This window comes from Actinoplanes sp. NPDC048967, from assembly GCF_040649415.1.
Taxonomy (GTDB): Bacteria; Actinomycetota; Actinomycetes; order Mycobacteriales; family Micromonosporaceae; genus Actinoplanes.
Map to the genome: position 1 here is coordinate 1,135,997 of NZ_JBEZFL010000002.1, position 56,394 is coordinate 1,192,390.

At 71.7% G+C, this 56,394-nt stretch carries 55 protein-coding genes and 1 pseudogene (1 of these 56 running past the window's edge); 36 read left to right on the top strand and 20 right to left on the bottom strand.

The annotated features are described in order from the left end of the window. A pseudogene (locus AB0C12_RS12035) lies at positions 1–479 on the bottom strand (hypothetical protein); the annotation flags it as partial. Positions 480–945: 466 nt separating this feature from the next. Between AB0C12_RS12035 and dnaK the strand changes: the two are divergent. From dnaK to AB0C12_RS12055, 4 genes are all read left to right on the top strand, one after another. Further along, positions 946–2,832: a molecular chaperone DnaK gene (dnaK, locus tag AB0C12_RS12040; protein WP_360546858.1), complete on the top strand. Its 1,887-nt coding sequence runs from the start codon at positions 946–948 to the stop codon at positions 2,830–2,832. Next, complete coding sequence (grpE, locus tag AB0C12_RS12045; RefSeq protein ID WP_360546860.1) at positions 2,829–3,452, top strand: nucleotide exchange factor GrpE; 624 nt, start codon at positions 2,829–2,831, stop codon at positions 3,450–3,452. Before dnaK ends, grpE begins: the two co-directional genes overlap by 4 nt. A gap of 79 nt (positions 3,453–3,531) precedes the next feature. Further along, positions 3,532–4,734, top strand: coding sequence for a molecular chaperone DnaJ (gene dnaJ, locus AB0C12_RS12050; protein ID WP_360546862.1), 1,203 nt, complete (start codon positions 3,532–3,534; stop codon positions 4,732–4,734). 27 nt (positions 4,735–4,761) lie between these two features. Next, on the top strand, positions 4,762–5,202 hold the full coding sequence (locus tag AB0C12_RS12055) for a MerR family transcriptional regulator (RefSeq protein ID WP_360546864.1): 441 nt from the start codon (positions 4,762–4,764) through the stop codon (positions 5,200–5,202). 7 nt (positions 5,203–5,209) lie between these two features. Here the strand turns inward: AB0C12_RS12055 and AB0C12_RS12060 are convergent, their stop codons facing one another. The 4 genes from AB0C12_RS12060 to AB0C12_RS12075 all read right to left on the bottom strand — a co-directional run bounded on the left by AB0C12_RS12060 (position 5,210) and on the right by AB0C12_RS12075 (position 8,830). Further along, entirely contained in the window at positions 5,210–5,656 is a 447-nt protein-coding gene (locus AB0C12_RS12060) for a hypothetical protein (RefSeq protein WP_360546866.1), read from the bottom strand. Between the two features lie 223 nt (positions 5,657–5,879). Further along, complete coding sequence (locus AB0C12_RS12065; RefSeq protein ID WP_360546868.1) at positions 5,880–7,085, bottom strand: cation:proton antiporter; 1,206 nt, start codon at positions 7,083–7,085, stop codon at positions 5,880–5,882. Between the two features lie 10 nt (positions 7,086–7,095). Further along, the gene (locus tag AB0C12_RS12070) at positions 7,096–7,593 is read right to left on the bottom strand and encodes a cation:proton antiporter regulatory subunit (protein WP_212992843.1); all 498 of its coding nucleotides are present in this window, start codon (positions 7,591–7,593) and stop codon (positions 7,096–7,098) included. A gap of 22 nt (positions 7,594–7,615) precedes the next feature. Then, positions 7,616–8,830, bottom strand: a complete 1,215-nt coding sequence (locus tag AB0C12_RS12075) for a sugar efflux transporter (protein ID WP_360546870.1) — start codon at positions 8,828–8,830, stop codon at positions 7,616–7,618. 149 nt (positions 8,831–8,979) lie between these two features. Between AB0C12_RS12075 and clpB the strand changes: the two genes are divergently transcribed. Beyond that, positions 8,980–11,568 carry an ATP-dependent chaperone ClpB gene (gene clpB / locus AB0C12_RS12080; RefSeq protein ID WP_360546872.1) on the top strand — a complete coding sequence of 863 codons (2,589 nt, stop codon included), beginning with the start codon at positions 8,980–8,982 and terminating at the stop codon, positions 11,566–11,568. A gap of 41 nt (positions 11,569–11,609) precedes the next feature. Here the strand turns inward: clpB and AB0C12_RS12085 are convergent, their stop codons facing one another. Next, entirely contained in the window at positions 11,610–11,789 is a 180-nt protein-coding gene (locus AB0C12_RS12085; RefSeq protein WP_360546874.1) for a hypothetical protein, read from the bottom strand. 347 nt (positions 11,790–12,136) lie between these two features. Between AB0C12_RS12085 and AB0C12_RS12090 the strand changes: the two genes are divergently transcribed. The 6 genes from AB0C12_RS12090 (at position 12,137) to AB0C12_RS12115 (ending at position 16,645) form a co-directional block, all read left to right on the top strand. After that, positions 12,137–13,111: a hypothetical protein gene (locus AB0C12_RS12090; protein WP_360546876.1), complete on the top strand. Its 975-nt coding sequence runs from the start codon at positions 12,137–12,139 to the stop codon at positions 13,109–13,111. A gap of 89 nt (positions 13,112–13,200) precedes the next feature. Further along, positions 13,201–14,067, top strand: coding sequence for a hypothetical protein (locus tag AB0C12_RS12095; RefSeq protein WP_360546878.1), 867 nt, complete (start codon positions 13,201–13,203; stop codon positions 14,065–14,067). A gap of 826 nt (positions 14,068–14,893) precedes the next feature. Further along, positions 14,894–15,271 carry a metalloregulator ArsR/SmtB family transcription factor gene (locus AB0C12_RS12100; RefSeq protein WP_092549981.1) on the top strand — a complete coding sequence of 126 codons (378 nt, stop codon included), beginning with the start codon at positions 14,894–14,896 and terminating at the stop codon, positions 15,269–15,271. 107 nt (positions 15,272–15,378) lie between these two features. Beyond that, positions 15,379–16,047, top strand: a complete 669-nt coding sequence (locus tag AB0C12_RS12105; protein WP_360547138.1) for a class II aldolase/adducin family protein — start codon at positions 15,379–15,381, stop codon at positions 16,045–16,047. Positions 16,048–16,098: 51 nt separating this feature from the next. After that, the gene (locus tag AB0C12_RS12110; protein WP_360546880.1) at positions 16,099–16,419 is read left to right on the top strand and encodes a hypothetical protein; all 321 of its coding nucleotides are present in this window, start codon (positions 16,099–16,101) and stop codon (positions 16,417–16,419) included. Positions 16,420–16,432: 13 nt separating this feature from the next. Beyond that, positions 16,433–16,645, top strand: a complete 213-nt coding sequence (locus tag AB0C12_RS12115) for a hypothetical protein (RefSeq protein WP_360546882.1) — start codon at positions 16,433–16,435, stop codon at positions 16,643–16,645. Between the two features lie 129 nt (positions 16,646–16,774). Here AB0C12_RS12115 and AB0C12_RS12120 read toward each other — a convergent pair whose 3' ends face one another. From AB0C12_RS12120 to AB0C12_RS12130, 3 genes are read right to left on the bottom strand one after another with little or no spacing between them, the layout of a single operon-like run. Next, positions 16,775–17,593: a VTT domain-containing protein gene (locus tag AB0C12_RS12120; RefSeq protein WP_360546883.1), complete on the bottom strand. Its 819-nt coding sequence runs from the start codon at positions 17,591–17,593 to the stop codon at positions 16,775–16,777. A gap of 54 nt (positions 17,594–17,647) precedes the next feature. Further along, entirely contained in the window at positions 17,648–20,146 is a 2,499-nt protein-coding gene (locus tag AB0C12_RS12125; protein ID WP_360546885.1) for a polynucleotide kinase-phosphatase, read from the bottom strand. Beyond that, positions 20,143–21,564 carry a 3' terminal RNA ribose 2'-O-methyltransferase Hen1 gene (locus tag AB0C12_RS12130; protein WP_360546887.1) on the bottom strand — a complete coding sequence of 474 codons (1,422 nt, stop codon included), beginning with the start codon at positions 21,562–21,564 and terminating at the stop codon, positions 20,143–20,145. The genes AB0C12_RS12125 and AB0C12_RS12130 overlap by 4 nt, the downstream gene beginning before the upstream one ends. A 98-nt stretch (positions 21,565–21,662) precedes the next feature. Here AB0C12_RS12130 and AB0C12_RS12135 point away from each other — a divergent pair, with 98 nt between their 5' ends. Continuing rightward, a complete protein-coding gene (locus tag AB0C12_RS12135) occupies positions 21,663–22,145 on the top strand; it encodes a SigE family RNA polymerase sigma factor (RefSeq protein WP_360546889.1) in 483 nt (160 codons plus the stop codon). Next, positions 22,142–23,182 (top strand): LCP family protein, encoded by a 1,041-nt coding sequence (locus AB0C12_RS12140; protein ID WP_360546891.1) that lies wholly within the window; start codon positions 22,142–22,144, stop codon positions 23,180–23,182. Before AB0C12_RS12135 ends, AB0C12_RS12140 begins: the two co-directional genes overlap by 4 nt. 3 nt (positions 23,183–23,185) lie before the next feature. Here AB0C12_RS12140 and AB0C12_RS12145 read toward each other — a convergent pair whose 3' ends face one another. After that, positions 23,186–23,374 carry a hypothetical protein gene (locus AB0C12_RS12145; protein WP_360546893.1) on the bottom strand — a complete coding sequence of 63 codons (189 nt, stop codon included), beginning with the start codon at positions 23,372–23,374 and terminating at the stop codon, positions 23,186–23,188. A 186-nt stretch (positions 23,375–23,560) separates the two neighbouring features. Here AB0C12_RS12145 and fbaA point away from each other — a divergent pair, with 186 nt between their 5' ends. From fbaA to AB0C12_RS12160, 3 genes are all read left to right on the top strand, one after another. Beyond that, the gene (gene fbaA / locus AB0C12_RS12150; RefSeq protein ID WP_360546895.1) at positions 23,561–24,586 is read left to right on the top strand and encodes a class II fructose-bisphosphate aldolase; all 1,026 of its coding nucleotides are present in this window, start codon (positions 23,561–23,563) and stop codon (positions 24,584–24,586) included. A 111-nt stretch (positions 24,587–24,697) separates the two neighbouring features. Continuing rightward, the gene (locus AB0C12_RS12155; protein WP_360547140.1) at positions 24,698–25,222 is read left to right on the top strand and encodes a hypothetical protein; all 525 of its coding nucleotides are present in this window, start codon (positions 24,698–24,700) and stop codon (positions 25,220–25,222) included. Positions 25,223–25,302: 80 nt separating this feature from the next. Next, a complete protein-coding gene (locus AB0C12_RS12160) occupies positions 25,303–26,502 on the top strand; it encodes a lipase (protein ID WP_360546897.1) in 1,200 nt (399 codons plus the stop codon). Here AB0C12_RS12160 and AB0C12_RS12165 read toward each other — a convergent pair. Continuing rightward, positions 26,499–26,771, bottom strand: coding sequence for a hypothetical protein (locus AB0C12_RS12165; RefSeq protein ID WP_360546899.1), 273 nt, complete (start codon positions 26,769–26,771; stop codon positions 26,499–26,501). The two genes, AB0C12_RS12160 and AB0C12_RS12165, sit on opposite strands and share 4 nt — an antisense overlap. Positions 26,772–26,848: 77 nt before the next feature. Between AB0C12_RS12165 and AB0C12_RS12170 the strand changes: the two genes are divergently transcribed. Then, positions 26,849–27,619, top strand: a complete 771-nt coding sequence (locus AB0C12_RS12170; RefSeq protein ID WP_360546900.1) for an RNA ligase family protein — start codon at positions 26,849–26,851, stop codon at positions 27,617–27,619. Here the strand turns inward: AB0C12_RS12170 and AB0C12_RS12175 are convergent. After that, positions 27,603–28,115: a TetR/AcrR family transcriptional regulator gene (locus AB0C12_RS12175; protein ID WP_360546902.1), complete on the bottom strand. Its 513-nt coding sequence runs from the start codon at positions 28,113–28,115 to the stop codon at positions 27,603–27,605. The genes AB0C12_RS12170 and AB0C12_RS12175 overlap by 17 nt on opposite strands. A 49-nt stretch (positions 28,116–28,164) precedes the next feature. On the opposite strand from AB0C12_RS12175, the gene AB0C12_RS12180 reads away from it, so the two are divergent. Beyond that, positions 28,165–28,659 (top strand): GNAT family N-acetyltransferase, encoded by a 495-nt coding sequence (locus AB0C12_RS12180; protein WP_360546904.1) that lies wholly within the window; start codon positions 28,165–28,167, stop codon positions 28,657–28,659. Here AB0C12_RS12180 and AB0C12_RS12185 read toward each other — a convergent pair whose 3' ends face one another. After that, positions 28,660–29,853, bottom strand: a complete 1,194-nt coding sequence (locus AB0C12_RS12185; protein WP_360546906.1) for a hypothetical protein — start codon at positions 29,851–29,853, stop codon at positions 28,660–28,662. Between the two features lie 18 nt (positions 29,854–29,871). Between AB0C12_RS12185 and AB0C12_RS12190 the strand changes: the two genes are divergently transcribed. Together AB0C12_RS12190 and AB0C12_RS12195 are read left to right on the top strand one after the other, a co-directional pair. Beyond that, positions 29,872–30,870 carry an ADP-ribosylglycohydrolase family protein gene (locus AB0C12_RS12190; RefSeq protein ID WP_360546908.1) on the top strand — a complete coding sequence of 333 codons (999 nt, stop codon included), beginning with the start codon at positions 29,872–29,874 and terminating at the stop codon, positions 30,868–30,870. Positions 30,871–30,922: 52 nt separating this feature from the next. Continuing rightward, positions 30,923–31,345, top strand: coding sequence for a DUF3151 domain-containing protein (locus AB0C12_RS12195; protein WP_360546910.1), 423 nt, complete (start codon positions 30,923–30,925; stop codon positions 31,343–31,345). A 41-nt stretch (positions 31,346–31,386) separates the two neighbouring features. Here AB0C12_RS12195 and AB0C12_RS12200 read toward each other — a convergent pair whose 3' ends face one another. Next, complete coding sequence (locus tag AB0C12_RS12200) at positions 31,387–32,511, bottom strand: cobalamin biosynthesis protein CobQ (RefSeq protein ID WP_360546912.1); 1,125 nt, start codon at positions 32,509–32,511, stop codon at positions 31,387–31,389. A 465-nt stretch (positions 32,512–32,976) separates the two neighbouring features. Between AB0C12_RS12200 and AB0C12_RS12205 the strand changes: the two genes are divergently transcribed. After that, a complete protein-coding gene (locus tag AB0C12_RS12205; RefSeq protein ID WP_360546914.1) occupies positions 32,977–33,510 on the top strand; it encodes a hypothetical protein in 534 nt (177 codons plus the stop codon). A 725-nt stretch (positions 33,511–34,235) separates the two neighbouring features. On the opposite strand, the gene AB0C12_RS12210 is transcribed toward AB0C12_RS12205, so the two are convergent. Then, entirely contained in the window at positions 34,236–35,204 is a 969-nt protein-coding gene (locus tag AB0C12_RS12210) for a hypothetical protein (protein ID WP_360546916.1), read from the bottom strand. Between the two features lie 3 nt (positions 35,205–35,207). Continuing rightward, positions 35,208–36,500: an adenylosuccinate synthase gene (locus AB0C12_RS12215; protein WP_360546918.1), complete on the bottom strand. Its 1,293-nt coding sequence runs from the start codon at positions 36,498–36,500 to the stop codon at positions 35,208–35,210. 185 nt (positions 36,501–36,685) lie between these two features. Here AB0C12_RS12215 and purD point away from each other — a divergent pair, with 185 nt between their 5' ends. From purD to AB0C12_RS12240, 5 genes are all read left to right on the top strand, one after another. After that, complete coding sequence (purD, locus tag AB0C12_RS12220) at positions 36,686–37,927, top strand: phosphoribosylamine--glycine ligase (RefSeq protein ID WP_360546920.1); 1,242 nt, start codon at positions 36,686–36,688, stop codon at positions 37,925–37,927. A gap of 250 nt (positions 37,928–38,177) precedes the next feature. Continuing rightward, positions 38,178–38,915, top strand: a complete 738-nt coding sequence (locus AB0C12_RS12225; protein WP_360546922.1) for an ATP-binding cassette domain-containing protein — start codon at positions 38,178–38,180, stop codon at positions 38,913–38,915. Then, positions 38,912–39,712, top strand: a complete 801-nt coding sequence (locus AB0C12_RS12230) for an ABC transporter permease subunit (protein WP_360546924.1) — start codon at positions 38,912–38,914, stop codon at positions 39,710–39,712. The genes AB0C12_RS12225 and AB0C12_RS12230 overlap by 4 nt, the downstream gene beginning before the upstream one ends. Before the next feature lie 31 nt (positions 39,713–39,743). Then, positions 39,744–41,084: a sensor domain-containing protein gene (locus tag AB0C12_RS12235; protein WP_360546926.1), complete on the top strand. Its 1,341-nt coding sequence runs from the start codon at positions 39,744–39,746 to the stop codon at positions 41,082–41,084. Continuing rightward, the gene (locus tag AB0C12_RS12240; protein WP_360546928.1) at positions 41,081–41,731 is read left to right on the top strand and encodes a response regulator transcription factor; all 651 of its coding nucleotides are present in this window, start codon (positions 41,081–41,083) and stop codon (positions 41,729–41,731) included. The genes AB0C12_RS12235 and AB0C12_RS12240 overlap by 4 nt, the downstream gene beginning before the upstream one ends. Positions 41,732–41,780: 49 nt before the next feature. Here AB0C12_RS12240 and AB0C12_RS12245 read toward each other — a convergent pair whose 3' ends face one another. After that, a complete protein-coding gene (locus tag AB0C12_RS12245) occupies positions 41,781–42,233 on the bottom strand; it encodes an SCP2 sterol-binding domain-containing protein (RefSeq protein ID WP_360546930.1) in 453 nt (150 codons plus the stop codon). Positions 42,234–42,363: 130 nt separating this feature from the next. On the opposite strand from AB0C12_RS12245, the gene AB0C12_RS12250 reads away from it, so the two are divergent. Genes AB0C12_RS12250 through purB form a run of 3 tightly spaced genes read left to right on the top strand, consistent with a single transcriptional unit; the run spans position 42,364 to position 45,748 of the window. Further along, positions 42,364–42,906, top strand: a complete 543-nt coding sequence (locus AB0C12_RS12250; RefSeq protein WP_360546932.1) for a helix-turn-helix domain-containing protein — start codon at positions 42,364–42,366, stop codon at positions 42,904–42,906. After that, positions 42,903–44,333: an MFS transporter gene (locus AB0C12_RS12255; RefSeq protein WP_360546934.1), complete on the top strand. Its 1,431-nt coding sequence runs from the start codon at positions 42,903–42,905 to the stop codon at positions 44,331–44,333. The genes AB0C12_RS12250 and AB0C12_RS12255 overlap by 4 nt, the downstream gene beginning before the upstream one ends. Further along, entirely contained in the window at positions 44,330–45,748 is a 1,419-nt protein-coding gene (gene purB / locus AB0C12_RS12260) for an adenylosuccinate lyase (protein ID WP_360546936.1), read from the top strand. The genes AB0C12_RS12255 and purB overlap by 4 nt, the downstream gene beginning before the upstream one ends. Positions 45,749–45,804: 56 nt before the next feature. On the opposite strand, the gene AB0C12_RS12265 is transcribed toward purB, so the two are convergent. Next, a complete protein-coding gene (locus tag AB0C12_RS12265) occupies positions 45,805–46,488 on the bottom strand; it encodes a trypsin-like serine protease (protein ID WP_360546938.1) in 684 nt (227 codons plus the stop codon). A 322-nt stretch (positions 46,489–46,810) separates the two neighbouring features. On the opposite strand from AB0C12_RS12265, the gene purS reads away from it, so the two are divergent. From purS to AB0C12_RS12285, 4 genes are all read left to right on the top strand, one after another. After that, positions 46,811–47,077 (top strand): phosphoribosylformylglycinamidine synthase subunit PurS, encoded by a 267-nt coding sequence (purS, locus tag AB0C12_RS12270; protein WP_360546940.1) that lies wholly within the window; start codon positions 46,811–46,813, stop codon positions 47,075–47,077. Next, positions 47,074–47,787 (top strand): phosphoribosylformylglycinamidine synthase subunit PurQ, encoded by a 714-nt coding sequence (gene purQ / locus AB0C12_RS12275; protein WP_360546942.1) that lies wholly within the window; start codon positions 47,074–47,076, stop codon positions 47,785–47,787. The genes purS and purQ overlap by 4 nt, the downstream gene beginning before the upstream one ends. Next, positions 47,784–50,486, top strand: coding sequence for a phosphoribosylformylglycinamidine synthase subunit PurL (purL, locus tag AB0C12_RS12280; protein WP_360546944.1), 2,703 nt, complete (start codon positions 47,784–47,786; stop codon positions 50,484–50,486). Before purQ ends, purL begins: the two co-directional genes overlap by 4 nt. Positions 50,487–50,588: 102 nt before the next feature. Next, entirely contained in the window at positions 50,589–51,179 is a 591-nt protein-coding gene (locus AB0C12_RS12285; RefSeq protein ID WP_360546946.1) for an HAD family phosphatase, read from the top strand. Positions 51,180–51,182: 3 nt separating this feature from the next. On the opposite strand, the gene AB0C12_RS12290 is transcribed toward AB0C12_RS12285, so the two are convergent. Then, complete coding sequence (locus AB0C12_RS12290; RefSeq protein ID WP_360546948.1) at positions 51,183–52,067, bottom strand: NAD(P)H-binding protein; 885 nt, start codon at positions 52,065–52,067, stop codon at positions 51,183–51,185. Positions 52,068–52,153: 86 nt separating this feature from the next. Here AB0C12_RS12290 and AB0C12_RS12295 point away from each other — a divergent pair, with 86 nt between their 5' ends. Beyond that, on the top strand, positions 52,154–53,020 hold the full coding sequence (locus AB0C12_RS12295) for a LysR family transcriptional regulator (RefSeq protein WP_360546950.1): 867 nt from the start codon (positions 52,154–52,156) through the stop codon (positions 53,018–53,020). A gap of 58 nt (positions 53,021–53,078) precedes the next feature. Here AB0C12_RS12295 and AB0C12_RS12300 read toward each other — a convergent pair whose 3' ends face one another. Continuing rightward, positions 53,079–55,196: a carboxypeptidase regulatory-like domain-containing protein gene (locus tag AB0C12_RS12300; protein ID WP_360546952.1), complete on the bottom strand. Its 2,118-nt coding sequence runs from the start codon at positions 55,194–55,196 to the stop codon at positions 53,079–53,081. Positions 55,197–55,357: 161 nt separating this feature from the next. Here AB0C12_RS12300 and AB0C12_RS12305 point away from each other — a divergent pair, with 161 nt between their 5' ends. Then, complete coding sequence (locus AB0C12_RS12305; protein ID WP_360546954.1) at positions 55,358–55,720, top strand: sterol carrier family protein; 363 nt, start codon at positions 55,358–55,360, stop codon at positions 55,718–55,720. A 77-nt stretch (positions 55,721–55,797) separates the two neighbouring features. Continuing rightward, on the top strand, positions 55,798–56,394 hold the start of the coding sequence (gene purF, locus AB0C12_RS12310) for an amidophosphoribosyltransferase (RefSeq protein ID WP_360546956.1). The gene runs 1,014 nt beyond the window's last position; only the first 597 of its 1,611 coding nucleotides appear in the window; the start codon lies at positions 55,798–55,800; the stop codon falls past the right edge of the window.

The following is a 56,394-nucleotide window of genomic DNA, read 5'->3' on the forward strand; positions in this document are numbered from 1 at the left end:
GTCGGCTCCTCGACCAGCGTCGGCTCGTCGCCGGCGGTCGGCTCCGTGGCGAGGGTCGCCCCGCTCGCGTCGGGCTTTCTGACCGGCGTGGTTTTGTCGTTGGCGGCGGCCGGCTCTTCACCGGCGGACTTCATGCTCGGGGGCGGCTCGGTGGCCGCCACGGGCTCGGCGTCAGCGGCCGCCTCGGACTCGATGTCGGCTGTGGACTTCGGCTTGGCCGACGGGCCGGCAGCGGACCGGCCAGATGCGGGCGGGCCGGATGCGGGCGGGCCGGGTGCGCCGGAATCCGCTTCCGCCGCGTCGGTGGACTTCGGTTTGTCGGCCGACGCGGAACCGACGGCCTCCCCGCTCTGGACCGTGGCGCCGGGCGCGGTCGCCGCGGGAGCGCTCTCCGGCGTACCGGGAGGTGCGGTGCCGGCTGGTGTGGTCGGCTCGTCGGGGAGCTGCTCCCCGGCCGGCTGCTTTGACTTCGTCGTCACGACGTTTCCCGTGGTCGCGGCCGTGGTGGGCGGCCATTCCGGCTTCGGTGGCGTGGTGGCGGCAGGCTCCGGCTGCGCGCCGCTGTCGGCCTCGTCGGCCTGGGCGGACGGACCTGCGGTTGTCGCGTCTGCGACCGTACCGGATGATTTGTCGGGTTTGCTGGCGCCCGCAGCTGCGGGCGCGCCGTTGGACTGGGCTTTTGTGGGGGGTGGGTCGGCTACGGCGGGAGTGGCCGACGGACCGACCGCGTCACCGTGCGTCGTCACGGGTAAAGCGTGCCTGATCTATGCATTCCCCACAACAGGTACCCCGTCGCCGTGACCGGACAGGTACCTGCTGACAGTGACTTGCGCCGCCTTGACTCAACTCTGGCTTGCGGAGTTGGATCGTCGTGGCATCATTGAGTCCGGTCCACTCAACTTGAGTACCGAGACTTGCAACCGGCAATGAAGCGAGGAAGCGAACATGGCACGAGCGGTCGGCATCGACCTCGGCACCACGAACTCCTGCGTCAGCGTTCTCGAGGGCGGTGAGCCCACCGTCGTCGCGAACGCCGAAGGCTCCCGGACGACGCCGTCCATCGTCGCCTTCGCGCGCAACGGCGAGGTGCTCGTCGGCGAGGTCGCCAAGCGTCAGGCGGTGACCAACCCCGACCGGACGATCCGTTCGGTCAAGCGGGAGGTCGGCACCAACTGGTCCGTCGACATCGACGGCAAGAAGTACACCCCGCAGGAGATCTCGGCGCGGGTGCTCATGAAGCTCAAGCGCGACTCCGAGGCGTACCTCGGCGAGTCGGTCACGGACGCGGTCATCACCGTCCCGGCCTACTTCAACGACGCGCAGCGCCAGGCCACCAAGGAGGCCGGTGAGATCGCGGGCTTCAACGTCCTGCGCATCGTCAACGAGCCCACCGCGGCCGCGCTGGCGTACGGCCTGGACAAGGGCTCCAAGGAGCAGACCGTCCTGGTCTTCGACCTCGGCGGCGGCACCTTCGACGTCTCCCTGCTGGAGCTGGGCGAGGGCGTCATCGAGGTCAAGTCGACCTCCGGTGACAACCACCTCGGCGGCGACGACTGGGACCAGCGCGTCATCGACCACCTGGTCAAGACCTTCCGCGGCGAGCACGGCATCGACCTCTCCACCGACAAGATGGCCCTGCAGCGTCTGCGTGAGGCCGCCGAGAAGGCGAAGATCGAGCTCTCGGCCGCGTCGACCACCAGCATCAACCTGCCGTACATCACCGCCGGCCCGGCCGGTCCGCTGCACCTGGACACGACCCTGAGCCGGTCGGAGTTCCAGCGCATGACCCAGGACCTGCTGGACCGCTGCAAGGGCCCGTTCGAGCAGGCCATCAAGGACGCCGGCATCAAGATCCAGGACGTCGACCACGTCATCCTGGTCGGCGGCTCCACCCGCATGCCCGCGGTGTCCGACCTGGTCAAGTCGATGACCGGCCGCGACCCCAACAAGGGTGTCAACCCGGACGAGGTCGTCGCCGTCGGCGCCGCCCTGCAGGCCGGTGTGCTCAAGGGTGAGGTCAAGGACGTCCTGCTGCTCGACGTGACCCCGCTGTCGCTGGGCATCGAGACCAAGGGCGGCATCTTCACCAAGCTCATCGAGCGCAACACCACCATCCCGACCAAGCGCTCCGAGGTCTTCACCACGGCCGACGACAACCAGCCGTCCGTGCTGATCCAGGTCTTCCAGGGCGAGCGCGAGATCGCGGCGTACAACAAGAAGCTCGGCACCTTCGAGCTGACCGGCCTGCCCCCGGCGCCCCGCAACGTGCCGCAGATCGAGGTCACCTTCGACATCGACGCGAACGGCATCGTGCACGTGGCCGCCAAGGACATGGGCACCGGCAAGGAGCAGAAGATGACGATCACCGGCGGCTCCGCGCTGCCGAAGGACGACATCGAGCGCATGATGCGCGACGCCCAGGACCACGCCGACGAGGACAAGCAGCGCAAGGAGGACGCGGAGACGCGCAACCTGGCCGAGCAGCTGCAGTGGCAGACCGAGAAGTTCCTGGCCGAGAGCGGCGACAAGCTGCCCGAGGACTCGCGCAACCAGATCAGCGAGGCGCTGGGCGACCTGCGCGGCGCGCTGGGTGGCAGCGACATCGAGAAGATCAAGACCGCGCACGAGAAGCTGGCCTCGGTCTCCCAGCAGGCCGGTTCCCTGCTGTACGCGCAGCAGAACCAGGACGGCACGCAGGGCGCTCCCGGCCCCGACGGCACGCAGGACGCCCCGGGTGGCGCGGGTGCCGGTGCGGCGGGCGCGAGCGCGGGCCCGAACGCCGGCGCTGACGACGTCGTGGACGCCGAGATCGTCGAGGACGACAAGAAGTGAGCCGGTCCGACGACGGGAACGACGGTGAGGCAACCGAGCGCGTCGTCATCCGGGACCGGCGCAAGATCGACGTGAAAGGTAAGGACACCAAGGTGGCCAAGCAGGCCGAGGAGGAGTCCACGGGAGGCGCGCACCGCGCTGCCGAGGAGCCGGAGGAGGGCGTGGTAGTCGACACGCCCGCCCTCGGCGCCGAACTGGAGGCGTTGCGCACCGAGCTCGAAGAGCGCACCCGGGACCTGCAGCGAGTGACGGCTGAGTACGCCAACTACCGCAAGCGCGTCGACCGTGACCGCAGCGTGGCGGCCGAGCAGACCACCGGCTCGGTGCTCACCGCGCTGCTGCCGGTGCTGGACGACATCGACCGGGCCCGCGAGCACGGTGACCTGAACGGTCCGTTCGCCACCGTGGCCGAGGCGCTCGGCACGTCGGTCGGCAAGCTCGGGCTCGTGGCGTTCGGCGAGAAGGGTGACCCCTTCGACCCGACCCGGCACGAGGCCGTCGCGCACCTGACGTCGGCCGACGTCACGGAGCCGACCTGCGTCGAGGTGATGCGCCGCGGTTACACCCTGGGCGAGCGGCTGCTGCGGCCCGCCCTGGTCGCGGTCGCCGACCCCGAGTGACGAGCACCTGTCCCGCCCACCGCACGGTGGGCGGGACCTCGGCCCCTATGACGACGAGCCGGTGGAGGAGGTGGGCTGGATGAGTTCGAAGGACTGGCTGGAGAAGGACTTCTACGCCGTTCTCGGGGTGGGCAAGTCCGCCTCCGCCGACGAGATCAAGAAGGCGTACCGCAAGCTGGCCCGGGAGAACCACCCGGACCACAACCCGGGCAACAAGGACGCCGAGGACCGGTTCAAGGCCGCGTCCGAGGCGTACGACGTGCTCTCCGACGACAAGAAGCGCCGCGAGTACGACGAGATGCGCTCCCTGTTCGGCTCGGGCGCGTTCCGCCGGGGCGCCCGTCCGGGCGGTTCCCAGTTCGACCCGTCCGACCTGTTCGGCGGCGGGTTCAGCGGGGCCGGTCAGGGCGGCGGGTCCGGTGACCGCCGGTTCGGCGGCGCGGGCTTCTCCGACATCTTCAGCTCCATCTTCTCCGGCGGTGGCGCCGGCGGAGCGGGAGCGGGCGCCCGCCGGGGACCCCAGCGTGGCCGGGACGTCGAGGCCGAGGTCACGCTCGACTTCGCGCACGCGGTCAAGGGCACGACGCTGCCGCTGACGCTGCGGTCGCCGGGGGTCTGCGACACCTGCCACGGCAACGGCGCCAAGCCCGGCACGGTGCCGCGCACGTGTCCGCAGTGCCACGGCTCCGGGCTGATCTCCCGCAACCAGGGGTCGTTCAGCTTCTCCGAGCCGTGCCGCGAGTGCCAGGGCGCGGGCAGCATCGTCGACGAGAAGTGCCCCGAGTGCCGGGGCACCGGCGGCGTCACCAAGAACCGCACCATCAATGTCCGCTTCCCCGCCGGGGTCGCCGACGGCCAGCGCATCCGGCTCTCCGGCCGAGGCGAGCCGGGCGACAAGGGCGGCCCCGCCGGCGACCTGTACGTGCAGGTCAAGGTGAGGCCGGACGAGATCTTCGGGCGGACCGGCGACGACATCACGCTGACCGTGCCGATCACGTTCGCGGAGGCGGTGCTCGGCACCGATCTGCGCGTCCCCACGCTGGACACGCCCGTGACACTGCGGGTGCCGGCCGGCACGCCGAGCGGCCGCACGCTGCGGGCGCGCGGCAAAGGTGTGCAGCGGCGCGACGGCCAGGCCGGCGATCTGCTGGTCACCGTCGAGGTGCAGGTCCCGTCCCCGGCCGCGGTGCCCACCGAGGCCCGGGACGCGCTCGAGCAGTTCGCCAAGCTCACGCCCAACGCCGAGCGGGAGCGCATCGAGGCCCGGCTGCGCCGCGGCTAGGTCAGGACCCTTGTCAGGAGGTGGCACATGTATGAAGAGATCAGCATCTCGTGGGAGCAGGCCTCCGACGCCAAGGTCCTGATCATCTCCGTCGCGGCGCGGCTGGCCGGGATGCACCCGCAGACGCTGCGCCAGTACGACCGGCTCGGCCTGGTGCAGCCCGGCCGGGCCGGTGGCGGCGGTCGCCGCTACAGCGAGCGTGACGTCGCACTGCTGCGTGAGGTGCAGAAGCTGAGCCAGGAAGAGGGCGTCAACCTGGCCGGCATCAAGCGGATCATCGGGCTCGAGCAGCTCGTGGGCGAGCTGCAGGAACGCGTGGCCGAGCTGGAACAGCAGCTCGGCGAGGCGTACCAGCGGATCGCGCAGCTGGAGTCGGTCGGGCCGTACCCGGGGCGTGACCTGGTGCGACAGGAACGGCCGTCGACCGCGCTTGTGGTGTGGCGCCCGCGGCGCTCCGGCGAGCGGTAGGAGCCCCTCAGCGGCGGCCGAAGGCGGCGAGGCGTCGGGGGTGGCGCACCAGGCCACCCTCGATCCAGTCCTCGTACTCGAACAGCTCGGGGCGGGTCATCAGCACCCGGCAGTTGTGCGCCCACATCGCCATCGGCTCGTCGCCGACCTCTTCCGCGCGCTCCACGTACTTCTTCAGGCGGCGCTTGCGCTGCGACGTCGCGTTGGGCCGGACACCGTCGGCCGCGTAGATGTACATGCAGTGCAGCGCGAAGCGCCGGGCCGGGCACTGCCGGTCCATCGCCAGCTCGAACAGGGTCGGCGCGAGCACGTCACCGGCGATGAGCAGGTCCCAGTCGGACGGCATGGCGTCCAGCGGCACGGCCTCGGGGTGGTAGGCCCAGGCCTGCAGCTCTTCCGGCCGTGGATCGACCGGGTTCACGAACCCGAAGAAAGCCGACTCACGCACGGTCACGACGCCGCCTCGTTTAGCTCACTCATGCCGCCGTCCTCCCCGGCAGAGGGCCGTGCTGACCCGCTGGGAAGGCATCCCCCTGCATCCGGCGAGTCGCTGGTCACCCGATAACACGTTGTTGTCGCGGCGACACGTTAGCGCGAGGTGAGTGTTCTACGGAAGTCGTCAGAGATCACTTTCGGATACTGGTCAGTAGCTTAGCGCTCGCTGAGCGCGGAAAAGGTCATTCAACAGCGGGAACGGCTTCCACCGGCCGGTGCACAGTCGTCCTTTTCCGGATCATTGCCTTGAACCAGGCGTAGTCCGACAGGCGGGCCAGCATCGGCCCGGTCACCACGGTGATGAGCACGTAGGCGGTCGCGAGCGGCGCCAGCTCGGGTTCGACGCCGGAGGCCACGGCCAGCCCGGCGATGACGATCGAGAACTCACCGCGCGGCATCAGGGCCAGCCCGGCGCGTACCTGGCCGGGAAGCGCGATGCCGGCCCGCCGGGCAGCGACAACGCCGGTCAGCACCTTGGTCAACATGGTCAGGACGGCCAGCCCCAGCGCGGGCAGCAGCACCGGCGGCATCGCGGCGGGATCGGTGGAGAGCCCGAAGAACACGAAGAAGACCGCCGCGAACAGGTCGCGCAACGGCGACAGGATCTGCGTCGCGTGGTGAGCGACCGGCCCCGAGAGCGCGATTCCCACCAGGAAGGCGCCCACAGCAGCGGACACCTTCAGCTCGGCGGCCACCCCGGCGACGAACAGCGTCAGCCCCAGCACGCTGAGCAGCAGCGCCTCGGCGTCCTTGACCGAGATGAAGCTGGAGATCGCGTGGCCGTACCGGATCGCCACGACCAGCACCGCGACCACCGTGAGCACCGCGACGGCCAGCGCCTTGAGCCCGCCGATCAGCCCCACCCCGGCCAGCACGGCGGTGACCAGCGGCAGGTAGAACGCCATCGCCAGGTCCTCGATGACCAGCACCGACAGGATCACCGGGGTCTCGCGGTTACCGATGCGGCCCAGGTCGCCGAGCACCTTGGCGATCACCCCGGACGACGACACCCAGGTGATCCCGGCCAGCACCAGCGCGGCCTCCCAGCCCCAGCCGAGCAGGAACGCGAAACCGGCCCCGGGCAGGGCGTTGAGCACAGCGTCGACCACGCCGGCGGGCGCGGCCGAGCGCAGGTTGCCGACGAGCTCGCTGGCCGAATACTCCAGGCCCAGCATGACCAGCAGCAGGATGACGCCGATCTCGGCGCCGACCTCGATGAACTCCTGGCTGGCCGACAGCGGCAGGAAACCGCCGTGCCCGAAGGCGAGCCCGGCGAGCAGGTAGAGCGGGATGGGTGAGAGCCCGAAGCGGCGGCCGATCCGCCCGAGCATGCCGAGCGCGAAGAGAAGCGCGCCGACCTCGATCAAGAGGATCGTCGTGCTGTGCACCGGCGGTGCCTCAGTCGCCGGTGTCGCCGGCCAGGATGGCAGTGACGCCGTCCAGACCTTCGCGGGTGCCGACGGCGACGACGACGTCGTTCGCCTCGAAACCGAAGGACGGGCCGGGGGAGGCGATCACCTCGCGGTCGCGCAGGACGGCCACGATGGACGCGCCGGTGCGGGTGCGGGTGCGGGTGTCACCCAGGCGGCGGCCGACGAACGGCGAGCCGGCGGGCAGGGCGATCTGCTCGGTGAGCAGACCCGCGGCCTGCTGCCGCAGACCGGCGAGCTGGCCGAGCATGAGGGACGCGCCGAGGACGTCGGCGAGCGCCTCCGCCTCGTCGTCGGTGAGCGGTATCGACGCCAGGCAGGCGTCGGGGTCGTCCACGTCGTAGAGCACCAGGTCGCGGCGGCCGTTGCGGTGTGAGACCACCCCGACCGTACGGCCCGACGAGGTCACCAGGTCGTGCCGGACACCGATCCCCGGCAGTGGAGTCTGCTCTACCCGTACGCGCACGCCCTCAACGGTAACGGATCAGTCAGGCCGGCTGCGGTACGCGCTCGTTACGTACCACGATCAGGAGCAGCAGCCCGGCCCCGCACAGCCCGGTGCACAGCCAGTACGCGAGCCGGTAGTCGAAGTGCTGGGCGACGCCGAACAGCGGTCCGGCCAGCATCGCGCCGAGCGGGAACGAGTTCGTGAACAGGGTCGTGGCCCGTCCGGGCTGCCGGGGCAGCATGTTCTGCATGTAGGAGATGCCCAGCCCGGAGACCGCGGCGATGAACAACGCGTTGAGCACCTGCCCGCCGATGAGCAGCCAGAGGTCGGTGGCCACGGCGACCAGCGCGTAGTACGCGACACCGCAGGCGGCCCCGCCGAACAGCAGCCCGCGCAGCGGCAGCCGGGTGGCCAGCACGCCCAGGCCCAGCATCAGCGGGATCTCCAGCGCGGCGCAGAGCCCGAGCAGCAGCCCGGCGTCGCCGACGTCGCCGCCGATGTCGGCGCTGATGAACAGCGGCAGGGCCTGCACCGCGAGGGTCAGCGGCGTCTGGAGCAGGGTGAAGGCGGCGGCGGTGAGCCACAGCGTCCACCTCGGCGCGTCCAGGCGGTCGTCGACGGGCGCATCCGGGGTGTCGGGGGTGGCGGCCGCGGGCGCCGGGACCTCGTCCAGCCAGAAGATCGCGACGACGGCGGCGAGGGCGTACATCAGGGCGGCGGTGCCGTAGACCCAGACGAAGCTGCCGGCGTCGAGCAGGAACGCGGCCAGCGGCGGGCCGGCCACCCAGGCGAGCGAGAAGACCGTGCGCAGGGCGCTGATGCCGAGCGCGGCGCGGGCCGGGTCGTCGCGTTCGAGGACCTGCCGGGCGTACGCGAAGGATTGCGGGAACAGCGACCCGGCCAGCGCGAAGGCGGTGACCGCCAGGGCGAGCAGCACCCAGTAGTCACGGACGACCGCGGTCAGGCCGGTGCCGATCAGGCCGGCCACCGCGCCGGCGATCAGCAGCCGGCGCCGGATCGGCCGCCGGTCGGAGAGCCGGCCGACGAGCACCGAGCCGAGCACACCGCCGAGCGGCGCGACGATCAGGAAGAACGTGATCTTCACGGGCCCGGCGTCCACGTCCGTGCTGAGGAACAGCGACAGGAACGGGTTGAACAGGGCGGTTGAGATGCCGACGGCCAGGAAGAGGAATCCGAGCGGGAGCAGAGCCCGACCGATGCGTGACCCGAGCTGAGACGATGTTTCCTGGGCCATTACGGCCACGCTACGGCCATCGTGGGGCATTGCCCATGGTGATGCCGATTACCCCCGGGTTCGGGTGAGTGGCCGACGTAGAGTTGAGTGGAATACGCTCAAGTCTCGGATTGCTGCACTACTGGGGAAGATCCGATCCAGGGGAGCTCATGAACGCCGAACGCCTGACCACCAAGAGCCGCGACGTCATCACCGGTGCGGTAGCCGACGCGAATCAGCGGGGCCACGCCACCGTCGAGCCGTGGCATCTGCTCCTTTCGCTGCTCGACACCGGTGGCTCCACCGCGTCGGCGCTGCTGCGCGCGGTCGGCGCCAATCCGGCCGACGTCCGGCGCGCGGCCGTACGCGCCGTCGAGCAGCAGCCCTCCGCCCGCGGCTCCTCCACCGCCGAGCCCAGCCTGTCGCGCGAGTTCGTCAACGCGATCGGTGAGGCCGAGCTGATCGCCAAGCCGCTCGGCGACGAGTACGTCTCCACCGAGCACCTGCTGGCCGGCCTGGCCCGCGTCGGCGGCGCGGTGGGCAAGACCCTGCGCGACGCCGGAGCCACCGAGGAGACCCTGGTCGGCGCCTTCCCGGCGGTCCGGGGCGGCGACCGGCGGGTCACCACCGCCGAGCCCGAGCAGACGTACCAGGCGCTGGAGAAGTACAGCGTGGACCTGACCGCGCTGGCCCGCGAGGGCAAGATCGACCCGGTGATCGGCCGCGACGCCGAGATCCGCCGGGTGGTCCAGGTGCTCTCCCGGCGCACCAAGAACAACCCGGTGCTGATCGGTGAGCCGGGCGTCGGCAAGACCGCCATCGTCGAGGGCCTGGCCCAGCGGATCGTGGCCGGCGACGTCCCGGAGACCCTGCGCGACAAGAAGCTGGTCTCGCTCGACCTCGGCGCGATGGTCGCCGGCGCGCAGTACCGCGGCCAGTTCGAGGAGCGCCTCAAGAGCGTGCTCGAGGAGATCCGCAACTCCAACGGCCAGGTCGTCACCTTCCTCGACGAGCTGCACACCGTCGTCGGCGCCGGCAAGGGCGAGGGCTCGATGGACGCCGGCAACATGCTCAAGCCGATGCTGGCCCGCGGTGAGCTGCGGATGGTCGGCGCGACCACGCTGGACGAGTACCGCGAGCACATCGAGAAGGACCCCGCCCTGGAGCGGCGCTTCCAGCCCGTCGTGGTCGGCGAGCCCACGGTCGAGGACACGATCGGCATCCTGCGCGGGCTGAAGGGCCGCTACGAGGCGCACCACCGGGTGCAGATCACCGATGCCGCGCTCGTCGCCGCCGCGGCGCTCTCGGACCGCTACATCAGCGACCGGTTCCTGCCGGACAAGGCCATCGACCTGATCGACGAGGCCGCCTCCCGGCTGCGCATGGAGATCGACTCCCGCCCGGTGGAGCTGGACCAGCTGCAGCGGCAGGTCGACCGGATGCGGGTCGAGAAGCTCGCGCTGGCCAAGGAGACCGACCCCGCCTCGGTCGCCCGGCTGGAGCGGCTGGAGCGTGACCTCGCCGACCGCGAGGAGGAGCTGACCGCCCTGAACGCCCGCTGGGAGCGCGAGCGCGGCGGCCTGAACAGGGTCGGTGAGCTGAAGAAGAAGCTCGACGAGGCCCAGGCGGAGCTGGAGCGCGCGCAGCGCGACGCGGAGTGGGAGAAGGCGTCCCGCCTGCAGTACCAGGAGATCCCCGCGCTGATGGCCGAGATCGAGAGCGCGTCCGCGGCGGAGGAGGAGAAGACCGAGCCGCCGATGGTCAAGGAGGAGGTCGGCGCCGACGACATCGCCGAGGTCATCGCCTCGTGGACCGGCATCCCGGCCGGCCGGATGATGGAGGGCGAGACCGCCAAGCTGCTCCGCATGGAGGAGTCACTGCAGGCCCGGGTGGTCGGCCAGACCGAGGCCGTGGCCGCCGTCTCCGGAGCCGTACGCCGGGCCCGGGCCGGAGTGGCCGACCCGGACCGCCCGACCGGCAGCTTCCTGTTCCTCGGCCCCACCGGCGTCGGCAAGACCGAGCTGGCCAAGGCGCTGGCCGGCTTCCTCTTCGACGACGAGCGGGCCATGGTCCGCATCGACATGAGCGAGTACGGCGAGAAGCACTCCGTGGCCCGGCTGCTGGGCGCCCCGCCCGGATACGTCGGCTACGAGGAGGGCGGCCAGCTCACCGAGGCCGTGCGGCGCCGGCCGTACTCGGTGGTGCTGCTGGACGAGGTCGAGAAGGCCCACCCGGACGTCTTCGACGTGCTGCTGCAGGTGCTCGACGACGGCCGGCTCACCGACGGTCAGGGCCGTACGGTCGACTTCCGCAACGCCATCCTGGTGCTGACCTCCAACCTGGGCTCGTCGGTCATCTCCGACTTCACCCTGGGCGAGGAGGAACGGCGCGAGGAGGTGATGGCCACCGTCCGGGCCCACTTCAAGCCCGAGTTCCTCAACCGGCTCGACGACATCGTGGTGTTCAAGGCGCTGACCTCGCAGGATCTGGCGGCCATCGTGGACATTCAGCTGGACCGGCTGCGGCACCGGCTCGCCGACCGCCGGCTCGCCCTCGAGGTGGGTGAGGCCGCGGTGCAGTGGCTGGGTGAGCGCGGCTTCGACCCGATCTACGGTGCGCGTCCGCTGCGCCGGCTGGTCCAGTCCTCGATCGGCGACTCGCTGGCCCGGGCGCTGCTCGCGGGCGAGATCGTCGACGGGGACACGGTCCGGGTCGACCTCAGTGAGGGCAAGGACGGTCTGTCCGTACGCCGGGCATGAAAAAACCGGGGCACCCGATCGGGTGCCCCGGTTCTCGTCTGTCAGCTGGCCCGCGCCTCCCGTTGCCGGTAGGCGTGGGTCATCAAGATGTCCGTGATGGCGTGCTCGCCGTCGGACGACCAGATCCTGATGCCGTCGCGGTGCAACTGGTACCGGACGTCGGTGTAGCTGGTTCTCGTGTCGTCATGGTGCACGACGGTCAGGGTGTCTGCGTGGGGCATGGGACTCACCGGTCCTTGTCGAGTCTGGGACGGCCGCGGCAACCTCACGCGGCCGGCGCAATCGGGAAGGTGCCCGTATCCGGTCTGCCTGGCCCCCGGCGTGCGTTGGGCGGGGGCGGCGACTCGGCCGGGCAGGGGGCGTCACCGCTGGACTCTGGTGCCTGCGGCGCGCCACGGATGGAAGTGTAGGGGTCACGTTCGACCTGTGTCGTCCCCCTGAACGAGCGACCTGTTTCAGGCGATTTCGTCGTACATCGGGCGATGTTGCCACAGCTGGGGGCTTGATGTCGGCCGGTCGACGGATCTGGCAGCCGCCCGATACCGTGGTGGATCTAGGAGGTAACGCCGTGTCTGATCCGATGTACCCGGGAACGCCCCCCACCCGGGCCCGCCCGACGGTCGTCTCCGTCTCGTCGTACCTGCTCTACTTCAGCGCGGCCGCTTCGATCATCTCCGCGGTGCTGTCGCTGACCACGATCGGCACGATCCGGCGCGTCTACTCCGACCTCTACTCCGACACCGCGGGAGCCGGCACCGAGAGCGTCATCGTGGCGGCCAGCGTGGTCGGCGTGGTGATCAACATTCTCTTCGCCGCCGGCCTGGCCATCCTGGCGATCTACAACAACCGCGGCAAGCAGGGCGCCCGCATCACGACCTGGGTGGTCGGCGGCATCTTCCTCTGCTGCAACGGCTTCGGCCTGCTCGGCAACGCCGCGACCAGCGGGATGAACCTGGACGCCGGGAACACCTCGGGGCCCAGCGCCAGCGAGGTCGAGGCCCGGCTCTCCGACGAGCTGCCCGGCTGGTTCACCCCGATCTCCACACTGCTGACCGTGCTGGTCGTGCTGGCGCTGCTGGGTGCGGTGATTTTGCTGGCGCTGCCGGCCGCGAACACTTTCTTCCGCAAGCCGCAGGCCGCGTGGGACCCGCTGAACCCGTACCCGGGTTATCCGGGCCAGCCGGCGGCGTACCCGGGATACCCGAGCCAGTCGCCGTACCCGACCTACCCCGGCCAGCCCGGGCCGGGTCAGCCCGGCCAGGGCTACCCCGGGCCGGCGTACCCGGGTCAGCCCGGCCAGCCGCCGTATCCGGGCCCGGGTGGTCAGCCGCCGTATCCGCAGAGCTCACCGCCCGGCGGTGCCGGCGACGCGACCCCGCCGCCCGCTTCCGGCGCCGGCGCGGTTTCCGCCCAGGACCCGACCGGCGGCGACCCGCACACGGGCAGCGTGCCGCCCACCGATCCGTGGAGTCCGCCGTCGCCGCCCGCGTCGCCGCCGCCGTCGGACGACAAGCCGGGCCGGTCGCCGACCGATCCCGCCTGACCCTCGCTCGTCTCGCGCCGCCGGGTATCCCGGCGGCGCGTCGCGCGTCCAGGTAGGTTCGTCCGCAACGGATCACCCGGGAGACGTCCATGTCGTACGCAATGCAGCCGCCGGCAGCCGCACCGGCCCCCACCACCGCGCCCCGCCGGCCGGCATCGGTGGCGTCGGCATCGGTCCTGCTGATCGTCATGGCGGTGGCCGGCCTGGCGTACGCGATCGCCACGCTGGCCGTCGCCCCCGGCACGGTCGACCGGTTCCGCGCCGCGGCCGGCGGAGCGAACAGCGTGGACGTCGACGGCTTCGTCACGGTGGTCTGGATCGGTGCCGCGCTCGGTGCCGTGCTCGCCGTGATCCTCTTCGCGCTCTACGTCGTCCTGGCGCTGGGTCTGCGCCGGGGCAGCAACGCCGCCCGGATCGCCACCTGGGTCGTCGCCGGGCTGGGGCTGCTGGCCGGCTGCGCCTCGACCGCCACAGTGGCCGTGGAGCGCGCCGGCGACCCGGTGCCGGGCTCGCTGTCCGCCGCGCTCTCCGACGCGTATCCGGGGTCGTGGATTCCCTTGAACGTGGCCCTGGGGATCGCTCAGATGCTCGGTTACGTCATCGTCGGGGTGCTGCTGCTGGCGAGCCCGGGCACGTTCTTCGGCCGCGCGCCCAAGCCGTTGCCGCCGGATCCCTTCGCCGCCCCGCAGCCGGGCGCCCCGAACTACGGCGCACCCACCTATGGTGTCCCCGGCTACGGGCCGCCCGGCAGCACCCCGGCCTACGGCCCGCCCGGCGGATATCCGCCGCCGCCGGCCGGTTACGGCCCGCCACCAACGGGTGGTTACTCGGCGCCACCATCGGGGGTTTACGGCTCTCCGCCCCCCGCCGCCGGGCCCGCCGGGCCATCCGTGCCGGGTGAGTCGCCGGCCGGACCGGGCCCCGATGATGAGTACTGGTCACGTCCGTCCAGCTGACGGGCCTACCGGCATCGACGGATGTGCGTCACCCGAACGGGTACCGTTGACGGACGAGGATGTGCCGGCCACCGCTGTCCGGACGCTTTCGTCTTGCCGCTCGGTGCGGGTTTTTCGCTGGACGGGCAGACGTGGCGCGATGACAACGGTGTCGGTGCGTACTCGTTCGATGACCGTCGTTGGGTGCCGCCCCGGGCGGGGTGCGGCGGAAAGGTGCTTTGAGCTGCGTCTATACCTGTCGGAAACGGGGTGCGCGGGGCCTCTCAGTTAACAATATTTACTGTTGAGGCCGGGCTTTGCCGTGGGTCAATAGTTCCTTTCCGCCCTGGCGGGGCAGAACGTTCCAGTTTTGCGGCAGCCAGTACGCTCGATGTGATGGAAGCCCATCACGACCTGCGTAAATTCATCACTGAATTGCCCGTCGCGCAGCGTTGTGTCGTGCTTTCATCGGGTCGTGAAGTTGACTGTGTTGTCGACCCACGCCGTGTGACCGTGCAGTACCAGGACAGTTCCGACGACCGGGCGGGCGTCGGACGGCCGCGGAACGGATCGTGAATCAACAATGTGGGGCGGCTCACTCCGGGGGCGGGGATCGAGAGCTCGACGACGTTGACCAGCGACCTGACGGCGACTGAGGCGTTGCAGGAGGCAGAGACCGAAGTCGGTGTCGCGGAATGGTTCGATCGGAGTGCGGACGCTGCCCGTGCGGGGTGCCGGACAGACGTACCGATCGGCCTACCGTTCGACCGATCTCGGCCTTACGGCCTGAAAGTTAGCCGGTTCGTTCCTGCGCACATGCAGGAGAATCGATGCAGTTGGTGGAAGGATGGAGATCGTGGGAACTGCGTTGGCGGAAATGACAATGCCTCAGATCTCGCCGCTTGCCGGCGAGCCAATTGAACGTGCCGATGCCGAGCGACTGGCGGGAGTGCTCAAGGCACTCGCCGACCCGGCTCGGTTGCGGCTGCTCAGCCTCATCCAGTCCGCTACGGACGGTGAAGCCTGCGTCTGCGACCTGACGGCCCCGCTGGGGTTGTCGCAGCCGACGGTGAGTCACCACCTGCGGATCCTGACGGAGGCCGGCCTGCTCGAGCGTGAGAAGCGCGGCGTGTGGGCGTACTACCGGCTGGTCCCCAGCGCGATCGCGACGATCGCGGACCTGCTGACCCCGCCGCGCAAGCGGGCCACCAAAAAGGCCCGCTGAGCAGACCCGACAAAGCCTGGCGTCACCGTTCATGGGGCGTGACGCCAGGCGGGCCACCTCCATCAGGATCCACCCCCCGGACCCGAGGAGTTGACGGGTTGAACTACGTGCCCGGCGATCTGCGCGACCAGCTCGCGCACGTGGGCTACGACGTGGTCCAGGCCGGACTGGTCTGTGGCTCCGGCGGCAATCTGTCCGCCCGGATCCCCGACGAGGACGCCTGCTGGGTCACCGCGAGCGGTGCCTGGCTGGACAGACTCAGCCGGACCAGCTTCGCACCGGTACGCATCTCCGACGGCGCGCCCGCGACCGTCGGCCCGCTGCCGTCACCACGGCTGGCCCCGACCAGCGAAATCGCCCTCCACCTGGCGTTGTACCGCGCCCGCCCGGACGTGAACGCGGTGGTCCACCTGCACCCGCAGACGGCGCTGCTCCTGGATGCGCTCGGTGAGCACATCCGCATCGTGACGACCGACCACGCCTTCTACCTGAAGCGTGTCTCCACTGTGCCGTTCCGCCTGCCGGGCAGCACCGAGGTGGCAGCGCTGACGGCGGCGATGGCGGCCGACGGCACAGACTGTCTGGTGCTCAGCCAGCACGGCTCTGTGGTCATGGCCGACTCCGTCGAGCTGGCCCACAAACGGGCCCGCAACCTGGAGGAAGCCGCGGCGCTGACCTATCGGGCGCTGACCCTGGGCCGGCTGGACAACCTCCGCGAAGTGCCGGAGGAGTTCCTGGACCGGCTGGCCGCGTCACCTTCGGCCGTCTCCGTCTGACCACGGAAAGCCCTGCGGCCGGTTCCGACCGAGCCGGTCGCGGGGCGTTCTGTGTCCATCTCAGCGCAGGCGGGTGAGGTGAGCGACAGCGGCGTGCCCGGCGGCCGCCTGGTCGGCCTCCATCTGGACGTCGACGCCTCCACCACGTACGCACTGGTCTCGCTGCTGCCGGACGACCCGCCGCTGACCTCTATGGCGCGGACGGGGTTGCCGCCGGAGGAGACGATCGCGGGCTGGCCCGCCTTTCTCGGCTCGGCATTACTGATGTTGTTGAGGCCGAGCGCCGCCTCCGCCGCCGACGTCAGCTCCTTGAGACCAGCCCTCGGAGAGCGGCGGCCGGGCGGACGACGGGCCGGGTACGGCCGCTGGTGAGGCTGCCCGGTCGGTGTCGACCACGGACAGCACCGTGGCGGTGCTCACTATGGCGATCCCCACCGGCGGCTACCGCGAGGACACCGGCACGGCGGCGACGACGGGGAAGATCGGCCAGATAGCGCAGCACCATCGCCCGCCGCTGCGCGGCCGGCAGGGTGGCCAGGGCCTCGATCAGCGCGAGCCGCTCGAGTCCGGGCCCGTCGACGGCCGGCTCGGCCGCTAGCGGCTGTGGAATGCACGGACCGTGCGTAATCGTCGCCAGCGGCTGGCTGCCAGGTTCCAGGAGACGCGGCGGACCCAAGGGGCCGGATCGTCGTGTCCGGAGACCTGCTGCCCGGCCGCGGGAATCTTCCTAGGCGGAGTGCCGGGGGCGGTGGTCGCGGTGGTCGCGGTGTTCGTCGTCGTCGTGATCGACGATCGCCTCGGCCATGCCGGCCACGGTCGCCGCCGCCACGACGCCGATCGCCGTTGCCGGGCCCGGGTCCGCGGCGGCGTTCTTCTTCGCCTTCCGCTCGCGGAGCATCTCGATGATGATCGGCAGCACCGAGATCAGCACGATCACGGCGACCACCGGCAGGATGTAGCGGTCGATCTTGTCGCCGATGGCGTCGAAGATCTGCTGGGCCAGCAGGTAGCCGACCAGGATGATGCCGTCGCACCACAGGATCGCGCCGACCACGTTCCACACGAAGAACTGGCGGGCCGGCATGCCGAGGGTGCCCGCCACCGGGTTGAGGAACGTGCGGACGATCGGGATGAAGCGGGCCAGCACCACGGCCTTGGCCGGGCCGAACTTCTCGAAGTAGTACTCGGCCTTCTCCACGTACTCGCGCTTGAACAGCTTGCTGTCGGGCCGTTCGAACATCCGGCGGCCGTACCTCGCGCCGAGCAGGTGGCCCAGCTGGGCGCCCGCGATGGCGCACAGCGGGGCGCCGATCAGCAGGCCGGCCAGCGAGATGCGGGTGCCGTCACCGAAGATCGAGTCGGCCACCGGGGAGGCCGCCACGCCCGCCAGGAACAGCAGCGAGTCGCCCGGGAAGAAGAAGCCGACGAGCAGACCCGTCTCCGCGAAGAGGATCACCCAGACGCCGATCAACCCGAAGGTCTGCAGGAGTTCCTTCGGGTTGGTCGGGTTCAGGGCGAGCTGCTCGGAGAGCGCATGGATGTCCACGAGGAGCCAGGGTACCGGCCCCGGCAAGCCCGGCACCTGTACGAATGCTGTGGATTACAGGCGGGGATCCACCGGCTCCGATTCCGCCGCGAGGATGGCGAAGACCAGTTCGTGGATCCGCCACAGCGCCGCACCCTCGGCCAGCCGGTCCAACGCCGCCAGCCCCAGGCCGTGCTCGCGCAGCGCGAGGCCACGCTTACGGCCCAGCGACCGCTGCCGCAGCCGTTCCAGCTGCTCGGGACGGGTGTACTCCGGTCCGTAGATGATCCGCAGGTACTCCCGGCCCCGGCACTTCACCCCCGGCTGCACCAGCCGTCCCTTGGCGTCGGTCACGCCCAGGCCGCCGTAAGGCTTCACCACCATCCCCTCGCCGCCCGCCGCGGTCAGCGCCAGCCACCAGTCGGTCGCGGCCTGTTCCGCGGCCGGATCGCCCAGCTCCACCACCATCCGCCGGGTCGGGGTGAACAGCACCGGATCCGCCGCGACGAGCTTGTCCGCGATGTCCAGGTGCCAGCCGTGATCCTTGTCCCGGTACGAGACGTTCTCCCCGGCCAGCACCGCGAACGGCGCCAGCGTCACACCGGTCAGCCCGTCGGTCGGCTGCACGTACGCCCGGTACGCCGCCGAGTAGCCCTCGATCTCCGTCGCCCGCAGCTCCAGCCGCGCCCGCAGCTCCGTGACGTCGAGGCCACGCCCCGCCACCTGCTCCAGCACCGACAGGGCAGCCGGCAGCGCGGCCCGTCCCGCGGCACCGACTCCCGCGTACCGCTCGCGGATCAGCCCGCCGGCCTTGGCCGACCACGGCAGCAGCTCGGTGTCGAGCAGCAGCCACTCGGTGTCCAGCTCGGTGAAGACCTTCCCGGCCGCCGCGCGCACGCCGGCCAGCAGCGTGGTGTTGCGCTCGGCGTCGAAGAACGGCCGCCCGGTACGGGTCCAGATGGCGTCCCCGGCCCCCGAACGCGAGACACGGACGACCGCCCGGGAGCCCATGTGCTTCTCCTCGCACACCACCGTGCCGACGCCCGCCGACCGCAGGTCCGCGAACGCCGTCGCCGGGTGCTCGAGGTAGCCCTCCTGCGTCGACGTCGAGCACGGCGCCATCGTCGGCGGCAGCCAGACCAGGGTGGCCGGGTCCAGCGCGAAGCGGCTCATCACTTCGAGCGCCGCGGCGGCGTTCTCGGCGGCGACCGTGGTGCGGCCGTACCCGTAGTCGAGGTGCCGGCGGCCGGTGACGTCGGCCAGGTCGAGACCCTCGTCGGGCTTGGTGTCGACCGGGACCAGCGGACGGGCCGGGGCGTAGTACTCCCGGGCGGCGGGGACCGACACCAGCTCGCGGGTCGGCCAGCGCAGCGCGGTCAGCTTGCCGCCGAAGACGCAGCCGGTGTCGAGGCAGATGGTGTTGTTGATCCACTCCGGTTCCGGGGTCGGCGTGTGGCCGTAGACGACCGCCGCCGAGCCGCGGTAGTCGCGGGCCCACGGGTAGCGGACCGGGAGGCCGTACTCGTCGGTCTCGCCGGTCGTCTCGCCGTACAGGGCGAAGGAGCGGACCCGGCCGGAGGCGCGACCCTGGTAGGCCTCCTTCAGGCCGGCGTGGGCCACCACCAGCTTGCCGCCGTCCAGCACGTAGTGGCTGACCAGGCCGTCGATGAAGGTGCGGACCTGGGCGGTGAACGCCTCGTCCTCGCGGCCGAGCTGCTCCAGGGTCTCCGGCAGGCCGTGGGTGAGCTGCACGTTGCGGCCGTTGAGCTTGCGGGCCAGCTTCTGCTCGTGGTTGCCCGGCACGCAGATCGCCGTGCCGGCCCCGACCATGCCCATGACCAGGCGCAGCACGCCGGGGGAGTCCGGGCCGCGGTCGACCAGGTCACCGACGAAGACCGCGGTACGGCCCTCCGGGTGCACGGCATCGACCGGGCGGCCGGAGTCGTCGCGGCTCAGGGCGTACCCGAGGGTCTCCAGCAGCGTCTCCAGCTCGGCCCGGCAGCCGTGCACGTCGCCGATGATGTCGAACGGGCCGGTGACCGCGCGCTTGTCGTTGAACAGCTTCTCGTAGCGGATCGAGGCGGCGGCGATCTCCTCCACGCCGCGCAGCACGTGGATCTTGCGGAAGCCCTCCCGGGCCAGCTGCCCGAGCGAGCGGCGCAGGTCCCGGTGCATGCGGTTGAGGACCTGACGGCCGAAGGTACGGTCCGCCCGGCCCTGGGTGCGTTCCCAGGCCAGCGCCTCGGGCACGTCGAGGACCACGGCCACCGGCAGCACGTCGTGCTCGCGGGCGACCTTGACCAGCCCGGCCCGGGCGTGCGGCTGCAGGTTGGTGGCGTCGACGACGGTGAGCCGTCCGGCGGCCAGCCGCTTGCCGGCCACGTAGTGCAGCACGTCGAAGGCGTCGCCGGACGCGGACTGGTCGTTCTCGTCGTCCGCGACCAGGCCGCGGAAGTAGTCGGAGGACAGCACCTGGGTGGGCAGGAAATGCTGCCCGGCGAAGGTCGACTTGCCGGATCCGGAGATGCCGACCAGCGCGACGAGCGCGAGCTCCGGGATGTCGATCTGGGTCATGCCTCCTCCTTCACGAACACGGCGAGCTGGGTCGGTGCACCGGCCTTCTGGTCCTCGTCGCCCACGCCCCGGAAGCTCACCCGGTAGCCGTGCGCGGCCGCGACGCGTGCGGCCCACTCCTGGAACTCGGCGCGGGTCCACTCGAAGCGGTGGTCCGAGTGCCGCATCCCGGTCAGGCCCTCGTACAGGCCGTTGTATTCGACGTTCGGGGTGGTCACGACGACCGTCGCCGGGCTCGCGTGGCCGAACACCGACGCCTCCAGCGCGGGCAGGCGCGGCGGGTCGACGTGCTCGATGACCTCCATCAGCACCGCCGCGTCGAAGCCGCGCAGCCGGTCGTCGCGGTAGGTCAGCGCCGACTGCCACAGCGTCACGCGATCCCGCTGGCGCTCGGGCACCCGGTCCAGCCGCAGGCGCTTGTGGGCCAGGTCGAGGGCGCGTGAGGACACGTCCGTGCCGACGATCCGCGTGTACCGGCGGTCCTTGATCAGGGCGCCGAGCAGCGCCCCCTGGCCGCAGCCGAGGTCGAGCACCCGGGTCGCGCCGGACTCGGCCAGCGCCGCCAGGACCGCGTCGCGCCGCTGCTCGGCGAGCGACTGCTTGCGGGCCACCGGCAGCTCGGCCTCCTCGTCGGTCACGGTGTCGGCCGGGGCGTCGACGGAGTCCGGGTCCAGCCGGTCGAGCTGCTCCAGCGCGCTGGCCGCCAGCGACCGCCGGTGGGCCAGGTAGCGCCGGGTGATCAGCACCTTCTCCGGGTGGGCGGCCAGCCAGCCCTCGCCCGCGCGCAGCAGCTTGTCGATCTCGTCGGGCGCCACCCAGTAGTGCTTGGCGTCGTCCAGGACGGGCAGCAGCACGTACAGGTGGTTGAGCGCGTCGGCCAGCCGCAGCGTGCCGGTCAGGGTGAGGTTCACGTACGGGCTGTCGCCGTCCAGCGGATGCCCTGAAGGCACGTCGTCCAGCGGGATGGGCGTCGCGGTGACCGTCCAGCCCAGCGGTTCGAACAGGGCGGCCGCACTGCCCCGGCAGCGCAGCACCGGCACGTGGATCTCCAGCGGGAGGGCCGCGCCGGCCAGCTCCGGGCGGTCCTTGGACTCGCCGCGCAGGGCGCTGCGGAACACCTTGGCCAGCGCGCCGGCGAGCAGGCTGGACGCCGCGTACGGGCGGTCGTTGACGTACTGGCCCAGCGCGAACGACTCCGGCGCCGACTGCTGCTTGCGACCGCCGCGCGCCGCCCCGAGCCGCTGCGGGTCGACGTCGAGCAGCAGCGCGGCGGTGCACCGGTCCTCGGCCGCGTCCGGGAACAGGACGTGGGCCGTACCGGTGGGCACGTCGAAGGAGTGCACCTTGTCGGGGTGCTTGACCAGCAGATAACCGAGGTCGGTGGCCGGCCGGTGGGTGGTCGTCACGGTGAGCAGCACCGGCTGATGATCGCAGCGCGGGGCAATCGGCAGCGACTGATTTGACGGACGGCGCAATGATTCGCGGGTCCGTGGCCGTCGTAGGAGCGGAGGTGCCCGTGACCTACGAGGAGTTCGCCGACAGCCGGCTCGGCGCCCTGCTGCGGTACGCCGTCATGCTCACCGGTGACCAGCACACGGCGCAGGACCTCGTGCAGGAGACGATGGTCCGGGTCCAGCTGAACTGGCGGCGGGTCGCCGGCAGCGACTCTCCGGACGGGTACGTCCGCAAGATGCTCACCAACCAGTTCGTCGACCTGCGCCGGGGCTCGTGGGTCCGGCGGGTGCTGTTGCGGCCCGAGCCCGATCCGGCCCGCGCGGCGCCCAGCGACCACGCCCAGGAGAGCGCCGAGCGGGACAGGGTCTGGACCATGCTGGCCCGGCTCCCGCGTCAGCAGCGCGCCGCTCTGGTGCTGCGTTACTACGAGGATCTGCCGGATGCCGAGATCGCCGAGGTGCTCGGCTGTGCCGTGGGCACGGTTCGTTCGTCCATCTCGCGAGCGCTCGTCACGCTCCGTACCGAGTTCGTGGAGGCCCGATGACCCCGATCGAGGAAGAGCTGCGGGCCACCTTCGAGCGGCACGAGGCCCTGACCCCGGCCGTCGGCCCGGTGCGGGCCGGGATCGATATCGCCTGGGTACGCGCCAAGCGCCGGCGCCTGATCCGCCGGGCGGCCGGAGCGGCCGTGGCCGTGCTGATGGCCGGAACCGCGGTTCCGGTGGTCCTGGAGAGGTGGCAGCACGCCTCGTCACCGTCGGTGCCCACCGCCGAGCTGTTCGCGGCTGAGCCGGCGCCGGCCGGCCCGCTGGACGTGCTGCTGCTGGGCAGCGACAACCGGATCCGCTGGCAGGACCGGGCGAACCGCCGGGCCGACTCGGTCATGATCATCCACGTGCCGGCCGACCGCACCCAGGCCTACCTGATCAGCCTGCCGCGCGACGGCGAGGTGAAGCTGCCGGACGGGGCCACGAGCAAGCTGAGCGAGACGCTCTTCTTCGGCGGCCCCGCGCTGACCGGCAAGGTGGTCTCCCAGCTCACCGGAGTCACCTTCGACGCGACCGTGACGGTCGACTTCCGGGCGCTGCGGGCCGTCACCGAGGCCGTCGGCGGCGTACGGGTGTGCCTGCCGCAAGCCGTCAAGTCGGTGCACAACCACAAGACGTACCCCAAGGGCTGCCAGCAGCTGACGGCTGACGACGTCGCGCCGGTCCTCCAGGCCCGCTTCGGCCTGCCGCGCGGCAGCTACGACCGTGACCGCAACGCCCAGCTCTTCCTGCGCGCGTTGGCGGGCAAGCTGGCCGCGGACGGGACCGTCACCGATCCCGCCCGCGTGCAGGCGCTGGTCAGCGCGGCCCGGGACGGCCTGGAGATCACCGGGGACCCGGCCGCGTTGCTGCGGGCGGCCGGCTCACTGGGCTCTCCCGGGTCACCGGTCGGGATCAGCGAGCGCACCTTCCACAGCATGGCCAACGGCCGGGAGCAGATCTATGCCAAGGTCGGTCCGTCGCTGTACGCCGCGCTGCGCGACGACACGCTTCCGGCGTGGATCGCAGCAAATCCGTCATACGTCGTGAAATAGGACTCAACGGTAGTCGTCATCGAGGGGAACGCTGCGTCCCTGTTCCTGGGCGTCCCATTCCGGCGCCTCCAGGGACCGGCTCACGGCCGGCTCCTCGGCGTCGTCAGCCCAGCTCGGGTCGGCCACCGTGGCCTGTTCGGCCGCGTCGCCCTCGGGCGCTTCCAGGTCACGCTCGTCCTGCGGGTAGGTCATGGCCGGCTCCCTTCACGTCGCGGGTCACTCCCTCATGCTGCACCGTCCCCGCCGCGCCCGGCCCGCAAACCGGCGCGAGGGTAACGGGGCGATTTCCGTGCCGGTCCCCCGCTGCGGAATACTGCCTGCTGGAGGACAGCGCGGTCCTGCCCTCTGCTTCGCAATCCGATATCAAGGAGCGCACCGATGCCCATCGCTTCCCCTGAGGTCTACGCCGAGATGCTCGACCGCGCCAAGTCCGGCGCGTTCGCGTACCCCGCGATCAACGTGACGTCCTCGCAGACGCTCAACGCCGCCCTGCAGGGCTTCGCCGAGGCCGGCAGCGACGGCATCGTCCAGATCTCCACCGGTGGCGCCGAGTACGCCTCCGGCCCCACGGTCAAGAACATGATCACCGGCGCGGTCGCCCTCGCCGAGTACGCGACCGAGGTCGCCAAGAACTACCCGGTCAACATCGCGCTGCACACCGACCACTGCCCGAAGAACAAGCTCGACGCGTACGTGCGCCCGCTGCTCGCCCTCTCCAAGGAGCGCGTCGCGAACGGCAAGGCGCCGCTGTTCCAGTCGCACATGTGGGACGGCTCGGCCGTACCGGTCGACGAGAACCTGCAGATCGCCGAGGAGCTGCTCGCGCAGGCCGCCGCCGCGCACATCATCCTCGAGATCGAGGTCGGCGTGGTCGGTGGCGAGGAGGACGGCGTCTCCGCCGCGATCGACGACAAGCTCTACTCGACGGTCGAGGACGGCCTGGCCACCGCCGCCGCGCTGGGCCTGGGCGAGAAGGGCCGCTACATGACGGCCCTGACGTTCGGCAACGTGCACGGCGTCTACAAGCCCGGCAACGTCAAGCTGCGCCCGGAGATCCTCAAGGAGATCCAGGAGGCCGTCGGCGCCAAGTACGGCAAGGAGAAGCCGTTCGACCTGGTCTTCCACGGCGGCTCCGGCTCGCTGCTGTCGGAGATCCACGGCGCCCTGGACTACGGCGTGGTCAAGATGAACATCGACACCGACACGCAGTACGCGTTCACCCGCCCGGTCGCGGACCACATGTTCCGCAACTACGACGGCGTGCTGAAGATCGACGGCGAGGTCGGCAACAAGAAGCAGTACGACCCTCGCGCCTGGGGCAAGCTGGCCGAGGACGGTCTGGCCAAGCGGGTCGTCGAGGCGTGTGAGCACCTGCGTTCGACGGGCACCTCGCTCCTCAAGTGATCTTGTCGAGAACGGCCGGTCCCCGTACGTGGGGACCGGCCGTTCTCGTGTTGCCGGACTACGCAGAGGCGTGGGTACGATCGTCGTCTTGTCCGGAAGAGGGCGGTGATCATGCTCGGTATCGAGGGGTATGAACCCGAGTGGCACCACGACGCCGAAGCCCTCGCCGCCGTCCACAGAGCACGGTTTTCCCGGCTCATCGGCCGTGAGCTGGTCGGCGGCTGGCTGATGTGGGACATGTCCGAGCGGGGCTGGTTCGCCGACGGCCCGGTGATCCTCGGCTTCGGTGGCGCCAACGTGGAAATCACTCACCGCAAGTTCGACGAGTGTGCAATCACCTGGAACCAGGTCGACATGAGCGCACCCATCGAGTGGTACGCCACCGGCATCCAGCTCGACTGGCGGGCCGACCCGCACGCGGCGCTGCGCAACGCCCGGGGCCGGCGGCTGCGCGAGGTCAACATCATCGAGCGCACCACGGTCAAGGAGTGGCGGCCCCGGGTGCTGCACGCCGTCGAGTTCCTCTTCGAGGGGGCGCGACTGGCGGTCTTCAACGCGATGGACGAGAACGGGCTGACCGACGTACCGGAAATGGATCTGCCGGTGCACAGCTGGCGCCGCGTGCACGTAGCCTGACCGGCCGGGGGCTGGCCCTACCCGCGGGACGCCGGGCAGCAGGATTCTGCCGGTCCGCAACCAGCCCTAGCGTCGAGAGCATGAAGATGCTCCTCGCGGGCCTCGCCGTTCTCGGCCTGGCCGCCGCGACCCTACCGGCCACTTCGGCCTCCGCCCACCGGTCCGATCGCGGTCAACTGATCACCGCGACCTCGTTGCGGACCTTGACCACCAGAGCCGACGTCGCCCACGCGCTCACCGAAGCGCAGTTCGACCCCGCACCCGCCCGGTACGGCGTCGACACGTACCAGCTGATCTACCGCACGGTCGACCCGGAGGGCCGGCCCACCGTCGCCAGTGGACTGTTGGCCCTGCCGCGGAACGGCGCCCGGCAGCTGCGCACGGTGTCCTACGCGCACGGCACCGAGCTCAACCGGCTCGACGCGCCCTCCCTGACCGCCGACGGCTGGGGTGTCGCGCCCGCTCTGACCTTCGCGTCCGCGGGCTTCGCCGCCGTCGCGCCGGACTATCTCGGCCTGGGGCTGGGACCCGGGCCGCACCCGTTCCTGGACGTGCCTTCGGAGACCACCGCGGGGGTGGACCTGCTCCGGGCCGCACGTGCTTTCGTCCCGCGTACCGGTCATGAGCTGGGCCGGGACGTGCTTGTCACCGGCTTCTCCCAGGGCGGGTCGGCCGCGACCGGGCTGGCCCAGGCCCTGCACGGTGGCGCGGACGACTGGTTCCGGCTGCGGGCGCTGGCGCCGATCTCCGGGGCGTACGACGTGCGCGGTGTCGAACTGCCCGCCCTGCTCGACGGCACGGTCGCGCCGCCGTGGAACGTGGGCTACACCGCGTACCTGATGGTTTCGTGGAACCGCCTGCACCACCTCTACGACGACCCGGCCGAGGTCTTCGACGACCAGATAGCGGACCGGGTCGAGGGGCTCTACGACGGCGTGCACGACGGCGACGACCTGGGTGAGCTTCTGCCCATGCGGCTCGACCAGCTCTACACCCGGCACGGGTGGAAGCTGCTCACCGAACCATCGGGGCCGTTCGCCGCGGCGTTGCGGGTGCACGACGCGACGTGTTCGGGCTGGCGGCCGGGCGTACCGGCGCGATTGCTCGTCTCGGCCGGCGACGAGCAGGTCCCGACCGCGAACGCCGAGCACTGCGCGGCGTCGTTCCGGACGGTGCCCGTGGTCGACGTGGGCGACCTGAAGTACGAGGGCTCGATCCACCTCGGCTCGAACATCCGCGGCACCGCCGCGGCGGCCACGTGGTTCGCCAGCTTGCGCTAGCTCCCGCCTCCTCCGCCACCACCGTCGCCTCCGCCGCCGGACCAGCCGCCACCATCTCCGCCGGACCAGCCACCGCCATCGCTGCCACCGCCGCCATCTCCGCTCTCGGAGTGGTGGCGGTGGTCGGTGTCTCCGTAGGTGTAGAGCACGCCTGAGCCGTCGAGGTGGCTGTTGCTGCCGGACGGGCGTGTCCCGGTCGTGCGACGGCTGGTCCAGACCGCGACGCCGACAGCGGCCGCGAGTCCCAGAACAAACAGGATCGTCACCATGACCGCAGTGTGGGGCATGCCTGCCACCCAGCCGTAATGGCTTTGCGGGAGCCGGCGCGGGCCGCTTCAATGCCGGTATGGATCTCCGTCGAGTGGACCTGAAGGCCCTCAACTCCCTGACCAAGTACCCGTCGATCCCGACCTACCACCTGCTCGACCCGCGCAACGGCGGTCTGCGGGACGAGGCCGTGGTCTTCTCCGGGCCGGTCGTGGGAACCGAGAAGGTCGACGGTACGAACGCCAGGATGATCCTGACCCCCGGTGGTGGCTGGCTGATCGGGTCGCGCGAGGAGTTGCTGCACGCCCGCGGTGACCTGATCTTCAACCCGTCGCAGGGCATCGTCGCCGCGCTGAAGCCGGTCGCGGAGGCGCTCGCCCCCGTTGCCGGCAACGAGATCCGGGTCGTCTACGTCGAGCTCTACGGCGGCAAGGTGGGCGCCGCCGCCAAGCAGTACACCAGCGACCCCACCCGGTACGGCTGGCGGTGCTTCGACGTGCTCGTCCTGAGCGACCCGGCCGAGCAGCTCAGCTGGCCGGCCGAGCGGATCGCCGCGTGGCGCGACGGTGGCGGGCAGACCTTCCTCGCCGAGGACGAGCTGGCCGGCGCCGCTCGCGATGCCGGGCTCGAGCTGACGCCGCGGCTGTTCACTCTGGACGCCGCGGAGCTGCCGACCGACCTGGAGAAGACCAGTGCCTGGCTGGCGGAGCAGCTGCCCGAGTCGCGGGTGCGGCTGGACGCCGGGGCGCCGGGCGGGGCCGAGGGCATCGTGCTGCGCGGCAACGATCGCAGCGTGATCGCCAAGGCCCGGTTCCAGGACTACGCCCGTACCCTCAAGCGCCGCCGTTGAGGTAGCTCTCCACCGCTGCCGACGTGCGCTCGGTGTCGCCGGTGGCGAGGAGGTCCAGCAACGCTCCGCGCAGCACCGCGAGGGTGAGGGTGGCCCGCTCGGTCCCGGGCCGCCCGGCCGTCAGCACGGCGAGCCAGTCCTGCACGGTGGCCCGGGCGAAGTCGGCCCACGGCCCGGTGGGGTCGACCAGCGAACGGACGTACGCCTCGGCCCACAGTACGAGCAGCGGCCGGTGCTCGGGGGCGGCCAGCCACCGCCAGATCTCCGCGACGGGATCGCCGGTGGCCGGCAGCCGCCCGAGCATCGCCAGCTCGTCGCTCCGGGCCCGGTCGAGCAGCGCGCGTACCAGCCCGTCCTTGCTGCCGAAGAGCAGCAACAACACCCGGGGGCTCGACCCGACGGCGGCCGCCAGCGGCCGCAGCGACATGTCCGCCAGGCCGTGCGTCAGCACGTGGTCGTAGGCGCGTTCCAGCAGCTCAGCACGTCGGGCCGACACTCCGCTATCCTCACTGAAACAGTCGTTTCAGTCAAGCGAGGAGGACGCCATGAGCTCAGCCGAGGCGGTGATCCGGCCCCTGGACCAGCCCGGGGATCTGGGCTGGGTCATCGCGGCCCACGGCGAGGTCTACGCCGACGAGTTCGGCTGGGACCGCAGCTTCGAGGCGCTGGTCGCCCGGATCGTCGCGGACTTCGCCTCCGGCCACGACACCGAGCGCGAGGCGGCCTGGCTCGCCGAGGTCGACGGCCGGCGCGTGGGCTGCGTCTTCTGCGTCGCCGGCCCGGACTCGACGGCCCAGCTGCGGCTGCTGCTGGTCCACCCCGACGGGCGCGGGCACGGCCTCGGCGGCCGCCTGGTGGACACCTGCCTGGCCTTCGCCCGCGACGCCGGCTACCGCACCATGCGGCTGTGGACCAACCACCCGCTGACCGCGGCACGCGCCATCTACCTCAGCCGCGGCTTCACCCTCGTCGACGAGGAGGCCCACCACAGCTTCGGCGTGGAACTGGTCGGGCAGACCTACCAGACGCAGCTGTCCTGATCAGTGCGTCAGCGCCGCCATCGCCTCGTCGACGGAATCGGTGACCACGATCAGATCCGACTGGTCGCCGTGCGGTGAACGGGCCAGCAGCGGCCGGAGCAGCGCCTCGACCGGCAACGCCGACCAGTGCTCGACCCCCAGGAAGACGAACGCGCCGGACGGGCCGTCGGTGCGGTAGAAGGTCTTCGTCGCCGCCTGGAACACCTCCTGGACCGTGCCGGCCCAGCCCGGAGCGAAGACGATGCCGCCGCGGGCCAGGCGCAGGATCGTGTCCTCCCGGACGGCGTTGGAGAAGTACTTGCCGATCTGGCCGGCGAAGAGGTTCGCCGGCTCGTGGCCGTACAGCCAGGTGGGCAGGGCCAGGCCGCCGTGGGTGAGCCGGCCGACCACGTCCGCCGCGGCCGGTGCCGGATACGCCGTACGCACCGCCAGCGCCGCCGCCGTGTACGGGTCGTGGTCCATGAACTTCGGCGCGGGCGCGAGCAGATCGATCGCGGCGTCCAGCTCGTCCGCGGGGCGACCGGTGAAGTAGGCGCCCAGATTGGCCGCCTCCATCACTCCGGGCCCGCCACCGGTCACGATCAACCGGCCGGCGCCGGCCAGCCGCCACGCCAGGGTCGCGGCCATCCGGTACGCGGCCGACCCCCGCGGCTCGGCGTGCCCACCCATGATCCCGACCGCACCCCGGGCGTCGTGCTGGCCGACCCACGCGGCCAGCGCCTTGCCCAGCGCGTTGTCGATGCCGGCGTCGTGCAGCCGCTGCCCGATCGCCTCGCGCAGATCGGGCGCCGCGCCGCCGTGGGCCAGGAAGTGCTCGTAGACGCGGGTGTCGTACATGCCCGCGAAGCCGTCCTGCACGAACCCGAGAGCCAGATCGTCCGGCGTGTACAGGTGGGCCGGATGCGTCGGATAGGGACGGGCCTCGAACGGCGGCACCAGGTGCGCGCCCCGGGAGATGAGATCCATCTCGACCTCGGGGCCGGCCAGCCGGCAACCGACGAACAGGGTCCCGCTCACGTCGACGCCGGTGAAGTCGGGGCACTGCTCGTCGAGCCGCAGCCCGAGCACGATCAGCCCGGCCAGCGACCGCTTGGCGAGGTGGGTGTCGAGTTCGGCACGCGACTCGATCTCGGACGCGGTGGCGTCGAACGGGGTCTCGCCGCCGAACACGGGCTGCAATGGATCACCGGGCATGACCGTAGGGTAGCCAGCGTGAAAAAGGCGTCGGGATCGCTGTTCGGGTTGGCGTACGGGGACTCACTCGGCAAGCCGACCGAGTTCCAGGACTACGAGACGATCGTGGCGGCGTACGGGCCGGGCGGGCCGCGGGAGCTGACCGGTGACCCGGCGCTGGTCACCGACGACACCCAGATGATGCTGGCGGTCGGCGAAGCCCTGGTGGCGGCCGGTCCGCTGACCCCGGCGAGCTTCGAACCGGTGCTCCGGCAGGCGTTCCTCGACTGGGCGATCAGCCCCGACAACAACCGCGCCCCCGGCATGACGTGCCTGCGCGCGTGCGGCGACCTCGCCGACGGCCGGCCCTGGCAGCGAGCCTCGCAGATTCACTCGAAGGGCTGCGGCGCCAACATGCGCGTCACCCCGGTCGGGCTGCTGCCCGGGCTCACCGACAAGCAGCTCGCGGGGGCCGCGCAGTTGCAGGCCGGTCTGACCCACGGCCACGCGACGGGGCTGGCGGCGAGCGAACTGACCGCGTACGCGGTGCGCTGGCTGAGCGACGGCCTGCCGCCGCGGGATCTGCTGCCGCGCCTGCGGGCGCATTGCGCCGAGCAGCGGCGGATCTATCACGAGGACTGGCTCGGCGACCTGTGGCAGCGACCGGCGGTGGAATCAGCCGAGGACTTCATCTCCCGCGGCTGGGACGAGAACGCCGCGGCCCTCGACCGGGTCGCGGACGCGCTGCGCCGGGGTGACACCGGCGGCGACCCCTGCCTGGTCACCGGGGCCGGCTGGATCGCCGAGGAAGCGCTGGCCACGGCCCTCTACTGCTACCTGCTCACCCCGGACGAGCCGGTCACCGTCCTGGGCCGGGGCGCGGCCTCGTCCGGCGACTCGGACTCCATCGCCTGCCTGGCCGGCGGCTTCGCGGGCGCGGCGCTGGGCCTGGCGGCCTGGCCGCCGGCCTGGCAAGAGCGCATCGAGTACGCCGACAGGCTGCACGCCCTGGGCGAAGCATGGGACATGGCAAGGTGACATTCACCAACCCACCCCCGGAAACGGGTCCCCGGCGCGGTTGAATAGGCCCATGCAAAACCTCCTTCCCGAGCCGCCGGCCACCCGCCTCCCCGCCGACACCGAGGCCGACGCGGCCCTGGCCGAAGCGAAGCAGGCCGGCACCGACGAGGCCTACAAGACCGTCGCGGCCCGCTACCCGGCATACAGCGGTGGCTGGGCGGCGCTCGCGGAGAGCGCTCTGGCCGAGAAGCAGCCGGTCACCGCGTACGCGTACGCCCGTACGGGCTACCACCGGGGACTCGACGCCCTGCGCCGCAACGGCTGGAAGGGCCACGGGCCGGTGCCGTGGTCGCACGCCCCCAACCAGGGCTTCCTGCGCTGCCTGCACGCCTTGTCGCTGGCGGCGGCGCAGATCGGCGAGTCGGACGAGGCCGCCCGGTGCGCCCAGTTCCTGCGCGACAGCGACCCGGCAGCGGCCGACGCCCTGACCTGATCGGGCCGGGCCAGGCCGGAACCCCGGCCTGGCCCCGACCGCTACAGACCCTCGGCCACCGCGGCGGCGATCTTCAGCCAGGAGTCGCGCGTGCCGTTCGACAGGTGGCCATAGCGAAGCGGCTCACCCGAGTCGATCAACTTCTCGTACGGCGCCAGCAGAACCGCCCGGGTCCGGGCCGCGAAGTGCCGCTGAATCGCCGGCAGGTCGATGTCCTTGCGGGTGGGCGGCATCGTGACCACGCTGACCGCCTGCCGGACCAGCCGCTGCCGCCCGCTCTGCTCCAAGTGGTCCAGCATGCGCGCGGCCGTCTCGGCCGAGTCGTTACGCGCCGACATCGTGATCACCAGCTGGTCGGTGGCATCCATCGCCGCCTGCCAGTTCTGCGCCCGGACGTTGTTGCCGGTGTCCACGAAGATCAGCTTGTAGAACCGGCTGACAATCTCCCGGATCTCGGCGAACGCGCTGGCCGTCAGCATCTCGCCCGCGGTCGCGGACTCGTCCGAGGCGAGCACGTCGAACATGCCCTCGCCCTGCGCCCGCACGTACTGGCTGAGGTCACCGACCCGCCCGTGCGATCCGCGGAACAGGTGCAGATCCCGCATCATGTCCCGGACCGTACGAGCATGGAAGTCCTGCTGCGCCCGCATGCCGAGGGTGCCCTGGGTCTCGTTGTTGTCCCAGGCCAGCACATAGCCGCCACGCTTCTGCCCGAACGTCATCGCGAGGAGGAGGACGGCGACTGTCTTGCCGGCGCCGCCCTTCGGGTTGACCACGGTGACCTGCCGCAGGCCGCCGAAGTTGCGCCGGACCATCTCGACGTCCTGCTTGTACTCCTGCTCACGCTTGCCCGGCGCCAGCCGGACCAGGCCCATCGTGCCCTTCTGCAGCATGGCCCGGGCGCCCATGGTGGCGGTCGGCTCGGCCGGCTTGGCCAGCCGCCGCCGGGCGAACTCCTCCGCGGTGGGCGTGCCGTCCGAGACCCAGGGAAGCTGCTGGTAGGGGTCTACGGGCGGGGGCTGCTGGTGGGGGCCGGGGGGCTGGTCGCCGTGGTGGGGTGGTTGTTGAAGCTGGGGGTGCGGGGCGGCGGCCCTGGGGTCGATGGTCGGCGGGAAGGGGCCGGGGACCGGGGGTGGTTGGGTGTTGGTCCGGGGCTGCTGCTCCACCGGCCATGGGGCCGGCTGGCCTTGGTGGGGCTGGCCTTGGTGGGCCGGGCCTGGGTGGGGTGGCAGCGGGACGGGTGGCACTGGTCCTGGTTGGTGGATGCCGGCCTGGTGGGGCCCGGCCTGGTGGGGCCCGGCCTGGTGCGGCCCGGCCTGGGGCGGCCCGGGCTGGTGGGGCCCGGCCTGGTTGGGGGTTGGCACGGCTTGGCCTGTCAGGTGCGGTCCGGGCTGGGGGCCGGGTGGGTTCGGGCCGGGCACGGCTGCACCTGTTCGGCTCGGTCCTGCCTGGTGGGGGCCGGGCTGATGCGGTCCAGGCGGGCCTCCCTGCTGGGGGCCGGTCTGATTCGGCGCCTGGTGCGGCGGCACTGACACAGGCGCTGCGCCGCTCTGTCGCGCGCCGCCGGCCTGTCCAGTGCCGGTCTGTCCGGCACCAGCCTGGGCGGCACCGCCGGCGTGTCCGGCACCAGCGTGCGCGGCACCGCCGACCTGTCCGGCACCAGCGTGCCGAGCGGCGCTGGCCTGCGCGGCATCGCCGGCCTGCCCGGCGCCCGCGTGCCCGACGCTGCCGGCCTGTCCGGCACCGGCGGCCTGTCCGGCACCCGCGTGCCCGACGCTGCCGGCCTGTCCGGCACCGGCGGCCTGTCCGGCACCCGCGTGCCCGACGCTGCCGGCCTGTCTGGCACTGGCGGCCTGTCCAGCGCCCGCGTGCCCGACGTTGCTGGCCTGTCCGGCACCGGCGGCCTGTCCGGCACCGGCGGCCTGTCCGGCGCCGGTTTGTCCGGAACCCAGCTGCGGGCCGACCGGTCCGGGCCGGTAGACCGCTCCCGCGTGCTGCTCGTCCCCGTTCTCGGGGCTCTGCCGCGGCGTCACCGTCGGGAAGTGCGCCGGACCGGCGCTGGACACAGCACCGTTCCGCTGCGCCGCCCCGGCTGCATCCGTCCCGCTTCGGGGCCCGGGCATCGGACCTCCGTCGGTCTGGGCCGGCCGCTGCGGTGGCTGTGACCAGGGCGAATCTGCCGCTGACGGCCCGTCAGGGCGTGGTCCACCACTGACCGGCGCGCTCAGGTCCGGCCGGGGAGCCGTCGAGGGCCCGTCGGGCCGTGGCCCTCCGCTGACCGGCGCGCTGTGGGCCGGACCGTGGGCGGCGGCCGACGGTCCGCCGCTGACCGGCGCGCTGGGCGTCGGTCCGGAGACCGGTGCCGCGCTGCCCGTACCGTGCGGCGCGGCGTCCGAAGTGGTCGGCGGCGGCGAAACATGGGCAGAAGCGGAGAAGTGCCCCGCCGCCGTAGATCCCGTGCGGGGTGGGATGTTCGGCCAGGGCTGTGCTCCGCCGCCATCCGGGCCGGGCGCGGGCCGCGGCTGGGGAATCTGGGGCTGGGGCGGCTGCTGGTGGTACATCGGTGGGGCGGGCGGTGGTGTCACCACGCGGTCCATCGGCCGGTAGACGCTCGGGTCGCCCTGTTGCGGGGCAGGCACCGGCGGGGTGGTCACCGGCGGGGCCGGCGGGAGCGGGAAAGCCTGCGGTGCGTCCCGGGGCACCGGCTTGCCACCGTGCACCGGAGCGTTCAACTCCTCCGGCGGCCAGAACGGCTCGACGTCCCGGTCGGGTTGCGTGCCGTTCGTACCCGGGACGTAGACGCGGTCGGCGTTCTCGTCCTCCACGGATGCGACCTCCCCGTATTTCCAAAGATTCGTACCTGAGTGCTAGTTCAGACTCGCACAAAGGGTCATCCCGCGTACACCGCCCAGGCGCCGGGCTCGGTCCACCACGAGCGTTTGCGGTTCATCGTCCCGGCCACGCCGTCGTCGAGGAACTGCAGCTCGCCGTCGCGGGGTAGGACCGACACGGCTCGGCCCCGGGCCCGGCGCACCTCCACGCGTACCCTCGGCTTTTTGAACAGCTGCTTGACCAGCACCGGGACCGCCACCGCGACCTCGACCCGGCCGTCGGCCGGGTCCGGCGTGCCGAGCAGCGGCAGGCCGTCGAACTCGGCGTAGGCCCCCGCGTTGCCGATCGCGCAGGCGATGATCTGGTCGGTGCCGTCGGAGAGCACAGCGTCATCGACCTCGATGCGACCGCGCCACGGCACCGCCTTTCCGGCGTCGTCGGCGCCGCCGACCAGCGCGCCGTCCACCGTCACGGAGCCGCCGTCGTTGCGCAACAGATCAAGGCGGCGGACCGTGGTCCCGAGCACCGCGGCGGCGACCGCGGCCGGGTCGCGGGGCAGGCCCAGCTGAACGGCGAGGTCGGTGCTGTTGGTCGGGTCGAGCGGCAGGATCGCCACCGGCGGCAGGTCCGGCACGGTGCGGTTCTCGACGAGGTCGGCGGGGCGTTTGCTCGGCGGCGGCGCGTACCGCCGGACCAGCCGGCGCATCACCGCCCTGAGCTGGCCGTCCGTCGCCGTCGCGACGACCAGCCGCAGCTTGCTCTCCTGATCGGGCCAGGTGAGGCCGTCCGGCCGCGCCGGCGCGTCGAAGCGGGCGATCACCGCGTCGATCTCCGCATCCGAGGATGCGGTCACGGTCTCGACCCGCGCGCCGGCCGCGGTGAGGGCATCCACGCACTTCAGCACCGGTACGCGCGGAGTGTCGCAAACCTCCTGCTCGGCGGAGCCGCAGCCGCCGCACGCCGAACCGCAGGCACCCGCGGCCGAGCCGCCACCCTCGGCCAGGCTGAGCACGATGACGTCGTACACGGCTCAGGCCCCGCTCAGCACCGAGTGCCGCTCGATGACTTCCTCGCGGCCCGGGCCGACGCCGACCACGGAGACCCGCGCGCCGATCCGTTCCTCGACGAACTCGACGAAGCGCTGGGCGTTGTCGGGCAGCTCGGCGAAGCTGCGGGCGCCGCTGATGTCCTTCTTCCAGCCTGGCAGCGTCTCGTAGATCGGGGTGGCGTGGTGGAAGTCGCTCTGGCTGTACGGCATCTCGTCGTGCCGCACCCCGTTCACGTCGTACGCCACGCAGACCGGGATCTCGTCCAGCCCGTCGTAATTGTCCAGTTTGGTCAGGGCGAAGTCGGTCACGCCGTTGATCCGCTGGGCGTAGCGGCCCATCACCAGGTCGAGCCAGCCGATGCGGCGGGGGCGGCCGGTCGTGGTGCCGTACTCGTGACCGACCTTACGCAGATAGTCGCCGACCTCGTCGTGCAGCTCGGTGGGGAACGGACCCTCACCGACCCGGCTGGTGAACGCCTTGAGCACCGCGACGACCCGGTCGACCCGGGTGGGCGGGATGCCGGAGCCGGTGCAGGCGCCGCCGGCGGTCGCGTTGGAGCTGGTGACGAACGGGTACGTGCCGTGATCGACGTCCAGCAAAGTGGCCTGGCCGGCCTCGCAGAGCACGACCTTGCCGTGGTCCAGCGCCTGGGCGAGCTCCAGCGCGGTGTCGGCGACCATCGGGCGCAGCCGCTCGGTGTAGGAGAGCAGCTCGGCGATGACCTCGTCGGGCTTGATCGCGCTGCGGTTGTAGATCTTCGAGAGCACCTGGTTCTTGAAACTGAGGGCGGCTTCGACCTTCTGCCGCAGGATCGACTCGTCGAAGAGGTCCTGGATGCGGACGCCGAGCCGGTTCATCTTGTCGGCGTACGTCGGGCCGATGCCGCGACCGGTGGTGCCGATCCGCCGGGCGCCCAGGTAGCGCTCGCTGACCTTGTCCAGCGTCCGGTTGTACGACGCGATGACGTGGGCGTTCGCGCTGATCCGCAGGCGGGAGGTGTCGATGCCGCGCGCCTCCAGGCCGTCGATCTCCTCGAACAGCACCGCCAGGTCGACCACCACGCCGTTGCCGATCACCGGGGTGACGCCGGGGGTGAGGATGCCGCTGGGCAGCAGGTGCAGGGCGTATTTCTCGCCCTTGATCACGACGGTGTGGCCGGCGTTGTTACCGCCGTTGAACTTGACCACGTAGTCGATCCGGTCGCCCAGGAGGTCCGTGGCCTTGCCCTTGCCCTCGTCGCCCCACTGGGCGCCGACCAACACGATCACCGGCACTTGACTGACGCCTTCCGTTGACACACGTCGTACGCGGAGAGGCCCGGGTACTGCCGAAGTTTACGCGACGCGGCGATCCGCCGCCCGCCGGTTATCCACAGCGTTGTCCACAGGACGATATCGGTGCTTTGTGGACTTGCGGACGAGCGCGCGGGAGATCAACCCTGGCCCGTAGGATCTGCGGCGTGCGTGTACTTCTGATCGGATCCGGCGGCCGCGAGCACGCCCTTGCCGTCGGCCTCGCCGCGGACCCCTCGGTGGAGCGACTGATCGCTGCCCCCGGCAACCCCGGCATCGCCGCGGTCGCCGAGCTGCGTGACGTCACCGCCACCGACCCGACCGCGGTGGCCGCCCTCGCTGTCGAGGTCGCCGCCGACCTGGTGGTGATCGGCCCCGAGGCGCCGCTGGTGGCCGGCGTTGCCGACGCCGTGCGAGCCAAGGGCATCGCCTGCTTCGGCCCGAGCGGGGCGGCGGCCCGGTTGGAAGGCTCGAAGGCGTTCGCCAAGGACGTGATGGCCGCCGCGGGCGTGCCCACCGGCCGGTCCTACGAGTGCACCACCGACGCCGAGGTGGCGGCCGCGCTCGACGACTTCGGCCCGCCGTACGTGGTGAAGAACGACGGTCTCGCCGCAGGCAAGGGTGTGGTGGTGACCGACGACCGCACCGTCGCCGAGGAGCACGCGCGCGACTGCGGCCGGGTGGTCATCGAGGAGTTCCTCGACGGGCCCGAGGTGTCGCTGTTCGTGGTGACCGACGGCACAGCCGCGGTGCCGCTGATGCCGGCCCAGGACTTCAAGCGCGCCCTCGACGGCGACGCCGGGCCGAACACGGGTGGGATGGGGGCGTACGCGCCGCTGGCCTGGGCGCCGGACGACCTCGTCGAGCGGGTGATGGCCGAGACCGTCATGCCGACGCTGGCCGAGATGCGGGAGCGGGGCACGCCGTTCGCCGGGCTGCTCTACGTGGGGCTGGCGCTGACCGGCAAGGGCCCGAAGGTCATCGAGTTCAACGCGCGCTTCGGGGACCCGGAGACGCAGGTGGTGCTGGCTCTGCTGGCGACGCCGCTGGGCGAGCTGCTGCACGCGGCGGCGACGAGCACGCTGGCCGACCTCCCCGCGCTGCGCTGGCACGAGGGCGCGGCGGTGACGGTCGTCGTGGCGAGCCACAACTACCCCGGCACGCCGCGCACCGGCGACGTGATCACCGGCGGCGAGCAGCCGGGAGTGATCCACGCGGGCACGGCCCGCCGCGAGGACGGTGCGCTGGTGTCGGCCGGTGGGCGGGTGCTCAGCGCGACCGCTACCGGGGCCGATCTGGCTGCGGCCCGGGCGGCGGCCTATGCGCTGGTGGAGGGCATCACGCTGGAGGGCTCTCACCACCGGACTGACATCGCCCTGGGCGCCGTCGAAGGCCGCATCACCGCCTGACCCGGCGGCGCCGGCCCACCGCCTGACCCGGCGGCGCCGGCCCGCCACCTGGGCGCGCGGCGCCGGGCCGCCACCTGGGCGCGCGGCGCCGGCCCGCCGCCTGACCAGCGGTGGGAGGGCCGCCTACCTGGGCTGGAGTGCCGACCTGGGGGATATCCCCCAGGTGAAGACGGCCGTCAGCCGGGTCCTCATCAAGCGGCCGGATGCATAGCGTGACTTTCCGTAGGCACCGACTACGGAAGGAGTCCGGATGATCGAGGCCCGGAATCTCACCAGGCGATATGGCCGGACGCTCGCCGTCGACGCGCTCAGCTTCGACGTGCGGCCGGGCAGTGTCACCGGTTTTCTCGGCCCCAACGGGTCGGGCAAGTCCACCACCATGCGGCTGATCCTCGGGTTGGACCGGCCCGACGCCGGCCAGGCGCGGATCGGCGGCCGCCGTTACCGCGAGCTGCGCTGGCCGCTCCGCGAGGTCGGCGCGCTGCTCGAAGCCAGGGCGTTCCACCCGGGTCGTACCGCCCGCAACCACCTGCTCGCGCTGGCCGCCGGCAACGCGATCCCGCGGGCCCGCGTCGACGAGGTGCTCGACCTCGTCGGGCTGACCGGCGCGGCCGGGCGGCGGGCCGGGAAGTTCTCTCTCGGCATGGGGCAGCGCCTGGGCGTCGCCGCGGCGCTGCTGGGCGATCCGGCCGTGCTGCTGCTGGACGAGCCGGTCAACGGGCTGGATCCCGAGGGGGTCCGCTGGATCCGTGACCTGCTGAAGTCGCTGGCCGCACAGGGCCGCACCGTTTTTGTGTCCAGCCATCTGATCAGCGAGATGGCGTTGACCGCCGAGCGGCTGGTGGTGATCGGCCGGGGGCGGCTGCTCGCGGATACGACCGTCGCCGAGCTGTCGGCCGGTTCGGCGTCGCTGGAGGACGCGTTCTTCCGGCTCACCAGCGCAGAGGTCGAATACCAGGGGACCATGACGACGGAGGCGACAGCATGACGACGCCCGCGATGACCCGTGTGCCGAGTGGCCGTTACGGGCCGGCGCAGGTGGCCCGGATGGAATGGATCAAGCTGCGCAGCCTGCGCTCCACGTGGTGGACGCTGGCCATCACGATCGCCGCAACCGTCGGGATCGGCGTCGCTGTGGGTCTGAACAGCCGGGACGCCTCTGTCGATCTGACCAACAACGCGCTGGCCGGCGTGGTCCCCGGCCTGCTGCTGGCCGGGGCGCTCGGCGTACTGACCATGACCGGCGAGTACAGCTCGGGGACGATCCGGGTCACGCTGGCCGCTGTGCCGCGGCGCCCGCTGGTCCTCGCGGCCAAGGCAGCCGTGTTCGGGGCCGTGACCCTGATCGTTGGGGAGCTCGCTTCCTTCATCGCGTTCTTCGCCGCCGCCGGCACCCTGCGCCACGGCATCACGGCACCCACGCTGGCCGACCCCGGCGTGCTGCGTGCTGTCGTGCTCACCGGGGCTGCCTCCTGCCTGGTCGGACTGCTCGGCCTGGGGCTGGGCGCGATCATCCGGCACAGCGCGGCCGCGGTCGGGGTCCTGGTGGCCGGCGTGTACGTGGTCGTACAGGTCATCGGGTTCATCGCGCACGGTGCGGCGCCGTACATGCCGATTTTGATCCTGGCCAACTCGCTGAGCACGACCAGGCCGGTGACCTGTGGCACCGACGCGGCGTCCTGTCCGGACTTCCTGTCTGCCTGGGCCGGGCTCGGCATGCTCTCCCTGTACGCCGCGATCGCCTTGGCGCTCGGCGGCTGGCTGCTGGCCCGGCGGGACGCATAGGCCGCCGGGGCCGAGGGAGGAGGATGGCGGCATGGGCATGACCGTGGTGGTGGCCCCGTTCACCCGGCGTCAGGGCCGTGAGCTGTTGTTCTGCCTGGCCGCGCAGCCGTTCGCCCTGCTCAACCCGCTGGTGTTCTTCGTGCTCGCCGTGGACCTGATCTGGTTGGCGGCTGACGGCGGCCGGGGCAACCCGACCCCGGCCCAGATGGCCCTCGCCGGCCTCTGCGTGGGACTGCTGCTCGTGCTGCTGGTGTCGACCGGTGCGGCCCGCTGGCTGGGCTCGCTGCAACGCAAGCTCGCCGACCGGCTGCTCAAGGTGCAGGTCGCACCGCCGCCGCCGGTGCGGCGACGCAGCGGGCCCGGTCCAGGCCTTCGCGACGGCGCCGGCTGGCGGGTCGTGGCCTACCAGCTGGTCAAGCTGCCGGTCGGCCTGATCGAGCTGTACGCCGTGTTCTTCTGGATCGGTGGCCTGGTCAACCTGAGTTACCCGTTGCTGTGGGGCGGGTTCCGCAACCATCCGCCGGGAGCCCAGCTCAGCCCGCTGCCGGTGTTCACGCCGTTCGGGCTGTTCGGTGACGGCACGTTCCAGGTCACGACTCTCCTCGGCACATTCGCCGCCGCCGCTGCGGGAGCGGCGATGCTGCTGGCCGCTCCGTGGGTCACCCGGGCCGTCACCGCCGTCGATGCCTGGCTGATCCGAGGGTTGCTCGGGCCTGGACGGCTGGCCCAGCGGGTCCACGACCTGGAGCAGAGCCGGGCGCTGGCCGTGGACGACTCCGCCGCCCTGCTGCGGCGGCTCGAACGCGATCTGCACGACGGCGCCCAGATCCGGCTGGCCACGCTGGCCATGAATCTCGGCATGGCCCGGGAGAAACTTGGCGACAACGGCCCGGTCCCGGACGCCGCAGCCGCCCGGGAGCTGGTCGACGCCGCGCTGCGGGGGGCCAAGGACGCGCTCGGCGAGCTGCGCAGTCTGGTGCGCGGCATCCACCCGCCGGTGCTCGACAACGGGCTGGCCGACGCGCTCGCCTCGCTGACCGCCGACCGGGCGATCCCGGTCGAGCTGGAGGTCAGCATCCCGGTCCGGCCCACCCCCGCGATCGAGACCATCGCGTACTTCTGCGCCGCCGAGCTGCTGACCAACGCGGCCAAGCACAGCTTGGCCGACAAGCTCGCGGTCCGGGCGGCCGGTCAGCACGACGTGCTGCTGCTCAGCGTCGCCGACGACGGTACGGGCGGCGCCGACCCGACCAGGGGCAGCGGCCTGGCCGGACTGGCACAGCGGGTCGCCGTGGTGGACGGCCGCCTCACGATCGTCAGCCCACCCGGCGGCCCCACGACGATCACCGTCGAGCTTCCGTTGCACGCATGAAGGCGCGGATCGTGATCGCCGAGGACTCGGTGCTGTTCCGGGCGGGGCTCGCCCGGCTGATCGAGGACCGCGGCCACCAGGTCTGCGCGGCCGTGGGCGACGGCGGTGCGCTGCTCGAGGCGGTGGCCGAGCATCAGCCCGACGTGGTGGTGGCCGACATCCGGATGCCGCCGACACACACCGACGAAGGGCTGCGGGCCGCGCTCGAGATCCGCCGCCGGCATCCGCGGACCGGGGTGCTGGTGCTGTCGCAGTACATCGAGACCAAGTACACGGCCCGGCTGCTGGAAGGCAACGCGGCGGGCGCCGGTTATCTGCTGAAGGAACGGGTGGCCGACGTCGCCGATTTCGCCGACGCGCTGGAACGGGTCGCCGCGGGCGGGACGGCGCTCGACCCCGAGGTCGTCGGCCAGTTGCTGCGCGCGAGCCGCCGGGCCGACGGTCTGGCGGCGCTCACCGCGCGGGAGCGGAACGTGCTGGCGCTGATGGCGGAGGGCCGTTCGAACGCCGGCATCGCCGACGCGCTCGTGGTCACCGGCGGAACCGTGGAGAAGCACGTCGCGGGCATCTTCGACAAGCTCGGGCTGCCGCCGGACGAGGCCGACAACCGGCGCGTCCTCGCGGTGCTGCGCTATCTGAGCTCATGAGTGACGCCCCGCCGGAAGGGGCTCCGGCGGGGCGTTCAACAAGTAGCGGTCAGTTCTTCGGGATGTCGAAGAGCTTGGCGACCTGGGCCGCCAGGCCGAGGTCACCCTTCGCCTTGATCTTGCCGGTCATGAACATCATCATCGGGTTTCCGTCGCCGGAGACCACCTTGAGGAAGGTCACCGGGTCCATCGTCATCGCCAGCTTGGGCTCGCGGACCGGCTGGTTGGTGACGGTGCAGGCGCCGTTCTCGATCACGGTCTCGTAGGTGTCCGTGCTGCCGCCGGGGCCGCCCGTGATGTTCCAGTGGATGACGGCCTGGGTCGCGCCGGCCCGGTCCGCGCGGAACAGCGTCGGCATCCGGTTGAACACCTCGTCCAGGATCTTGGTGCGGCTCTCGGAGCCCATGACCTCGGCGATCTTCGAGTCCGGAGTGGACTTGACGAGCTGCGCGAACTCCTTCGGGCCGATCGTGGCGAGAGACTCGGGGCTGAATTCAGTCATCGGTGGACCTTTCGGGATGAGCGCCAGACCTACTCGCGAGTAACCCTAGCGATAACCGCGTAGTCCTGCAGTGTCGCAACCCCCCAACGTCTGTTGGACAGTGAGCCCCGTCTCTCCTAGACTCCCCAACATGTCTTTGGGAGATGCGCGTCGTCAGGCCCGGCTGCGGGCCATGGCCCACCCGGTCCGGCTGCGGATGCTGTCGTTGCTCACCGGTGCGTCGCTCACCGCCGCCGACGTCGCCCGCGAGCTCGGTCTCACCCACGCCAACGCCAGCTACCACCTGCGCAACCTGCTCAGTGCCGGACTGATCGTGCAGACCGGCGAGGAACGCATCCGCGGCGGCGTCGCCAAGCGCTACCGCTACGACGCCGAGCGCGACCGGGAGCGTGACCGCGAGACGACGGCCGGCCCGCAGCACGCCGACACGCAGCGGGCGCTGTTCGAGGCCGTGGCCCATGAGCTGGTGCGGCGTACCGCCGAGGCCGACTGGTCGGTGGGCGGCTCGATGACCGACGCCGAGCTCTGGGTCGACCCTGAGGTCTTCCGCGAGATCCGCGACCGCATCGCCCAGGCCAGCCGTGACCTGCACGACGCGGCCAAGCCCCCGCGCACTCCGGGCACCATCCGCACCAGCGCGACCATCGCGATGTTCCGCATGGAGGAGCCGTGAACGCTCTCGCCCCGCTGCGCCATGCCCCGTTCCGGTTCCTGCTCGCCGGCCGCACGATCAACTCGATCGGCAACGCGGTCGCGCCGGTCGCCCTGGCCTTCGCCGTCCTCGACCTGACCGGCTCGCCCAGCGACCTCGGTCTGGTCGTCGGCACGCGGGTGTCTGTCAACGTGCTGTTCGTGCTGTTCGGCGGGGCGCTGGCCGACCGGATGCCGAAACATCACCTGATGGTGGGCGCCAGCGTCGCGGCCGCCGTCACCCAGGCGGCGGTGGCCGCGCTGGTGCTCTCCGGCGCGGCGACGATCCCGTGGCTGATCGTCCTGTCCGCGGTCAACGGCATGGTGAGCGCGCTGGCCCTGCCGGCCTCGTCGTCGATCGTGCCGCAGCTCATCCCGGCGGAGATCCGCCAGCAGGCGAACGCGCTGAACCGGCTCTTCTTCAACGGTGCCTCCATCGTCGGCGCGCCGCTGGGCGGGATCCTCGTGGCGGGCGTCGGTCCGGGATGGGGGATCGCGGTGGACGCGGCGGCGTTCGCCGTGTCGGCGATCGCCTTCGCCCTGCTCCGCATCCCGACACCCGCGCAAGTCGCGCCCGCGCAAGTCGCGCCCGGGCAAGCCGTGCCCGCGCAAGCCGTGCCCGCGCCCGCGCAAGCCGCGCCCGCGCAAGCCGCCTCCGCACAGGCCGTGCCCGCGCCCGGGAAAGCCGCGCCTGCGGCGGCCGGCGGTGGTCGGCAGTCGGCCCAGGCGCCGAAGGAGGCCGCAGCACCGGCTCGGAGCAGCCTTGTCGCGGATCTGCGGGGCGGCTGGACCGAGTTCCGCAGCCGCACCTGGCTGTGGGTTGTGGTCGCCGGCTTCGGCGTGATCAATGCCTGCCTCAGCGGCGGCATGTCCGTCCTCGGACCGGTGGTCGCTGACGCCACCGTCGGCCGCCGCGCCTGGGGGTTCGTGCTCGCCGCGCAGACCGTCGGCATGGTGCTCGGCGCCGTCGTCGCCCTGCGCATCAACGTGTCCCGGCTGCTGCTGTTCGGCGTCGTCTGCACCATCTTCGAGGTGCTGCCCATGCTCACCCTCGGCGTCGCTCCGCATCTCGGGCTGCTGCTGGCGGCGGCGTTCCTCGCCGGCCTCGGCATCGAGCAGTTCGCCGTGGCATGGGAGACGACCATGCAGGAGCACGTCCCCGCTGACAAGCTCGCGCGCGTCTACTCGTACGACATGGTCGGGTCCTTTGTCGCGATCCCCGTCGGCCAGGTCCTGGCCGGGCCGATCGCCGGAGCCGTCGGCGTCGAGCCGACGCTGGTCGGCGCGGCCGCCCTGATCGGGCTCGCGGTCGTCGGCATGCTGGCCGGCCGGGACGTGCGTAACCTGCGGCACCACCGGCCGACGAGCCCGGAGCCCGTCGCGGCCGACATGGAAGAATCGGCCCGGTGAGCATTCCGAACGTCCTCGCCAGCCGCTACGCGTCCGCCGACCTCGTCGACCTCTGGTCGCCGGAGGAGAAGATCCGGATGGAGCGCCGGCTGTGGCTCGCGGTCCTGCGGGCCCAGCGCGATCTGGGCGTCGCGCTTCCGTACGGGGTCGTCGAGGCGTACGAGGCAGTGGTCGACGATGTCGATCTCGCGAGCATCGCGGCGCGGGAGCGGGTCACCCGGCACGACGTCAAGGCCCGCATCGAGGAGTTCAGCGCGCTCGCCGGGCACGAGCACATCCACAAGGGCATGACCTCGCGCGACCTCACCGAGAACGTCGAGCAGTTGCAGATCCGGGCCTCGCTGGAGCTGGTGCGCAGCCGGATCGTCACCACGCTGGCCCGGCTGACCGAGCGCGCCCTGGAACACAGCGACCTCGTGCTCACCGGACGGTCGCACAACGTCGCGGCCCAGGCGACCACGCTGGGCAAGCGGTTCGCGAGTGCGGCCGAGGAGCTGCTGATCGCGTACGAGCGCCTGGACGACCTGCTCCGCCGTTATCCCCTGCGCGGCATCAAGGGTCCGGTCGGCACCGCCGCCGACCAGCTCGACCTGCTCGACGGCGACGCGGACAAGCTGGCCGAGCTGGAGCGCAAGGTCGCCGCGCATCTCGGCTTCGAACGGGTGCTGACCAGCGTCGGCCAGGTCTACCCGCGGTCGCTCGACTTCGACGTGGTGTCCGCCCTGGCCCAGGTGGTGGCGGCGCCGTCGTCGCTGGCCACCACGATCCGCCTGATGGTCGGCCAGGAGCTGGTCACCGAGGGTTTCAAGGCCGGCCAGGTCGGCTCGTCGGCGATGCCGCACAAGATGAACACGCGTTCGTCGGAGCGGGTCAACGGCCTCGCGGTGATCGTCCGCGGCTATCTGTCGATGGTCGGGGAGCTGGCCGGCGACCAGTGGAACGAGGGTGACGTCTCCTGCTCGGTCGTGCGCCGGGTGGCCCTGCCGGATGCGTTCTTCGCCACCGACGGCCTGTTCCAGACGTTCCTGACCGTGCTCGACGAGTTCGGTGCGTACCCGGCGGTCATCGCCCGTGAGCTGGACCGCTTCCTGCCTTTCCTCACCACCACCAAGCTGCTGGTCGCTGCCGTGCGCAAGGGCGTCGGCCGGGAGGTGGCGCACGAGGTGATCAAGGAACACGCGGTGGCGGTGGCGCTGGCGATGCGGGAGGGCATCGCGGAGAACGATTTGTTCGACCGGCTGGTGGCCGACGGTCGGCTGCAGCTGTCGCGGGCCGAGATCGACGCCCTGGTGGGGGACCGGGCGGCCTTCGTGGGCGCGGCTCCGGCTCAGGTCCGGGCGGTGGCGGAACGGGTGGCGGCGATAGTCGCCCAGCACCCGGAGGCGGCCAAGTACACGCCTGCGGCCATTCTCTAGAACGTGATGCCGTCAGGGGGCGGCGGAGCTGGTCTCACCGCCCCCCGACGGAATTCTCAGACGCCCGCGACCGAGGTGATCCACGCCCGGTTGTAGGCGACGCTGCCGTAGTACTGCCGGCTCTGGCCGTCCGCTGTCGAGGCGACGCCGACCTGCGCGCCGTTGTAGACCTGCGGGCCGCCGGAGTCGCCGCGCCACGCGTTGCCGTTGATCGCGGTGGAGCCGATCGCCCGGCCGCCGTACGCGTCGGTCTGGTTGGTCGAGGTGACCCGGACCGAGGCGGTCTTCAGCGTCGTCGAGGCGCCGCAGCCGCTGTAGCAGGTCTGGCCCCAGCCGTAGAGCGAGTTGGTCGAGCCCACCGGCGGGTATGCGCTGGACAGCGGCATGTACGTGGTGGAGACCGAACTGCTCAGCCGCATCAGGGCGAGGTCGTTCTGGGTGGTGGTGGAGCTCACCGTACGGGTGACCCCGCCGGACGTGCGGCTGACACTGCCGACGCGCACCGACATCGAGCCGCTGATGCAGTGCCGGGCGGTCAGCACGTAGTTGGCCGAGATGATCGTGCCGGAGCAGGTGAAGCTGCCGTTGCTGAAGACCGCGGCGGCCCAGGGCGCCGACGCGACGGTGCTGCCGCCGATGATGAGGTCCGGTCCGGGCTCCACGGCACTGGCGGCGGCGGGGGAGGCCAGGATGCCGGTCAGGGCGGTGGCCAGAGAGGCGACGACGATGCGGATGCGCACGCCGGGCTCCTTCCGAAGGTCTGTCGATGGGGGGATGCATCGAACTTGATCGACTGAACGCTATGACCTGCGCCACCCGGGGACAAGACTCCAATTGACACCTATCACCGTGTGATGGGGGTGGTCGCGGACGGTGAGCCGGTGACACCGTTGGGTGATCTTGTCGTGGCGGAGATCACGGTCGAGATTCGCTGCTCAGCGGCCCTCGCGTCGGCCTGCCGACACCGGCCGATGGGTCGATCGGGAGTCGTACAAGGTAGGCTTTGGCCGCTCGCCCCTTAGAGGGCCACCCAACTGCGCACCTACACAGTCAGGAGTGCCCGTGGCTCGCGTCGTCGTCGACGTCATGCTCAAGCCGGAGATCCTCGATCCGCAGGGCCAGGCAGTCGCCAACGCGCTGCCACGGCTCGGGGTCAGCTCCATCTCCTCCGTACGCATCGGGCGCCGCATCGAGATTGAGTTCGACGGTGAACCCGATCTCGAGACGGCCCGCGAGATCGCCGACAAGCTGCTCGCCAACCCGGTCATCGAGGACTTCTCGATCCGGGTCGACGAGCCCGCCGGTGACGCCGCTCTCGAGAGCGCGTGACCATGCGGATCGGAGTCGTCACCTTCCCCGGTTCGCTCGACGACGGGGACGCGGCCCGCGCCGCGCGCATCGCCGGCGCCGAGGCCGTCCGTCTCTGGCACGGGGACCCGGACCTGCACGGCGTCGACGCCGTGGTCCTGCCCGGCGGTTTCTCCTACGGCGACGCCCTGCGCTGCGGCGCGATCGCCCGGTTCGCCCCGGTCATGGAGACCATCGCCGACGCCGCCCGCGGCGGCCTGCCGGTGCTCGGCATCTGCAACGGCTTCCAGATCCTCTGCGAGGCCCACCTGCTGCCCGGCGCGCTCACCCGCAACCAGCACCTGCACTTCCGCAACCGCGACCAGCACCTGCGCGTCACCAGCACGTCGACGGCCTGGACCAACGGCTTCACCGAGGGGAGCGAGATCCTGATCCCGGTGAAGAACGGCGAGGGCTGTTACGTCGCGGACGAGCGCACCCTGGACGAGCTCGAGGCCGAGGGCCGGATCGTCGCCCGCTACACGCGCGGCAACCCGAACGGCTCACAGCGCGACATCGCCGCGATCACCAACGCGGCCGGCAACGTGGTCGGCATCATGCCGCACCCGGAACACGCGGTGGAGGCGCTGACCGGTCCGTCGCTCGACGGCCTCGGCTTCTTCACCTCAGCCCTGCGGTACCTGGCCGGGTCGGCCGCGGGCGGGCAGCTCACAGGGGGAGCCCAGCGATGACCACCCAGCACGACACGGCGACCAGCGGCGCGACAGCGCCCCCGGAGGTGCCGCAGCAGCCGGCCAGCGCCAAGCCGAGTGGCTTCGCCGCCACCGACGTGCTGATCAACCAGTTCGACGGGGGACCTGACACCGTCGAGCGGGCGCTCAACACCGGCGACGAGCTCCAGCCGCACACCGAGCTCGGCCTCAAGGACGACGAGTACGACCGGATCCGGCAGATCCTCGGTCGCCGTCCGACCGCGTCCGAGCTGGCGATGTATTCGATCATGTGGAGCGAGCACTGCTCCTACAAGTCGAGCAAGGTGCACCTGCGCCAGTTCGGCGAGAAGGCCCCGAAGAACACCAGGATGCTGGCGGGCATCGGGGAGAACGCGGGCGTCGTGCAGATCTCCGACGAGATCGCCGTCACCTTCAAGGTCGAGTCGCACAACCACCCGAGCTTCGTGGAGCCGTACCAGGGTGCGGCCACCGGCGTCGGCGGCATCGTCCGCGACATCCTCGCCATGGGTGCCCGCCCGATCGCGGTGATGGACCCGCTGCGCTTCGGCGCCGCGGACCACCCGGACACCGCGCGGGTGCTGCCCGGCGTGGTCGCCGGCATCGGCGGCTACGGCAACTGCCTGGGCCTGCCCAACATCGGCGGCGAGATCGTCTTCGACCCCTGCTACCAGGGCAACCCGCTGATCAACGCGCTGAGCATCGGCGTCATGCCGGTCGAGCGCCTGCAGCGCAAGGAGGCGGCCGGCGTCGGCAACGTCGTCGTGCTGCTCGGCGCCCGCACCGGGCGCGACGGCATCGGCGGTGTCTCCGTGCTGGCCTCGGCGACCTTCGACGAGGGGGCCGAGCAGCGCCGCCCGTCGGTGCAGGTCGGCGACCCCTTCATGGAGAAGCTGCTGATCGAGAGCTGCCTCGAGCTGTACGACGCCGGCCTGGTCGTCGGCATCCAGGACCTCGGCGGCGCGGGCCTGACCTGCGCGCTCACCGAGACCGCGGCGGCGGCCGGCACCGGCATGCGGGTCTACCTGGAGCGGGTGCCGCTGCGCGAGGCCTCGATGTCGCCGACCGAGATCCTGGCCAGCGAGTCGCAGGAGCGGATGCTGCTGATCGTCGCGCCGGAGAAGCTCGACGAGGTGCTCAAGGTCGCCGAGAAGTGGGGCGTCTGGGCCACCAACATCGGCGAGGTCACCCCCAGCGATACCGACGGCCAGCCCGGTCGCCTGGTGATCAGCTGGAACGACCACATCGTGGTGGACGTGCCGCCCGGCTCGCTCGCCGACGACGGCCCGGTCTACGCCCGGCCGATCCGCGAGCCCGCCGACCTGATCCTGTTGCAGGCCGACCGGGCCGAGACGCTGCCGCGTCCGTCCACCCCGGACGAGCTGCGCGAGACGCTGCTGCGCATGATCGCGTCGCCGAACCTGTGCGACAAGAGCTGGGTCACCGAGCAGTACGACCGGTACGTGCTCGGCAACACTGTGCTCGCCCAGCCCGAGGACGCCGGGGTGCTGCGCATCGACGAGCGCACCGGGCTCGGTGTGGCGCTGTCGGTCGACGGCAACGGCCGTTACACCCGGCTCGACCCGTACGAGGGTGCGCGGCTCGCGCTGGCTGAGGCGTATCGCAATGTCGCCGTCACCGGCGCCGAGCCGATCGCCGTCACCGACTGCCTGAACTTCGGTTCCCCCGAGGACCCGGCCGTCATGTGGCAGTTCGCCGAGGCCGTCCGGGGCCTGGCGGACGGCTGCCAGCAGCTCGGCATCCCGGTCACCGGCGGCAACGTCAGCTTCTACAACCAGACCGGTGCCGCCGCGATCCACCCGACCCCGGTGGTCGGCGTGCTCGGCATCCTCAACGACGTCGCCCGCCGCACGCCGATGGGCTTCCCGCCGCCGCCGACCGCGGAGGGCGACCTGCTCTTCCTGCTCGGCGACACCGAGTGCGAGCTGTCCGGCTCCGAGTGGGCGTGGGTCACCCACGGCCACCTGGGCGGCCGCCCGCCGAAGGTGGACCTGGCGCACGAGCAGGCGCTGGGCCGGCTGATGGCGCAGGCCTCGGAACGCGAGCACATCGTCGCGGCGCACGACCTCTCCGACGGCGGTCTGGCCCAGGTGCTGGTCGAGTCCTGCCTGCGGCGCAACGTCGGCGCGCGGATCAAGCTGCCGGAGCACGACACCTCCGTCACACCGTTCGTCTGGCTGTTCAGCGAGTCGGCCGGACGGGCGCTGGTCGCGGTGCCGCGCGGTCACGACAAGGCCTTCGTGGCGCTGGCCGCGGAGCACAACGTGTCCTGCGTCCAGATCGGCGTCACCGCGGAGGAGCCGGTCCTCGACCTCCAGGACCAGTTCAGCGTCAAGCTCGACGAGCTGCGGGCGGCCTTCACCGCCACGATGCGCAACCTGTTCGGCGGACCGGCCGAGGGCGTCACCCGGCAGATCGCCGCCGTGGTGGAAGCCGCCGAGCTCTCCGCGAAAGAGCAGGTCGAGCCGGCCGGGGACGACCAGGGTGCGGGACCGTCGGTCACGCTGGAGATCAGCGAGCCGGCCCACCCCGCCTCCGGCCCGGCCGACGAGGTCGCGGACCTGCCGAGCCGTTCCGACACGGACGCCGCGGCGGCGGCACCGGGCGGTCCGATCGACGCTGAGCCGGCTGCGGCCGAGCCGTCGAAGCAGGACGACAAGCCGGAGTCCAAGGCCTGACAACGCGCGGCAACCGCCGCACCGAGCAAAGATCAGCGCGCCACGGCTGGGCACCCGCCCGGACGTGGCGCGCTGTCGTGACCGGCTCTATATCCTGCTGCGGTGCTGCTACCCCTGCCGGCCGGTGATTTCCGGGCCTACCTGTTCGACTGCGACGGGACCATCGCGGACTCCATGCCCGTGCACTACCTCGCCTGGCAACAGGCGCTCAAGGAGTGGGGCGCGGTGCTGCCCGAGGACCTCTTCTACGCCTGGGGCGGGCGACCCGTCGCCGAGATCATCGCCGACCTCAACGAGCAGCAGGGGCTGAGCATGCCGGTAGAGGTCGTCGCCGCCCGCCGGGAGGTCCTCTTCCAGGAGCTGCTGCCGACCGTCAGCGCCGTTCCCGGGGTCCTGGAGCACATCGACGAGGCGCACCGGCGGATCCCGTTCGCGGTGGTGTCCGGCAGCACCCGCGAGTCCGTCACCGCCTCGCTGAGCGCGCTGGGCCTGCTGGAGAAGTTCGACGTGCTGGTCTGCGCCGGTGACTACCCGCGGGCCAAGCCGGACCCGGGGGCGTTCCTGCTGGCCGCCGAGTTGGTACGGGTGCCGCCCGGCGACTGCCTCGTCTTCGAGGACACCGACCTCGGCATCCAGGCGGCCACGGCGGCGGGCATGGCGGCCGTCCGGGTGCCGCCGCCCTGGGAACGCTGAGCGTCAGGCCAGGACGGCCGGCCGCAGCACGTCCTCGCACCACTGCCGGAAGGCGGTCGGCGTGGTGGCCTGCGGCGTACGGGGCTCGGCGTTGTCCAGGCCGGCGTCCTTGGCCTGCCACATCTCCAGCGTGGCCTGCGCCATCGGCTCGGACATCCCGCGTCCGAGCAGGCCGGCCCGCAGGTCCTCGCCGGGGATCCGCTGGAACCGGATCGGGCGGGCCAGCACCTCGGACATGACTGCGGCCATGTCCTCGTACGACAGGTCCTCGGGGCCGAGCACCGGCACGCTGCCCGGGCCGCTCCACGAGTCGTCGAGCAGCAGGTCGGTGGCCACCGCGGCGATGTCCCGGGTGGCGCAGGACGGGAACTTGCGGTCGCCGGCGATCGGTGCGACGAACACGCCGTGGTTCCTGAGGGCGTCGACCTGCCGCAGGATGTTGTCCATGAACGAGGGCATCGTCAGCGCGCGGTAGCTCACACCCGTACCGGCGATCAGGTCGTCCATCGCCAGCGACGCGGTGACCAGCCCGGCCTGCCCGGCCACCGCTGTGCCGCGGCCGAGGGCCGAGACGCCGACCACGCGGTTGACGCCCTGGCTGGTGAAGGCCGCGCCCGCGGGCCGGGTGAAGTCCACATAGGCGGCGGTCACGCTGCCGGCCCGAGGGTCCGGCGGGACCAGCCAGAAGACTGCGTCGGCGCCGGCGAAGGCCTTGGCGACGACGTCGGCGTCCGCGTGCGATCCGGGTACGACGTCCAGGCGGTCCCGGCTCTCCGGGGTCAACCGGGACGGGTCCCGGGCGATGACGCGGACCGGGGCGCCCCGGTCGAGCAGGTTCCGCACGACCTGGCGGCCGATGTGGCCCGTAGGTGCTGTCACAACGATCATGAATCCAGTGAACGGTGATCGTCCGCGCAGCTGAAGGACCGATCCGGTCGCCATTGATACTCTGCTGGTATGAATAAGCTGCGGAGATGAATGACCTGGAGGTGCGGCAACTCCGGTACTTCGTGGCGGTGGCCGAGGAGTTGCACTTCGGGCGGGCAGCTGAGCGGCTGGGCATGGCCCAACCGCCACTGTCCCGCGCCATCCGCGAGCTGGAACGCCAGCTCGACGTGCGGCTGCTGGAGCGGACGACGCGGCAGGTGGCCCTGACCGCGGCCGGGGAGGTGCTGCTCCGCGATGCCCGTATGGCGCTCGACGCGGTGACCGCGGCCGGCCGCCGAGCCCGGCACGCCGGCCGGGTGGCGCCGGGGCTGCGGCTGGCGTTCAAGGCCGACTACGACTCCGGTCTGCTGCCGCAGATCCTCGCGGCCTATCAGCGGGAGGCGGCCGCGCTCCCGGTGGAGCTCGTGCTGGGCGGTCCCTGGGAGCAGGCCCCAGCCGTACGCGACGGGCGGGCCGATGTGGCGCTGCTGCTCGCGCCGTACCTGGACCCGGACCTCGACGTCGAGCCACTGCTGACCGAGCCGCGCCTCGTCGCCCTGGCCGCCACCGATCCGCTGGCCGACCGGCCGTCGTTGACCCTGGCCGATCTCGCCGGCCGGAAACTCCCGGACGGGTCACCGGCCGACCGCGGCGGCTTCACCAGACCGCCGGTCGAGGCCAGCGGGGCGGGGCTGGACCTCGCGCAGATCTTCAACCTGGTCGAGCTGGGCAGCATCGTGTGGTTCCCGCCGCGCTCGGTCGCCCGGCGCCATCCGCGACCGGGCCTGGTCTATCGCAGCGTCGACGACTTGCTGCCGGTCACGCTGGCTGTCGCGTGGTTACCGGAGTCCCATTCGCCGGCCGTGGCGGCCTTCGTCCGCGCCGCCGTCGAGGTCGCGGCCACCGTCACGTAAAGGCAGAAGGCCGGCCCGTCGGAACGGGCCGGCCTTCTCACTGCTTTGCTGTGGTGCGTCAGTCCTCGGGCCACTCGTTCGGCCGGCGCTGCGCGGGACGGCCACCGTCCCGCGGCGGCCCGCCGTGCCGGCCACCCTGCTCCGGACCGTAGTAACCGGTCTGGTCGGCAGCCCCACCGGCGTAACCGCCCTGATCGCCGTAGCCACCCTGCGGCGGCTGCTGGCCCCGGCCCGGGGCCGGCTGCTCGTAGCCTTCCGGCCGGCCGTACGTCGCCCGCGGGTCGTAGCCCGGGTCGCCGCCGTAGCCGCCGCCACCACCGGCCGGAGCTCCGTAGGCGCCACCGGGCGCACCGCCGTACGTGCCACCGCCCTGGGCGCCGCCATAGGTGCCACCACCAGCGGGCGGACCGTACGCGTTGCCGCTGTCGATCCCACCGGCCGCGCCACCCCAGCCGCCGTAGCCGGCCTGGTCAGCCGGCTCAGCAGCAGCGCCGTAGGAGCCACCCTGGTAGCCGTTGCCGCCCTGGTAGGGCGCCGCTTGACCCGGGTCGGCGTACTCGTCGCCGCCCTGCGGGTAGCCGGCGTTCTGGCCGTAGCCCGGCTCCGCGCCGCCGTAACCGCCCTGGTCGGCGTAGCCGGCCTCCGCCGGGTAGCCGCCTGCCGGTTCCGGCCTGTACATACCGGTCGGCTCGTCGTAGCGCTGGGCGGGCGGCTCGTAGCCACCCTGGGCGCCGTAGCCGGCCTCGTCATAGCCGGCCTGGTCGGCGTAGCCCGCGGGCTGACCCGGGCCGTAGCCGTTGCCGGCGTACCCGTGGTCGTCCTGGTCGGCGTAGCCACCCGGCTGCGCCGGAGCCGGGGCGCCGCCGTACTGGTTGGCGGCGCCGTACCCCGGAGCAGCTTGCGCGGCACCGTAAGCGCCGGCGGCACCGGCCGCACCGGCTGCACCCGCGGCACCGGCCGTGCCCCAGCCGCCGGGTGCGTTGTATCCGCCGCCCTGAGGCATCGGCGCACCGTACGGGTCCGGGAACTCGTCGACCGGCGGAGCCGCCTGGTGGATCATCGTCGGGGCGTCGGCCATGGACGGTGCGCCCGAGCGGGGCGCGATCATCGTGGCGTCGCTGGCCCGGCCACCCACCGGAGCGGCGAGACGGGTCTCGTCGGCGCCGCCGTACCGTCCGGCCGGGGCCGCGGCCGGGACCGCACCGCCGGCTCCCGCGCCGTCCAGCTCGTCGGGGTCCTCGTTGGACTTGCGGCGCATCAGCACCAGCACGATCGCGCCGATGCCGGCCGCCACCAGCAGGCCGCCGAGGATGATGAACAGCAGCGACCCGGAACCCTCGTCGGATCCGGACTTGGGCGCGGCGTCGAGAACCCCCGCGGACTCGTCGGTCGCCGGCTCGGACGCCTCGTCGGTGGCCTCGTCGGTCGGATCCGCGGTGGCGCTGGGCGACGGGGACGGGCTCGACGGCGTCGGCGCGGTCTTCGACTTGAGCGTCAGCGGCACGGTGATCGACTTGCCGGCTGCGCCCTGGGCGTTCTTCGAGGTGAGCTCGTAGCCGTCCTTGGTCGCGCCGACCGCCATGGCTCCCACCGAGATGGGCTTGCTGTCCGATGACGTGAACGAGTAGCCGCCGTCACCGTTGGTATTGGTCTGGTACTGGTGCCCCTGGCTGTCGCGCAGGCCGACCAGCGCGCCGGAGACGGCCTTGCCGTCCTGGTCCTTGACCCGGCCGCTGACCTGACGCACCGTCTGCGGCTTGTCGGGGCCGCGCACGGTGACCTCTCTGCTGTCACTGTCGCTGGCACCGCCGACGGTCGCCGTGACGGTGACCGTGATCTTCTTGGTCTCACCCGGGGCGACGTTGCCGGCGATCAGCTTGGTCGAGAAGGTTCTCGGCGCGCCGACCGTCACCTCCTCCTCGAAGGTGCAACCCGGGTCGCATCGCAAGCCGTCGCCGCTGACCTGCACGCTGACGTTGGTGTCGCCGGGTTTGTTCTCGATCCGGTAACCGATGGTGGTCGTGCCACCGGACGTGATGTCCGCAGGCCGCAGACTCACGACGGATACCGTCGGGTCGTCGGCCTGGGCGGCTGAAGGTGCGGCGACGAGAACGCCACCGACCAGCGCCAGGAACGCACCGGCCTGGAGAGCCCTGGCTCGTAGGTGCGTTGTCACGTCCACCGCCTTCCGGGTCGCACGGGCCTCGGGCTGCCTTCGAAATGCCCTATGGATCCCGCGACGAGTACACACCGTCGGCCACTATGCCCTGTCGTAGGTCCTCCGCGCGACCCAGGGCCGCCGGGTTCTCGTTCAATCCGGGGTCGTATTGTCCCGACGTGTCTCCTGCGCACAATAAATCCGAGTCCGTCGGCGCCGCGCTGGACGCGCTGGACCGAGGCGCCGAACCGGAGCGAGCGGTGCTGCGTGACGCCGTGCGCGCGCTCCTGAGCGAGCTGGCGCGGACCGCGCCGGGCCGATCGGTGGAGGTCCGTATTCCACCTTTCGGTGCGATTCAGTGTGTCGCCGGGCCGCGGCACACCCGCGGCACACCGCCCAATGTGGTGGAGACCGATCCGATGACCTGGCTGCTGGTCGCCACCGGACGGCTGACCTGGGTCGATGCGGTGGCCTCGGGACGGGTACGGGCCAGCGGGATACGCACAGATCTCACTCCGTACCTCCCTGTGCACCCGAGTTGAGTGGTCTCCGTCTCGCGTACACTGGGCCGTCGGAACAGACCAGCAAGTCCAGCAGATCAGCATGAGGGAGCAAGCGCGTGCCCCGAGGCGACGGCCGGTTGACCGACGATCTCGACCCCCAGGACCGCGGACCCCAGGATGCCTGCGGCGTCTTCGGTGTCTGGGCCCCGGAGGAAGAGGTCGCGAAACTCACCTATTTCGGGCTCTTCGCACTGCAGCACCGAGGGCAGGAAGCCGCGGGCATCGCCGTCAGTGACGGCTCGGGCGTGGTGGTCTACAAGGACCTCGGTCTGGTCTCGCAGGTCTTCGACGAGCCCACCCTGGCGAGCCTGCGCGGGCACCTGGCCATCGGCCACACCCGCTACTCGACCACCGGCGGCTCGAACTGGGAGAACGCCCAGCCGACGATCCGGGCCACCACCGCGGGCACGACGATCGCGCTGGCCCACAACGGCAACCTGGTCAACACCTCCGAGCTCGCCCGGGAGGTCGCCGAGCGCGGTCTCGAGGCCGACATGGGCACCTCCGACACCGCGCTCGTGACCACCCTGCTGGCCAGCCGCCCGGACCTGTCGGTCGAGGCCGCGGCGCTCGAGGTGCTCCCGCGGCTGCGGGGCGCGTTCAGCTTCGTTTTCATGGACGAGAGCACCCTGTACGCCGCCCGCGACGCCCAG

Excerpts from the sequence above, each read along its gene's own strand:
- dnaK (WP_360546858.1), top strand. The coding sequence starts at position 946 with ATGGCACGAGCGGTCGGCATCGACCTCGGCACCACGAACTCCTGCGTC.
- dnaJ (WP_360546862.1), top strand. The coding sequence starts at position 3,532 with ATGAGTTCGAAGGACTGGCTGGAGAAGGACTTCTACGCCGTTCTCGGG.
- AB0C12_RS12055 (WP_360546864.1), top strand. The coding sequence starts at position 4,762 with ATGTATGAAGAGATCAGCATCTCGTGGGAGCAGGCCTCCGACGCCAAG.
- AB0C12_RS12075 (WP_360546870.1), bottom strand. The coding sequence starts at position 8,830 with ATGGCCCAGGAAACATCGTCTCAGCTCGGGTCACGCATCGGTCGGGCT.
- clpB (WP_360546872.1), top strand. The coding sequence starts at position 8,980 with ATGAACGCCGAACGCCTGACCACCAAGAGCCGCGACGTCATCACCGGT.
- AB0C12_RS12085 (WP_360546874.1), bottom strand. The coding sequence starts at position 11,789 with ATGCCCCACGCAGACACCCTGACCGTCGTGCACCATGACGACACGAGA.
- AB0C12_RS12095 (WP_360546878.1), top strand. The coding sequence starts at position 13,201 with ATGTCGTACGCAATGCAGCCGCCGGCAGCCGCACCGGCCCCCACCACC.
- AB0C12_RS12100 (WP_092549981.1), top strand. The coding sequence starts at position 14,894 with ATGGAGATCGTGGGAACTGCGTTGGCGGAAATGACAATGCCTCAGATC.
- AB0C12_RS12125 (WP_360546885.1), bottom strand. The coding sequence starts at position 20,146 with ATGACCCAGATCGACATCCCGGAGCTCGCGCTCGTCGCGCTGGTCGGC.
- AB0C12_RS12140 (WP_360546891.1), top strand. The coding sequence starts at position 22,142 with ATGACCCCGATCGAGGAAGAGCTGCGGGCCACCTTCGAGCGGCACGAG.
- AB0C12_RS12145 (WP_360546893.1), bottom strand. The coding sequence starts at position 23,374 with ATGACCTACCCGCAGGACGAGCGTGACCTGGAAGCGCCCGAGGGCGAC.
- fbaA (WP_360546895.1), top strand. The coding sequence starts at position 23,561 with ATGCCCATCGCTTCCCCTGAGGTCTACGCCGAGATGCTCGACCGCGCC.
- AB0C12_RS12155 (WP_360547140.1), top strand. The coding sequence starts at position 24,698 with ATGCTCGGTATCGAGGGGTATGAACCCGAGTGGCACCACGACGCCGAA.
- AB0C12_RS12160 (WP_360546897.1), top strand. The coding sequence starts at position 25,303 with ATGAAGATGCTCCTCGCGGGCCTCGCCGTTCTCGGCCTGGCCGCCGCG.
- AB0C12_RS12165 (WP_360546899.1), bottom strand. The coding sequence starts at position 26,771 with ATGGTGACGATCCTGTTTGTTCTGGGACTCGCGGCCGCTGTCGGCGTC.
- AB0C12_RS12170 (WP_360546900.1), top strand. The coding sequence starts at position 26,849 with ATGGATCTCCGTCGAGTGGACCTGAAGGCCCTCAACTCCCTGACCAAG.
- AB0C12_RS12180 (WP_360546904.1), top strand. The coding sequence starts at position 28,165 with ATGAGCTCAGCCGAGGCGGTGATCCGGCCCCTGGACCAGCCCGGGGAT.
- AB0C12_RS12185 (WP_360546906.1), bottom strand. The coding sequence starts at position 29,853 with ATGCCCGGTGATCCATTGCAGCCCGTGTTCGGCGGCGAGACCCCGTTC.
- AB0C12_RS12195 (WP_360546910.1), top strand. The coding sequence starts at position 30,923 with ATGCAAAACCTCCTTCCCGAGCCGCCGGCCACCCGCCTCCCCGCCGAC.
- AB0C12_RS12225 (WP_360546922.1), top strand. The coding sequence starts at position 38,178 with ATGATCGAGGCCCGGAATCTCACCAGGCGATATGGCCGGACGCTCGCC.
- AB0C12_RS12230 (WP_360546924.1), top strand. The coding sequence starts at position 38,912 with ATGACGACGCCCGCGATGACCCGTGTGCCGAGTGGCCGTTACGGGCCG.
- AB0C12_RS12235 (WP_360546926.1), top strand. The coding sequence starts at position 39,744 with ATGGGCATGACCGTGGTGGTGGCCCCGTTCACCCGGCGTCAGGGCCGT.
- AB0C12_RS12240 (WP_360546928.1), top strand. The coding sequence starts at position 41,081 with ATGAAGGCGCGGATCGTGATCGCCGAGGACTCGGTGCTGTTCCGGGCG.
- AB0C12_RS12245 (WP_360546930.1), bottom strand. The coding sequence starts at position 42,233 with ATGACTGAATTCAGCCCCGAGTCTCTCGCCACGATCGGCCCGAAGGAG.
- AB0C12_RS12250 (WP_360546932.1), top strand. The coding sequence starts at position 42,364 with ATGTCTTTGGGAGATGCGCGTCGTCAGGCCCGGCTGCGGGCCATGGCC.
- purL (WP_360546944.1), top strand. The coding sequence starts at position 47,784 with ATGACCACCCAGCACGACACGGCGACCAGCGGCGCGACAGCGCCCCCG.
- AB0C12_RS12290 (WP_360546948.1), bottom strand. The coding sequence starts at position 52,067 with ATGATCGTTGTGACAGCACCTACGGGCCACATCGGCCGCCAGGTCGTG.
- AB0C12_RS12295 (WP_360546950.1), top strand. The coding sequence starts at position 52,154 with ATGAATGACCTGGAGGTGCGGCAACTCCGGTACTTCGTGGCGGTGGCC.